Here is a 56,599-nt window from a genome sequence, read left to right as displayed (position 1 = left end):
ATCAGCGTGACGAGGCCGGTGTAGGTGATCATCGCGTGAAACGGCAGCCCGAACACGGAGAGCGCGTTGTGCGCGTCGAGCCAGGAACGCTGTCCCTTGCCCCAGCGGAACGTGAAGAAGTCGACGAAGATCTTCTTGTGCGTGATGACGCCGCTCACTATGGCGACGAGCATGAACATCGCGCAGAGGCCCGCAAGCCAGCGTCCCCATAGCACGGGCATGTAATAGAACTGGAAATGGAAGCGATAGAAGAACTCGCCGCCCAGCGTTTCGCGCGCCCCCGAACGCTTGCCCGTCACCGGATCGAAACTCGCCTGATCGAATGCACGCTTGCCCGCGGTGTTCGGCGTGCGCCAGAACGCCCCGATGACGCTCGTGCGCTCGCCCGGCAGCTCGAAGCTCCATTGCGGACTGCCGGCGGCGATGGTTCCAAGCGTCGCGGTGACGCGTTGCGCGACGAGCGCGGCATCGGCCATCTCGCGCTGATGCGGCTGCTCGGGCCGCATCCATTGCGAGGTTTCGTCCTTGAAATAGCTGACGGTGCCGGTCAGGAACATCGCATAGAGAATCCAGCCGGCGAGCAGGCCGGCCCACGTGTGCAGATCGGACATGCTCTGGCGAAGGCCGCGGCCTGAACTGCTGCCTCGTGTGGTGTTGCGTGCGGAATTCACGAGACACTCCACACGGCGAGCAGCAGCGGCGCGGCGACGATGAAGAGCCCCGCCCACGCCCGGAGCGCGCTGCGCACGGCGAACACCCAGATCACGGCGCCCGCGTAGACGAGGAAACTCGCGAGCATGCCGGTCAGCACGGCTTGCGGCTTGCTCATCGGCAGCGCGAGCGCCGCTACGCTCGCAAGCGCGGCGAGCGCGTAGCCGCCGAAAATCGCCGCGACGATGCGCGATGCAAGCGGCGCGTATTTGCCGATGATGTTCACCGGCGTGGGCCGGGGCGCGATGCCTGATGTCGTCACTTCAGTTTCTCGAATCGTTGCGCGTCAGCGCCGCTCATCCGCGCACTGCGCCCGCCATCGAAGCTGAAGATGAGATGAAGCCGGCCGAGCCGCGAGTTAAATGCAAATGCGAACGATTATTAATAACAAAAGATAACAAAACTTGTCAAGCGACGCTTAAAAGCGGGGCGATGAAAAACGCGGCGAATGCCGCGTCAGGAAGGATTCGAGTGGCCGGGCGGAGGGGCGGACGCGCGCCCTATTCCTCGCCCGTCACCCATTTTTTGGTGGCGTGATAGCCGCGCTTCGAGGTATCGGCGATGGCGTGTCCCGCCGACTTCGAGGTGTCGGCAATTGCGTGGCCAGCCGACTTCGCGCCATCGCCAATGGCGTGAGCAGCGTCGCGCGCCGCGTGTCCGGTCTGGCGTCCGGCCGACTTCGCGTCTTCCTTGAACTGATGCGCGCCCGATTCGAGGCTGGCATGCGCGAGCGGGCTGAGCGCGATCAACAAGGCCGGAACGATGAGCAAGGTGGTCTTTTTCATGGCGACGATTCTCGCACATCGCGTCAGCGCGATCATCAGCTGGGTGCGGCGGGACACCCGGCCCCATTCTCCGAATGCGCGAGCGTCGTCTCCATACGCGATCTGTTACTCAACACACGGCGGACGCGCCCGAATCGGATCATCGTAGCGAAGCGCGTGGCAACGAAAGACCGCTGGGCCTCGCCGGACCTGCGTCCACACACGCCGAAGCTCGCAACATTCAGGAAAACGATCGCCGCTGCCGTATACGAGAAATGCGCGCCAGGCGCACATAAGGGACCGTCCAATTCGGGGGAGTTTCGGTGTCTAGCCAAATCGCATGGGTTTTCATGCTCGCGTTGCTGTGCGCGGCTTGCGGCGCGCAACTCTGGAGCAGCGGCGTTCACAAGCGCGGCGCACAGCTCGCGAAGCAGTTCTTCGAGCGCCAGCCGAACGCGGCGGACAACGGGGCTCGTGTCGAATCGATGGATGGGTTCGCCGCCTCTGAACTCGGCCATCTGCTGCGCCGCGCCGATGTGCGCAATCCGCGCGCGGCGCTCTCGATGTGGACGCTCGCCACAGCCGCGATCGCCCTCGCCTGCTCGGCGGGCGTCGGACCGGCGCTGTCCCTGGGGGCGCTCGCCGTGTCGGCACTGTGCGCGTACGCCGTTCTCGCGTGGCGCGCGCAAAAACGCCGCCGGACGATCGTACGGCAGTTGCCCGCGTTTCTGGAGGACATCGTGCGGCTGGTGTCCCTCGGCAACGGCGTGCAGGCCGCGTTTCAGGTCGCGTCCGCGAATTCGCCGTCGCCGCTCGCCGCTTGTCTCGAAGAACTCGTGCCGCGCGTGCGCAGCGGCGCCGACATCGATCAGGCGTTCGCGACGGTCGCGCGCACCTGGCGCGTGCAGGAGTTCGAACTGATCGGCGCGGTGTTGCGCATCTCGATCAAGTTCGGCGGCCGCTCCGATGTGATGCTCGAACGCATGGCTTCGTCCATGCGCGAGGGTCGCCTCGCGCGGCTGCGCGACTGACGAAGCGCATCGACGAGCCGGTTCGACTCGTGCGGCTTCGCGCTATGCGAAGCCGCACACGGCGCGATGTGACGCATCAGCACGACGTCGGCCGCACGCGTTCTACTTCGAGCCCGAAGAACGGACGCAAACGCGTGCCGAGCACGTTGCCGAAGAACGCGGCGACGAGCCACAGCCAGCCGTGCAGACTGCCGGACACGATGCCGCTGAAGTACGCGCCGATGTTGCAGCCATACGCGAGACGCGCGCCATAACCCAGCAGCAGCCCGCCCACGACGGCCGCGATCAGCGAACGCAGCGGAACGCGCCACGCGGGGGCGTAGCGGCCCGCGAGCGCGGCGGCCAGCATCGCGCCGAGCACGATGCCGATGTCCATCACGGACGTGACGTCCCGCGAGATCGGCGCGGCGAGCGCGGCGGCGTTGGCTTTCGTCATCCAGTACGGCCAGCTCGCGGTATCCACGCCGAGCACGGCGGCCGCCTTCGCACCCCACAGCGCAAACGCCGACGTGATGCCCCACGGACGGCCCGAAAGCGCGAGCGTCGCGAAGTTGAGCACGGCGAGCGCGATGCCGCCGGCGACCATCGGCCACGGCCCGTGCAGCCACGGCGAGGTGTGCGCGGGCTGCACGTGCGCGGCGACGAGCTTGCCGTGACGCCGCTTTTCGATGACGACCGTGAGCGCCGCGATCAGCGCGAACACGATCCAGTTGAGCGCGAGCGCGGGACCCGCGCCGAGCGTCTTGACGAGCGAGATCGGCTGCAGTTGCGGCAGCGCGGTCCAGAACGGCATGTGCGCGGTCGCGATGACGGAACCCGCGATGAACGCGGCGAGCGTCACGATCATGCGTGTGCTGCCGCCGCCGACCGTGTACAGCGTGCCGGACGCGCAGCCGCCGCCCAGTTGCATGCCGATGCCGAAGATGAATGCGCCCACCACCACCGAGGTGCCCGCGGGCGAAACCAGCCCGGTCACGGGCATGCCGAACAGGGAGCCCGCCGCGAGCGCGGGAAAGAACAGCGCGACGCCGACCGCGAGCATTAGCATTTGCGCGCGCAGGCCGGCGCCGCGGCCATCGGCGATGAACACACGCCACGCCGACGTGAAGCCGAACGCGGCGTGATAGAGCGCGACGCCGAGCAGCGCACCGACCACATAGAGCGCGGCCTGACGCGCGCCGACGCTCTGCGCGAGATAAACGGCCCCCAGCGCGATCAGGAGCGCGGCGACGGCGAGCGGCCTGGGATTGATGTCCGCGCGACGCGGCAGGGAGGTAGCGAAATCTGACATGACGTTTTGCGAGTGGAGAAGCGGAAAACCTCGTATTTTCGCGCATTTGCGTGCGCCTCGCTGGCGGCACGAAGCTTGCAACGATGGAGGAATTCTGTTCATTTCGCCCGGAGCCGCTCATGCATATCGTTTGCCACATGATGTCGTCGATCGATGGCCGCAGTCTCACCGACAACTGGAACCTCGACTTCGCGTCGCCGACCTATGAGGACACCGCCGCGCGCTTCAAGGCAGATGCGTGGGTCTGCGGCCGCGTCACGATGCAGGAAATCTCGCACGGCAAGGACCGCGGCTATCCGCGCGGGCTCGCGAAGAGCCCGATTCCGCGCAGCGATCATTTCGCGCGGCGCGATGCGAGCCAGTACGCCATTTCCATCGATCCGAAAGGACGTGTCGCGTGGAAGAGCGCGACGGCGCTCGAATCGCATATCGTCGAGGTGCTCGCGGAAAGCGTCGAGGACGATTACCTCGCGTATCTGCAATCGATCGGCGCGTCGTATGTGTTCGGCGGCAAGGACGATATTGAACTGGCGCGCGTCGTCGAGACGCTGGAACGCGAACTGAAGATCGGCAAGCTGATCGTCGAAGGCGGCGGTCATGTGTCGGGCGCGTTCGTCAACGCAGGACTCGCGGATGAAGTGAGCGTGCTGCTGGTGCCGCTCGTCGACGGACGCGAGGCGCACACGTCGTCGTTCGAAGTGTCGATGGACAAGTGGAAGAAACCTGCGTATCTCAAACTCGAATCGGTCGAGACGCTTGCCAACGATGTGCTATGGGTGCGCTATACGCGCAAGGACTAGTCGTGCTCTCGCGTTGTATACATTCGCTGCTTAAATAAGGGCATATATTTCGATATCCAAATCGATACGAGAACTCGTGCCCGCGCGTACGAAGCTACTTGACTTGTGATGAACCTGTTCTAACTTTCATCTAGCAAACGTTCTCACGATACGACCAGCGCGACCGGCGGGAGCGAGCCGACATGCCTATCGATTACGATCCGAGTTCGGAAGCTCTGCTGCACCCGGGCCTGCGACCCACGCTGTTCGAAGCGTCTAAGGTCGTCGGGACGGTTCCGCTCGCGGCGGAGGCCGCCCGCCTCGCCTACGTCGACATTGCGAACGACGAGGGGATGACGAAGCTCACGGCTGCGCTCGCGACACAGGGCTTCACCGGCGTCACGCCGTTCACTTCGGCAGAAACGGACTCGCAGGCCTTCGGCGCCTTTCGCGTGGCGGACCGGACCACGCTGCTGGCCTTTCGCGGCACGGAGCCCGACAAGCCCGAAGACCTGCTCATCGATGCCACGTTCTTCTTCGAGCCATGGCAGCACGGCCGCGTGCATCGCGGCTTCGCTCGCGCGACCCTTTCGCTACAGCCGCAAATCAACGATTATCTGCGCGCGCGGCAAGCCACGTCCGGCACGCTGATCCTGTGCGGTCACAGTCTGGGCGCCGCGCTCGCGACGCTGTTCGCGAGCCTGCTCCCGGACGTCACGCTCGTGACCATCGGCTCGCCGCGCGTGGGCGATCAGGTTTTCGTGGACAGCCTGTCCGCGGTGAAAACGACGCGCATCGTCGATTGCTGTGACGCCGTAACGAAGCTTCCGCCTTTTCCCGGCTGGCGCCATGTCGGCGAAACGCATTTCATCACGCATGAAGGCGAACTGGTGGTCGATCCGGCGCCCGAATTCATAAGCGACGACGAACGCGCGGGGCGCGCAAGCTACCTCGCGCACTATGCACTGCACCGCGGCAACGTGCATGTGCGCGAGTTCGCCGATCACGCCCCGATCAACTACCTGCGCGCGTTCTTCTGAGCCGTAGCGAAGCGACTTGCAAAACGCATGGGCCACCACGCCTCGTGCACCAACCGGATGGGCCGCGAAGACGACAACGACGCCGTCGTCGATTCGAATGTTCGCGTGCGCGGCGTGCGCGGCGTGCGCGGCGTGCGCGGTCTCAGAGTGGTCGATGCATCGGTGTTCCCGCGCATTCCGGGATTCTTCATCGTTACGCCGGTCTACATGATCAGCGAAAAGGCGAGCGACGTGATCCTCGCGGATGCGAGGGATTCGGCATAGTGCCCATGCGGATTCAGGGCGTCGGCGGCGTGCCCTCGCCCGCCTGATTCGCGGGGCCGGCGCGTTGCACGTCGAAGACCGGACGCCTGGCGTCGGCGTCGTACTGGCACCGGAACGAGGCTTGCTGAGATCGGCATGAAGCTTCAAGAAAAACAATCGGGCGATTTCCCTGCAAACACAGTAACACTGCCTGCCCCGGAGAGTCATCGTGGACATGTCATCCTGCTCGCCCTCCATCACGACGATGATCCGCATGGATCACACGCATGTGATGGCGGCGTTTCATCGTTATCACATCGACACCCCGTGGTGGAGAAAGCGCGCCATCGTTGAACTGGCGTGCACGGCGCTGGAGATTCACGCGCAACTCGAAGAGGAAATCTTCTATCCCGCGTTGAGCGATGCAATGCCGGGCGACGAACGCCTCAGGAAAAGCAAGCCCGAGCATGACAAGATGCGCGAAGACATCGCGAAACTACGCGCGATGGGGCCGCAAGACGCCGCGTACGACGCGCGTTTCATGCAGCTCATGCGCGAGGTCATGCATCATGTCGCGGATGAGGAAACCGTCTTGCTGCCCACCGCCGAACGCGCGCTCGCCGCGCGATTGAGCGAGCTTGGCCAGCGCATGACGAAGCGTCGCCTGCAACTGGTTGCAAAACATCGGCCCGCTGCGATCGCGGCGAACACGGTCGGCACGTTCCCACTCGCGTCCATCGCGCTGATATCGCTCGGCGCGCTGGCGATCGCGCATTGTCTGCGGCCCGCCTCCGCGCGCCGCGCTCGACGTCAATGGTGATCCACCGTTCAGGATTCTCGCGGCACGCCATTCACCTCGACGATATGCACCGGGATCGACTTCGCCCCCGGCACCTTGCTTTCCTTCGCGTAATGCCATAACGGCAGCAGCGGATTGCACTCCGGATAATATCCGCCGATGCAGCCGCGCGGAATATCGTAAGGCTGAATGCGCAGGCCCGCCACGCGGCGCTCGAAGCCATCGTCCGAAATGGTCTGCAAGGTCACGCGATCGTCCTTCTTCAAGCCATGTCGGTCGATGTCGGCCTCGCACATGAGGATCACCATGCGATCGCCGTGAATGCCGCGAAAACGGTCGTCGTGGTTATAGATCGTCGTGTTGAACTGGCTGTCGCTGCGCAACGTCATGAGGCATAACGCGCGCGCATCGCGCATGGGCATGTCGGGGTCTTCACCGAGCGACTCGGGCACGAAGAATTCCGCGCGGCCGCTCTTAGTTTCCCACTTGCGTTCGCGCACCGGGAGATGACGCGGGAAGCCGCCCGGCGTCCACATTCTCGCGTTGAAGTCGTGAAAGGTCTCGGGATAGGTCCTGGCGATTTCATCGCGAACGAGCGCATAGTCGTCGCGCCAGCGTTGCCAGTCGACCGTCGATTGCGCGCCGAGCGTATGCCTTGCCAGTTCCGCGACGATGAACGGCTCCGAGCGCGCATCCGCCGACGCGGGCTCGGCCACGCCGCGCGAGCCGTGAATGCATCCGGTGCTGTCTTCCATCGATACGGCTTGCGCGCCGCCTGCCTGCATATCGATTTCGATGCGGCTCAGGCACGGCAGCAGATACGACTTCTCGCCATGCACGAGGTGACTGCGATTGAGCTTCGTCGCGATGTTCACGGTGAGCTTCAGCTTGCGCCACGCCGGCTCGGTACGCGCGCGATCCGGCACCGAGCGCACGAGATTGCCGCCGAGATTGATGACCGCATCGACCTTGCCTTCGATCATCGCCTCGAATGTCTCGACGATGTTCATGCCCTTCTCGCGCGGCGGCTCGAAACGGAACTGGCTCGCGAGCTTGTCGAGCGGCGCCAGTTCCGGCTTCTCCGTGATCCCTACCGTGCGTTGCCCTTGCACGTTCGAATGTCCGCGCACCGGCGAGGGTCCTGCGCCCGGCTTGCCCACGTTGCCGCGCAGAAACAGCAGATTGCACAGCATGCGGACCGTCTGCACGCCCTGCCTGTGCTGCGTGACGCCCATGCCGTAGTGCGCGATGACCGCGTTCGCGCGCATGTATTCGTCGGCGGCGGCTTCGAGATCCGCGCGCGGCAGGCCGGCCACGTTTTCGATGTCGTCCCATGAGGCGACGCGCACGTAGTCCGCGAACGCCTCGAAGCCCACCGTGTGTTCTTCGATGAACCCGACGTCGAGCACGCGCGGCTCGCCGCGTTCCCGTGCGCGATCGTCGGCGTGAATCACGGCCTTGCAGATGCCGAGTATCGCGGCGGTGTCGCCGCCGGTCTTCACCTGATGATATTGCGTGCTGATGACCGTATGCGCCGGCGTCACCATTTCGACCGGCGATTGCGGATTGGCGAACTTGATGAGCCCCGGTTCCCGCAGCGGATTGAAGGTGATGATCGGCACGCCGCGCTTTCTCGCATCCTGCAACTGATGCAGCATGCGCGGGCTGTTGGTCCCGACGTTCTGGCCGAAGAAGAACATGAGATCGGTCTTCTCGAAGTCGTCGAGCATGATCGTGCCGACGCCCGCGCCGATCGCCGCCTTCAGCCCGACGCTCGTGCTTTCGTGACACATGTTCGAGCTGTCGGGAAGATTGTTCGTGCCGTACATGCGCGCGAACAGCTGGTACATGTACGACGTTTCCAGCGATGCGCGCCCCGAAGCATAGAACGACACGCGCTTCGGATCGAGCGCCCGCAACTCGCGGCCGATGTCCTCGAATGCCTCGTCCCAGCTCACGCTCACGTATTTGTCGGTCGCTGCGTCATAGCGCAGGGGCGCGGTGAGACGCCCCGCATCTTCGAGATCGTGATCGTGCCAGGCGCACAGTTCAGTCACCGTATGCAGCTCGAAGAACTGCGGCGTCATGCGTCTGGCCGTCAAGTCCCACGCGGTCGCCTTCGCGCCGCTTTCGCAGAACTCGAAGGTGTGCGGATCGGCGGGCTTGGCCCATGAACAACTGACGCAGGCGAAGCCGTCGGGCTTGTTCTGCTTCAGCAGAACGGTGGTTTCCCTGAGCGGCACCTTTTCATGAACGAGCGCGCCCGTCACGGCCTTGAGCGAGCCCCATCCACCCGACGAATACGGATATGCGACGTTCCTTCGAACGTGTGTGTCTGATTCGGCCATGACCATTGCCTCGCGCGTTTCGATTGATTCTTGGAAGACGCGCGAGCAATCGCTATTCCCTTTCAGGCACCTTTATTCTTCGTCTGCAAGGTGGGCGAGCCGCGACCGTCGCGCGGCGTCATGCGTGCGAAGAACACGACACCCGCCGCCACTACCGACATCAGTGCGAGACCGGTGAGGCCGCCCTGGATCGAGCCGCTCTTCTGTTCGAGAAAGCCGAAGGTTGCCGGCGCGACGAAGCCGCCGAGATTGCCGATGGAGTTGATCAGCGCAAGCACGGGCGCCGCGATGCGCGCATCGAGATAACCTTGCGGAATCGGCCAGAACAACGACGAAGCCGCCTTGAAGCCGATCGCCGCGAAGCAGATCGCGATGAACGAATAGACCGGTCCGCCCTGACCGGCCGCGTACATGCCGGCCGCCGCGATCAGCAGCACGCACGCGACCCACGCCTGCTGGAACTTGAAGCGCGCGGCCAGCCCGGCGAACAGATACATCGCGACGATGGAGATCAGCCAGGGAACGGAGTTGAACAGCCCGACCTGGAAGTCGTTCAGATGCCCCATCTTGCGGATGATGCTCGGCAGCCAGAAGGTCGCCCCGTAGATGGTCAACGATACCGAGAAATAGATCAGGCAGAAGATCACGATCTGCGGATCGCGCAGCAGGCTCCACGCGGAAGGCTTGACCGTATGCGCCGCATCGCGCTGACGCTGCTCGTTGTCGATTTCGGCGACGAGCGCATCCTGCTCTTCACGCGTGAGCCACTTCGCATCGCGCGGCTTCGAATCGAGCCAGAACCACACGAAGCCCGCCAGCACCACCGAGGCCATGCCTTCGATAAGGAACATCCACTGCCAGCCATGCAGGCCCGCGCCTTCGATCAGCATCAGCCCGCCCGAGATCGGGCCGGAGAACACGGACGCAAGCGCCGAGCCGCTCAGGAAGATGGCCATTGCCTTGCCGCGTTGATCGCGCGGCAGCCATTGCGTGAAATAGAACACGACGCCCGGGAAGAAGCCCGCCTCCGCCGCACCGAGCAGAAGACGCATCGCATAAAACGAGGTTTCGCCCTGCACGAAGGCCATGCCGACCGCAGCCAGCCCCCACGTGATCATGATGCGCGTGAGCCAGGCCTTCGCGCCGAAACGCTGCAGCAGCATGTTCGACGGCACTTCGAACACCGCGTAGCTGACGAAGAAAAGCCCCGCGCCCAGCCCATAGGCCGCGGCGCCGATGCCCAGATCCGCGCTCAGATGCTGACGCACGAAACCGATGTTCACCCGGTCGATGTAATTGACGACGAACATCACGACGAACAGCGGCAGCACGTGCCACTTGATCTTGCGAACGGCGCTCGAAAGCGCGCTGGAACTGCTCATGAAGGTGTCTCCTGACGGCGCGTGGTTTTGTTATGGGTCTCAGAAGCGCGGATTCTTGCCGGTGAATTCCGGCTGATACTTGCGCATTTGCGCGAGATCGTCGCGATTGCGCACGCCGCACGACAGATATTGTTCGTGCAGTTCCGCGAGCTTCTCGCGATCGAGTTCGACGCCCAGACCCGGCGTCGTCGGCACGCGCACGGAGCCGTTATCGAACTTCACGCGCCCGCCCTTGATGACTTCCTCTTCCTGCCACGGGTAATGCGTGTCGCACGCGTAGGTGAGATTGGGCACGCTTGCGGCGACATGCGTCATCGCCATCAGGCTGATGCCCAGATGCGAGTTCGAGTGCATCGACATGCCGAAGCCCCACAGCTTGGCCATGCGCGCGAGCGTCTGCGTGGCGCGCAAGCCGCCCCAGTAGTGATGATCGGAGAGCAGCACCTTGATCGAACCCATGTTGCAGCCGCGACGGAAGTCGTCCATCGTCGTGATGACCATGTTGGTCGCGAGCGGCAGCTTCGTATGCTTCTGCAGTTCGGCCATGCCTTCGAGGCCGGGGCACGGATCTTCGTAGTATTCGAGGATTTCATCGAGCGCGGGCGCGGCCTTGATGCTCGTCTCCAGCGTCCAGTTCGCGTTCGGATCGAGACGCAGCGGCATGCCGGGGAATGCCTTCGCGAGCGCCTGCATGCAGGCGATTTCATGCGCGGGCTCGAACACGCCGCCCTTCAGCTTGATGCTCTGAAAACCGTACAGGTCGATCATGCGCTGCGCCTGCGCCACGATCTGCTCGGGACTGATGCCCTCGCCCCACGCGTCCGGCGCATAAGGTTTCTCAACGTGCTCCGCGTACTTGAAGAACAGATACGCGCTATAGGGCACGGCGTCGCGCACCTTGCCGCCGAGCAGATCGACCACCGGCGCGCCGATGATCTGACCTTGCAGATCGAGCATCGCCACTTCCAGCGTGCTGATCACCTTCGGCGCGTTCTTCGCGGCGTGCGAACCCGGCGCGAGCTCGAATTCAATCGCGCCGGGCGTTGCCTTGATCGTCCCGCGCACGCGCTCTTCCATCTGGTTCAGATCGAACGGCGAAAGGCCGATCACGAGGTCCCTGGCCTGTTCCAGCACGCGCAGCATCGGCTCGTCGCCATAGGTCTCGGAAATGCCGACGCGCCCGTCGCTCGTCTCCAGTTCGACGATGGAACGCAGCGCCCAAGGCTCGTGAATGCCCGCGGCGTTGAGGAGCGGGCCGTCGCGGAATGCGATCGGAGTGATTCGAACCTGAGTGATGGTGATGGCGCGCGTCATGTCGATTGTTCCGGAAAGAGCGAGAGTAGCCGAATGGTAAAGCACTAATATATTAGTGCGTCAGTCGGGTTAACGCTGAGTTTTCTTCGTCACGAACCCATGCCCGCCGTGGCAAAGCGCGGCTATAGTGCTAATGTTTCAGTCGCCTTTCGCTTTCGATCCAACATGAAGAACGCCGAATCCACTGCCACGATCCATCGCCTCGACCGGTCCCGGCATGCCGCGCCGCAAGTGTTCGAGCGGCTGCGCGAGATGATCGTGTCGCTCGAACTGGAGCCGGGCACGGTGCTGTCGCGCACCGAACTGGCGACGCGCTATGGCCTCAGCCAGACGCCGGTGCGCGACGCGCTGATCAGGCTCGGCGAGGAAGGGCTGGTCGATATCTTTCCGCAGCACGCCACCGTCGTGAGCCAGATCAGCGTGCCGCAGGCGTTGCAGGCGCACTTCCTGCGCCGCTCGATCGAACTGGAAGTCGTGCGTACGCTCGCGCAGACGCGCAAGGCTTCGCTGGTCGCGCGGCTGCGCGCGACGATTGCGGAACAGATGGAATGCATGGAACCGCAGGACGTCGAGCAGTTTGCATTGCTCGACCACGCGTTTCACCGGCAGATGTACGAAGCCGCGGGCGTGCCGCAGTTGTGGGATCTGGTGCGCCGCCTGAGCGGGCACATCGACCGGCTGCGCCGTCTGCATCTGCCGGTCGAGGGCAAGACCAGCGCGGTGGTGCGCGATCACACCGAGATCGTCGACGCCATCGAGAAAAGCGACGTGGAAGCCGCCGACGCCGCGTTACGCAAGCATCTGTCAGGCACGCTCAGCCAGGTCGATCAGATTCGCACACGCCATCCCACGTTTCTGAGCGACCACTGAGCGGCTCGAAACCTCAGGCAATGGCCTTTGCCTGAGGCGCGGGCCAGCCTTGCATCATCGTTGCGATTTCCTCGTCGAGCCACTCGCGGAACTGGAGATATTCCGCGCGCGCCTTCGCATTGCGATGCGCGCACAGATAGTGGTGACGGTCGTGGAACACGAGCGCATCGTCGACCGGGCGCACGAGCTTCTTCTGCTCGACCTGCCGATGCACGAGATGGTGCCAGCCGAGCAAGGTGCCCTCGCCCGCCTCCGCCTGCGCCACCAGCAGTCGATAGTCATTGCTCTCCAGCTTGTCGTGCTGATCGAGGCGGTCGGAGCCGTCGCCTTGCTGGAACCAGTTCTTCCACACGCGCCAGTCGACGTGTTCGCACACTTGCGCGCGCCCCAGCAGCGAAAGGCTCAGCGTGGGATGCGCGAGCAGATCGAGCGGCTTCAACGCGCGCCCATGAAAATAGCGCTCGTGAAACGCCGCGCTGCACACCGGATAAACGATGTCGTGAAACAGCGGCTCGACTTCGTACTCCGCTTCGCGCGGCGGATTCTTCGTGATGATGACATCGGGCTCCATGAGCTCGTCGAGTTCCATGAAGTGCTCGGTCACCATCACGTGCAGGCGGATATCAGGAAAGCGCCGGCGAAATTCGGGCAGCCGGAACGAGAGCCACAGCGCCGAGAACGTATGCGAGATACAGATGGTCAGCGCATGTCGATCGACGCGCCGCACCGCCTGCGCCGCCTCCGCGATGTTCATGATCGACAGATACGACGCGTTGTAGAGAATGCGGCCCGCATCCGTCAGTGAGATATGCCTTCCGGTGCGCTCGAACAACGCGACTTCGAGCGCGTCCTCCAGTTCCTTTATCTGGCGGCTGACCGCGGCCTGCGTGACGCACAGCACTTCGGCGGCTTGCGTGAAACTTTCATAGCGCGCCGCCGTGACAAAGCATCGGAGCGCGCGCAACGAGGGCATCTGCGCGAGAAGCCTGTCGGCGAATTGCTGTTTCTTCTGCATGTGAATCACCTTCCAGAGGGCTCGCAAGCCGGATGCTTCTATTATCGATTGTTCTTCGAATCCGGCGCGCGCTCATCCGCGCCCTTGCACGCGGCGCATGATCCTGTCGAGCGCTTCCGCGTAATGCGCAAACGTGCCTCGTTCCGACAGTTCGCGGTGCAGTTGCTCGTTGAGGCCGCCGGGCGTGCTCGCATGTCCGATCATGTCGGCGAAAGGCTGCGTGCCTTGTGTCGTTTCATGCGCGAGCCCCACATGATAGCCCGACAAAAACGAGCGAGCCGATGCATACGGCACGCCTTGCCCGACGAGCCATTGCGCCTGTTCCTCCAGCAGCGCGAAGAAGCTGGCCATCGTCGCCGTGACGGCGGACAGCGCGTCGAACTGATGTTCGCCCGCCACTTCGACCGCTTCGCCTAGCGGCGCGAACAGGGCTTTGGCGATGTCGTCGGGCGGGCAGATCGCCGTGCTGCCCTTGCCCGTCGCCACGGCGGGCAGCGGCACCGCGCGCGTCACGCCGGACGACCGGCGCACGAGCTGACCAATCTTCTCGAGAGACATTCCTGCGATGAAACTGATGACGTGATGCCGCGCATCGAACTCGAGTTCGCCCAACACTTCGGACGCGATCTGTGGGATGACCGCGAGACACACGACATCCGATGTATCGAGCACGGCCTGATTGCTCTCGCACACCTCCACGCGCGAGTCGAGTTCCGCCAGTTTCGCCGCGATCTCCGCGTTGCGCGGCGAGAGCGCGACGCGCGTGAAAGGCACGTCGAAGTCGATCATGCCGGTCACGATGGCCCGCGTGATCGCGCCGGCGCCGATGAATCCAATCCGCATGTTGCCTCGTCAGATGGTCAGTCGAGCTTCAGCCAGGTCGTCTTCAGCTCGCAGTATTGATCGTGCGCGTAGACCGATTTGTCGCGTCCGCCGAAGCCCGACTGCTTGAAGCCGCCGAAGGGCGTGGACAGATCGCCTTCGCCGAAGCAGTTCACGGTCACGGTGCCCGCGCGAATGCGCGCCGCCACCTTGTGCGCGTTGTTGACATTATCGGTCCACAGCGATGCAGCGAGTCCGTAGCACGTGTCGTTCGCGATGCGCACGGCCTCGTCGATATCAGCATATTCGATAAAGCACACCACCGGCCCAAAGACCTCTTCGCGCGCGATGCTCATCTCGGGCGTCACGCTGTCGAAGATGGTCGGCTCGACGAACCACCCGCCGGTTTCCGTCAGCGTGGCGTTGCCGCCGGCGGCAACGTGCGCGCCTTCGGCCTTCGCCTTCTCGATATGCGACAGCACCTTGCGGTAATGCGCCTCTTCGATCAGCGAACCGAGCCTGACATCCGGATCGAGCGGATCGCCGGTCTTCCAGCCTTCGAGCACCGCCTGCATCTTTTGCAGCAACTCGGCCTTCTGGCTCTTGTGAACCAGAATGCGCGAGCCCGCGCTGCAGTTCTCGCCCATGTTCCAGAACGCGGCGGCGACCGCCTGTTCGGCCACGGCGTCGAGATTGGCGACATCGGGCAGCACGACTTGCGGATTCTTGCCGCCGCATTCGAGCACGACGCGCTTCATGTTCGTGTCGGCGGAATAGCGCAGGAAGCGCTTGCCGGTTTCGGTCGAACCCGTGAACGCGATCAGATCGACATCCACGTGCACGCCGAGCGCCTGACCCGCGCCTTCGCCGAACCCCGTCACGACGCTGAAGACGCCGGAGGGCAAGCCCGCTTCCAGCGCGAGATCGGCGATGCGCAAGGTCGACAGCGAAGTCTGCTCCGCCGGTTTCACGATGACGCTATTGCCCACCGACAACGCCGGCCCGATCTTCCACGCGAGCATCAGCGCCGGAAAGTTCCACGGCAGCACCGCGCCGACCACGCCGATCGGCTCGCGCGTAATCATGCTCACCACGCTCGAACCCGAAGGCGAGAGTGCGTCGTAACGCTTGTCCGTGACTTCGGCGTGCCAGCGGATGCACGCGGCCGACTCGGGAATGTCGAGGCCCATGCATTCGCTGATCGGCTTGCCTGCTTCGAGCGCTTCGAGCAGCGCGAGCTCTTCGGCATGTTCGTCGATGAGTTGAGCGAGGCGCTGCAGCACGGCCTTTCTATGCGACGGCGCGGCCTTCGACCACACCCCCGATTCAAACGCCTCGCGCGCCGCCCCGACCGCGCGATCCACATCCTTCGCGTCGCACTTCGCGATATCCGCGAGCACCTTGCCCGTCGACGGATTCAGCGTGGCGAAGGTTTCATTCGAAGCCGCATTGCAACGTTGCCCGGCGATGAAAGCCCGGCCATCGAGCGAAAGCTGTTCTGCCTGGCGCTGCCATTCCTGATGCGTCGTCATGTCATGTCCTCACAGATTCAAAGCTCGGCGCCCGCCGAGAATTCCTTGACCCAGATCGCCGCGGAAACCGCGACGTCCGCGATCGGCCGAATCGGCAACGAACGCGGATGCGGCTGATGCAGCAGTTGATCGATCAGCGCGTTCGATTGCCCGAGCGCATGTTCGGCGATCAGTTTGCCCGCCGCCGAGCCGCGGCTCAGTCCCAGCCCGTTGCAGCCAATGGCTTCGAACGCACCGTCCGCGCGCTTGCCGAACAGCGCACCGTTGTTCGCCGTCAGACACAGCGCGCCGCCCCACGTGTATTGCAGCTCGACGTCCTTGAGCATCGGAAAACGCCGGTCGAACGAACGTTGATGCAGATGCCTCGCCTTCGCGAGATCGGCGGCCGACACCGAAACGTTCGGCCGGAATGCGAAGTGGTTGCGCACGCAAATACGATTGGTCGCAAGGCGCCGCACGGTGGTGCCCATCGGGTCGGCGGGAATCAGCGCCCATGAATGCGCGCCGCCGAGCCGCGTGATCTCGTCGTCGTTCATCACGCGCGACATCGACGCGAACGTATAGACCGGCAACAGTCCGTTCGGGTGACCGCCGAAGGTGGCTGCATACGCGTTGGTGCAGAGCACCACCTGCTTCGCCTCGATCCTGCCGGCCGCGAAGCTCAGCACCTTCGTCTGGCCGCGACCGTCCATTGCTTTCACCGCGCTCAGCTCGAAGATCGTCACATTCGACGGCTGCGTCGCCGCGAGGCCGCGCATCAGCGCCGCGGGTTGAACCGTGCTGCATCCCGGCGTGAACAGCGCGCTCTTGTAAAAGCTCGTGCCCGTAACGCGGCCGATAGCGGCTTCGTCGAGCCACTCGCACGGCTCGTCGATGCGGGCGAGGCCATCGGCGAAATGCGTCAATGCCGTGTGGCCTTTCTTGTTGACCGACGCGTGGTACTTGCCGTCGTCGCGCCAGTCACATTCGATGCCGTGCCGCTTCACCGTTTCGCGCACATAGTCGATGCCGTGCCGTTGCAAGCGCACGTCGGCCTTGTCGGCTTCGACGCTGCGCGAATAGCTTTCGCTGCTGATGTCGTGCGGCAGATCGACGAAGAAGCCCGAGTTGCGTCCCGCCGTCGAGCGCCCGATGCGATCGGCGTCGACCAGCGCCACCGACATCTCCGGCGCGAGTTCCGCCAGCCGCCGCGCCGCGCACAGGCCGGTGATGCCGCCGCCGACCACCACGAAGTCGAAGCGATGATCGCCCGTCGCGGTGTTCGCGGGCGCGGGCGACGGCAGGCTTTCCCACCAGCCGTTGACGCCATCCGGTGCGGGTAGCCGCACGAAATCCTGTTTCGAGGCCATGCGCGTGAGTTACCGAGCGTTGCGCAACAAGGGTGGGACGGTCTTCGCAAGGGAGGTATGTACGCCTTCGAAGCTCATGACCGACTCACTGAGTATATGTTTGAAAAACACACGGCGCGTCAGACGAGCGCTTCCGCATGCAAATAAATGGGGAAATGTCCGCACAGATCGCGCACCCGCGCGCGCACCGAACGTTCGACCTGCGCGTCGCCAGCGGGATCGCGTTCCAGCGCCGAGAGCACGTCCAGAATCATCTGGCCGATCTGCTCGAACTGCACCGCGCCGAAGCCGCGCGTCGTCGCGGCGGGCGTGCCCAGGCGGATGCCCGAGGTGACCGTCGGATTCTCGGTGTCGAAAGGGATGCCGTTCTTGTTGCAGGTGATGCCCGCGCGTTCAAGCGCCTTCTCCGCCTGCGTTCCGGTCAGGCGCTTGCCGCGCAGATCGACGAGCAGCAGATGATTGTCCGTGCCGCCCGTCACGAGACTCAGGCCGCCCGCCTGCAGTACGCGGCCGAGCACCTGAGCGTTGCGCAATACGCGGTCGATATACGCGGTGAAGTCCGGCCGCAGCGCTTCGCCGAAGGCGACCGCCTTGCCGGCGATCACGTGCATGAGCGCGCCGCCCTGCAAGCCCGGAAAGACGGCCGAATCGATCTTCTTCGCAATGGCGGCGTCATTCGTCAGAATGAAGCCGCCGCGCGGGCCGCGCAGCGTCTTGTGCGTGGTCGACGTCACCACGTCCGCGAACGGCACCGGATTCTGATGCCGTCCCGCCGCGACGATGCCCGCGATATGCGCCATGTCCACCATCAGCATCGCGCCGACGCTGTCCGCGATGTCGCGGAACGCCGCGAAATCGAGCGCACGCGGATAAGCCGAATATCCCGCGATGATGAGCCGCGGCCGATGCGTCTGCGCGAGGCGCCGTACCTCGTCGTAGTCGATACACAGCGTGTCCGGGTTCACGCCGTACTGCACCGCGTTGAACCATTTGCCCGACAGCGCGGGACGCGCGCCATGCGTGAGATGACCGCCCGCGTCCAGCGACATGCCCATCACGGTGTCGCCCGGCTTCAGAAGCGCGAGCATCACCGCGCCGTTGGCCTGCGCGCCCGAATGCGGCTGCACGTTGGCGAACTCGGCGTCGAACAGCGCCTTCACCCGATCCATCGCGAGCGCCTCGATGCGATCCACGTGCTCGCAGCCGCCGTAGTACCGTTTCGACGGATAACCTTCCGCGTACTTGTTCGTCAGAACGGTGCCCTGCGCCTCCATCACCGCCGATGACACGATGTTTTCGGAGGCAATCAGTTCGATCTGCGTCTGCTGGCGGCGCAACTCCAGCGCGATCTCCGAAGCGATGACGGGATCGTGACTCTGCAGGCTTTCGCCGAAAAAGCGCGAATACTCGTTCACGGAAATACTCCGAAGGTGTCGGGCGATGCGGCTCTATCCGGGCATTACTGCTCCAGCCACGCCTTCACTTTGTCCGGATGCGCGTCGACGAATTTCTTCGCGGCCGTCGCGTAGTCGTTGGTCGAGTTGCCTTCGAACTCGATCGATTCGACATCCGCCAGCGTCAGCTTGTAATGCTTGAAGAAGACGTCGGCGCGCGGGAACTTCTTCGCGAACTGCTTCGATGCGAAAGCATGAACCTGCTCTTCGCCGCCGAGCGTGCCCTTCGGGTCCTTCAGATAGCGCATCTGCCACTTCTGGAACAGCCAGTGCGGGCTCCATACGGTCGCGACGATCCATTGCTTCGATCCGTAGGCACGCTGGATCGACGCGAGCATGCCGGCCTCGCTCGCGGACTGCAGCTTGTAACCCGACAAGTCATACGCCTTGATGGTCTTCTCCGATGCCTGCATCAGACCGCCGCCCGGCTCGATGCCCTGGATCACGCCGTTCAGTTGCTTCTGCACTTCGGGCTTCTTCAGGTCTTCGATCGACGAGAGTTGCGACTCGGGCACATAAGCCGGCACTGCCCAGCCATTCTTGCCGCCCGTGTAGATGATGCCGACGTCGTCCAGACTGTCCTTGTACCGTGCGACGTACTGACCGTGCGTCACCGGCAGCCAGCCGCCGACCATGATGTCCAGATCGCCGCGCGCCACGCCCTGATACTGAATGCCGATATCCGCCTGAACGAACTGCACCGGCTGCTGGAGCTTGGTTTCGAGCACGTACTTGGCGACGTTCGCGACCGCGAGCACGTCGGCCCAGTTGGTGACCGCGATCTTCAGCGGCTCGGCGGCTGCGACCGTGCCGGTTGCGACCCCGAACGCCACGACTGCGGGCGCTGCTATCTTGACGATCAACGAGCGAATGAAGCTGCTATTCATTTTGGACTCCGGATTGGCTACTTGAGCGTATGGACGAATATGACGTTCTGTATTTCAGGTTTGCGCGGTCTTGCCGGGCGTCGCGGGTTTTGTCGGCGTCGAGATAACCTTCTTCTTCGCCTTCTTGGCCTTCACGCCGAAGCTTTCCGTCAGCCGGTCGAGAATGATCGCGAGCAGCACGACGCCCAGACCGCCTTCGAAGCCGATGCCGATATCCAGACGCTGGATGCCGCTCAGCACGTACTCGCCCAGCCCGCCCGCGCCGATCATCGACGCGACGACCACCATCGAGAGCGCCATCATGATCGTCTGGTTCACGCCCGCCATGATCGAAGGCAGCGCGTTGGGCAACTGGATCTTCCAGAGCAGTTGCGCATCGGTGCTGCCGAACGAACGGCCGGCTTCGAGCAGTTCTTCGCGCACTTGCTTGATGCCGAGCGTCGTCAGGCGCACGACGGGCGGCATGGCGAACACGATCGTCGCGATGACGGCCGGTACGCGTCCCAGACCGAACAGGATCACGGCTGGAATCAGGTACACGAACGCGGGCATGGTCTGCATGAAGTCGAGCAGCGAGCGCAGCACGACTTCCACACGCTTCTTGCGCGCGCCCCAGATGCCGAGCGGCACGCCGATCACGAGACTGAAGAAGGTCGCCGCGATGACCAGCGCGAGCGTCGAAACGGTCTGTTCCCACAAGCCCATGTAGTGAATCGCATACAGCGCCACGCCGACGAACGCGGAGAACACCACGCCACGGCGCCACAGCGCGAGCGCCATCAGAATCACGAGCATCGCGATGAACGGCACCGCACCGAGGCCATCCTCGAGCACCTTGATGACCGCGCCGAGCGCCGCCGAAAATGCGTCGAAACCGCCGCGAAAATGAGAGAAAAGAAAGTTGACTGCGTTCTCGGCGAACTGTCCAAAGATTCCGGAATTCATGCGGCCCTCCGCTCCATAACCTGCTTGAGAATCGTACGGCAGGACACCGCGCCCGCGAGTCTGCCTTGTTCGTCGATGACCGGAACGTCGTGCTCCTGGCTGAGCGCGATATTCGCGAGTTGATGCAGGTCCGCGTTGAGCGGCACCGCCGCGACATCGCTGAGCAATGCGTCGCTGATCGGACGGCTGCCGCTCTTGTGCAGCGACGCTGGCGTCACGCAGCCCTGATAGCGGCCCGCTTCATCGCAGACATAGCCGCACTCGGCGCCGCTGTCGATCAGCGTGTTGAGATAGCGCTCGGACGGCGCGCTCGTGTTGCACGCGATCAGACCGCGCTCGACCTTCGTCATCAGGCTCGATGCTTCGAGGAAGCGCGACACGTCGACGTTGCGGAAGAAGTCGCGCACATAGTCGTCGGCGGGAGACTGAATCAGTTCCGCGGGTGTGCCCACCTGAATCAGACGGCCATCTTTCATGATGCCGATGCGCCCGCCGATCTTCACCGCCTCTTCGATATCGTGCGAGATGAACACGATGGTGCGCTGCTCTTCCTTCTGCAGGCGCAGCAGTTCGTTCTGCATCTCGAAGCGGATCAGCGGATCGAGCGCGGAGAACGCCTCGTCCATCAGCAGCACGGACGGATTCACGGCCAGCGCGCGCGCAAGACCCACGCGCTGCTGCATGCCGCCGGACAGCTCGCTCGGCAAGAGCTTCTCGTATGAAGCCAGACCGACGCGCGTCAGTGCGGCGCGCGCAGTTTCATAGCGATCCGACTTCTTCTTCCCCGCGACTTCGAGGCCATACGCGATGTTGTCGATCACGCTGCGGTTCGGCAGAAGCGCGAAGGACTGAAACACCATCGCCATCTTCTCGCGGCGCACCGCGCGCAGTTCGGGCGTGCTCATCGGCGCGATGTCGCGGCCTTCGAGAATCACCTGGCCCGAGGTCGGCTCGATCAGGCGATTGAGCAGGCGCACGAGCGTCGATTTGCCCGAGCCCGACAGGCCCATGATCACGAAGATTTCGCCCGCGTTGACCGAGAGGCTCACGTCGTCGACCGCGACCATGTTGCCGGTCTGCGCGAAGATTTCGTTGCGGCCGAGACCTTGCCTCAGGAGTTCCTGAGCACGCTCGGGCTTCGCGCCGAAAATTTTCGAAAGGTTCTTGACCGTAAGAATCTCGGTCCTGGATGCCGCAACCGATTTTGCCAGCGAATCTGTTCCGGACTGCGAGGACAGCGGATTCGTGACGTCGTTCGGTGCGAGAGTTAGGTTGGGAATCATCGGGTCATTCCACCTAGCAGGTTCAGAAAGGGAGTGGTTGGCAGTGACGCTCTGCATCGGCGCTGCCGGGGCATTCCGGCGTTCACTGCGATGGAATGAAGCGTACCTGTCCAATTCCGATCACCCACCGACATTTTCTGAGCCCTTTTCGATACTTCTGGTAATGCAAGCAAGCGGCGCAGCCGACGCTTAAAAACGGGCGAACGCAACACGAAACGCTGCGAACCAGCACTGGCGGGCCTGAGCGGGCGATGGCCGCGCGCGGTGGAGGCCGCACGGAGCGTGACGACTGGCTGAAATGCGCGAGGGACGCTAGGGATTGCACCTAGGCAAGGCGTTCTGGATGCCCTTTTCTTATGCTAGGAACGCAAAACGCCGCGCGTTTTGCGCGGCGTTCACCGTCATGCTGCGAGCTTTCATCAACTGCCGAGCAAACCGAACACGGCGACGCCGGTCTTCGTGCCCACATACACCTTGCCGTTCGCGATCGTCGGCGAGATGAACTTGGCGCCCGGGCCGAACTGATCGCGCGAGCCCATCGTATTGCTGCTGTAGAGCTCGAAGAGATCGCTGGCGTCGTAGGCATGCAGCACGGCGGGCGTGACGTTCTCCACGCCCCACACGATGCCGTTCGTGTCGCCGTTCGCCGAGATCACGGGCGCGAAGCCCGGGAAACTCCAGTTCCACGGCGGACTGGTGCTCGTGTACGACGCGGCCGTCGCCAGCAGGCCGTTCACGACCGGCAGCGCCTTCAGGTGATCGCCCGCCGGGCCGACATACACCGTGTTGTTGTAGAACGCCGGCGTGGTGAACATCGGGCCGCTGATTGTCGAGAAGAGCTCCTGATAGATGTGGTCGCTGGCCGAATCGAAGGTGCCCATGTTGTCGCGATCGACGATGTAGAGCGCGCGCGTCTTGCCGCCGCCTACCGCGAGATGCCTCACGTTGCCGTTGACGTCGGTGACATCGGGCAGGACCACCACGCCACCGGAGCCCAGGTCGAGATCCTGGCTCGACTGCACGACCGTGTCCGAAGGCTGGAAGTAGTCGGTGACCTGGAGCGTTGGCGTCGGCGTGACCTTGAGGAAACCGTTGCCGAAGTCGTTGTGGATGGGCATGTTCTGCGCGTTGGTGGTCGGATCGAAGGTGCCGTTGCCGTCGAGGAAATAGATCGACGTCCCGTCCGATGCAAGGCCCCCGCCGCTCATCCAGATGCCGCCCATTTCACCGTTCGGCGTGACATTGAGCACGCCGGTCTGCTGCAGCGTATCCGCGTTGTAGCCGATCACCCAGCCGGTGTACGGCAGCGTATCGCAGTGCGAGCTCCACGCCGTGTACACGACGCCGTTCAGCAGCAACAACGACGCACGCTCGATGTACTGGCCCGGCGTGAACGGCACGACGCCATTGACGCTGCCTGAGCCGGTGCCGGGATACGACGCGGTGATTTCGGTCGGACCGCCGAAGAGCTCCGCCCCGCTGGTGATATCGAGCGCGTGAATGCGCTGGTGATAGGCGCCGCCGCTGTCCTTCGACATCGCGACGAGATAGATCGCGCCACGCGAGCGATCGATCACGGGCGTCGACGTGATGCCGATGGTCGGCGTCGTCTGGTTGCAGCCATGGTCGTCGCTCGGCGTCTCGCCCGGGAGCACCGTGGACACCTGCCAGAGCACGTCGCCGGTGTCGGCATCGAAGGCATAGACGCTTGCATTCTCGGTCGCGACGTAGAGCACGTTGTGCCTTGCGCCAGCGACCTGCAAGTTGCCCAGAAAGAGCGGCTGGGCGTCCACGACGCCGTCCACACCATAGAAGCCCAGCTTGCCGAAGGTGTCCGGATTGACGTTGGCCGGACTGAGCGCGGTTTCCGCGAGTTGCTGCCCGGTGCGCCCCACGTCGTTGTGATACGTGGTGACGTCCATGCGACGCGGCCGCAGGCGCGCGTCCACCGCGGACATGCTTGCAGCGGATGCCGCGCTCGCGCCGCCCGAGGACGACGCTCCCGAGCCGGGTGTGGTGCCTTTGCTCGCCACGCTCGAATCCGAATCCGAACTGCCTCCGCTACAACCGCCGATTATTGCTGCGACTGCGACCGCGATCACGCCAACCGACAAGTGCCCTTTCATTTTCGAAGCTCCGTTCAGGGGTCCGGTTTCGTGCCTCCGATTATTGTCTGCACCGGCTGAACGATCATGATTTCGTCGGCTGGCGGCTAGCATTTGTCTGAATTGGCTGTCGCGCTTGTGTATCGGTATGAAGATTGCCCGTGGAGATTTACGGACCGCCGACGGTGAACTCACGAAACTCGATCAGGCCGGCGCCGCGCAAAAAAAGGGCGCCGCAGGTATTGAACCTGCGGCGCCCTTGCATGGTGCGACGGCTAAAGCAACGTGCCGTAGCCGAACAAGCTTACATCTTCACGGTGTCGGCGACTTCCCTGAAGTCTTCGATCTGGTCGAAGTTCATGTATTGGTAGATCTTGTCGCCGTTGGCGTTGAGCACGCCCATGTCGGCCATGTACTCGGCCTTGCTCGGGATCTTGCCCAGACGCGAGCAGATCGCCGCCAGTTCCGCCGAGCCGAGATACACGTTCGTGTTCTTGCCCAGACGGTTGGGGAAGTTGCGGGTCGAGGTCGACATGACCGTCGCGCCTTCGCGCACCTGTGCCTGGTTACCCATGCACAGCGAGCAGCCCGGCATTTCGGTACGCGCGCCGGCGGTGCCGAAGACGCCGTAGTGGCCCTCTTCGGTCAACTGCTTCTGATCCATCTTGGTGGGCGGCGCCACCCACAGCTTGACCGGAATGTCCCGCTTGCCTTCAAGCAGCTTCGACGCGGCACGGAAGTGACCGATGTTGGTCATGCACGAGCCGATGAACACTTCGTCGATCTTGGCGCCGGCCACGTCCGACAGCGTCTTCACGTCGTCCGGATCGTTCGGGCAGGCCACGATCGGCTCGTGGATATCGGCCAGATCGATCTCGATGACGGCTGCATACTCGGCGTCCGCGTCCGGCGACAGCAGTTGCGGGTCGGCGAGCCATGCTTCCATTGCCTTGATGCGGCGCTGCAGGCTGCGCGGGTCCTGATAGCCCTGTGCGATCATCCACTTCAGCAGCGTGACGTTGCTGTTGAGATATTCGATGATCGGCTCTTTGTTCAGATGCACCGTGCAACCGGCGGCGGAGCGCTCGGCGGACGCATCCGACAGTTCGAACGCCTGCTCGACCTTCAGGTCGGGCAGTCCTTCGATCTCGAGAATGCGGCCGGAGAAGATGTTCTTCTTGCCTTGCTTGGCGACCGTCAGCGTGCCTTGCTTGATCGCGTACAGCGGGATTGCGTTGACGAGGTCACGCAGGGTCACGCCAGGCTGCATCTTGCCCTTGAAGCGCACCAGCACCGATTCCGGCATGTCCAGCGGCATCGTGCCGGTGGCGGCCGCGAACGCGACCAGGCCCGAACCCGCCGGGAAGCTGATGCCGATCGGGAAGCGCGTATGCGAGTCGCCGCCGGTGCCGACGGTGTCCGGCAGGAGCATGCGGTTCAGCCACGAGTGGATCACGCCGTCGCCCGGACGCAGCGCGATGCCGCCACGGGTGCTGATGAAGTTCGGCAGCGTCTGATGCGTCTTCACGTCCACCGGCTTCGGATAGGCGGCCGTGTGACAGAACGACTGCGTGACGAGGTCCGCCGAGAAGCCGAGGCACGCGAGGTCCTTCAGTTCGTCGCGGGTCATCGGGCCCGTGGTGTCCTGCGAGCCGACCGAGGTCATCTTCGGTTCGCAATACGTGCCCGGGCGAACGCCCTGACCTTCCGGCAGACCGCAGGCGCGGCCGACCATCTTCTGGGCCAGCGAGAAGCCACGGCCGTTGTCGGCCGGCTGCTGCGGCAGGCGGAACAGGGTCGATGCGGGCAGACCCAGCGCTTCACGCGCCTTGGCGGTGAGGCCACGGCCGATGATCAGGGGAATGCGGCCGCCGGCGCGCACTTCGTCGAAGAGCACGTCCGACTTGACCTGAAACTCGGCGATGACTTCGCCATTCTTCAGCGCACGGCCTTCGTACGGGCGCAGTTCCACCACGTCGCCCATTTCCATCTTCGACACGTCGAGTTCGATCGGCAGCGCGCCCGCGTCTTCCATCGTGTTGTAGAAGATCGGAGCGATCTTGCCGCCCAGACACACGCCGCCGAAGCGCTTGTTCGGAATGAAGGGGATGTCTTCGCCGGTGAACCACAGCACCGAGTTGGTCGCCGACTTGCGCGAGGAACCCGTGCCGACCACGTCGCCCACGTACGCGACCAGATGGCCCTTCTCCTTCAGCGATTCGATGAACTTGACCGGGCCGCGCTTGCCGTCCTCTTCCGGGGTAATGCCGGGACGGGCGTTCTTCAGCATGGCGAGCGCGTGCAGCGGGATGTCCGGGCGCGTGGTGGCGTCCGGAGCCGGCGACAGGTCGTCGGTGTTGGTTTCGCCCGTCACCTTGAAAACCGTGATGGTCAGGCTTTGCGGCACTTCCGGACGGCTCGTGAACCATTCGGCGTCCGCCCAGCTTTGCATCACGGCGCGCGCGTGGGCGTTGCCCTTGTCGGCCAGTTCCTTGACGTCGTGGAACTGGTCGAACATCAGCAGGGTCTTCTTCAGCGCCTCGGCGGCCACGGCGCCCACTTCGGCGTCGGACAGCAGTTCGATCAGCGGCTGAATGTTGTAGCCGCCCAGCATCGTGCCGAGCAGTTCTGTGGCGCGCGTGCGCGAGATCAGCGCGCAGGCCGTCTCGCCCTTGGCCACGGCGGCCAGGAATCCGGCCTTCACGCGCGCGGCTTCGTCGACGCCAGCGGGCACGCGGTTGGTGATCAGGTCGAGCAGGGTCTGCTCTTCGCCCGCGGGCGGATTGGTCAGAAGCTCCACCAGTTCGGCGGTCTGCTGAGCCGTCAGCGGGAGCGGAGGAATGCCGAGCGCGGCGCGTGCGGCAACGTGAGCACGAAAGTTTTCAAGCATGGGGGACCGTTGTAAATGCGTTCAGAGGAAGGCTTTCCAGATACGCCGAGGCTGTTCCGGGCATTGCTTTGATCGCGATTTTAACGGTGATGCGCGGTGCCGTCAAATATCTTATGTCTTATGTCTTATACAAGAGTTGACGAAAACAACGCGAAAAACTGGTTGTTCGGGCGGCCGCAGGTCCTCGCTTTGCCGCCCGCTGAGCCTTATGCGGAAAGCTTTTCCATCTCGACGATGAGATCCGACTTGCCTTCGAAACCGATGCCCGGAAGGTCGGGCATGGTGATGTAACCGTTTTCCACCCTGACGCCATCGGGGAAGCCGCCGTATGGCTGGAACAGGTCCGGATACGATTCGTTGCCGCCAAGTCCGAGTCCGGCCGCGATATTGAGTGACATTTGATGGCCGCCGTGCGGGATGCAGCGTGCGGCCGACCAGCCGTGCTCGCGCAACATGTCGAGCGTGCGCAAATATTCGACGAGGCCATAGCTCAGCGCACAGTCGAATTGCAGCCAGTCACGGTCGGCGCGCATGCCACCGTAGCGGATAAGGTTGCGGGCATCCTGCATGGAGAACAGGTTCTCGCCGGTCGCCATCGGATTGCGATAGTAGTTGCGCAAGGTGGCCTGCAGTTCGAAGTCGAGCGGATCGCCCGGTTCCTCATACCAGAACAGATCGTATTGCGAGAGCGCCTTCGCGTATTGAATCGCGGTGTCGAGATCGAAGCGGCCGTTCGCATCGACGGCGAGCTTCTGGCCATCCTGCAGTACGCTCAGGATCGAGTCGATGCGACGCAGATCTTCGTCGAGCGATGCGCCGCCGATCTTCTTCTTCACGACCGTATAACCCCGATCGATATAGCCGCGCATTTCGTCCTTCAGCTTCTCGTGATCCTGGCCCGGATAGTAATAACCGCCCGCCGCATACACAAAAATCTTGCGATCCGGCTGGCCGTTGCCGTAGCGCTCGGCGAGCAGTTGAAACAGCGGCTTGCCTTCGATCTTCGCCACCGCGTCCCAGATCGCCATGTCCATCGTGCCGATCGCGACGGAACGCTCACCATGTCCGCCTGGCTTTTCGTTCGTGAACATGGTCGCCCAGATCTTGTGGGGATCGAGGTTGTCGCCTGCTTCGTTGATCAGCGAGGCCGGGTCTGCTTCCAGGATGCGCGGGATGAAGCGCTCGCGCATCAGCTTGCCCTGACCGTAACGACCATTCGAGTTGAAGCCGTATCCGACCACCGGCTTGCCGTTGCGGATCACGTCCGTGATGACGGCGACCAGACTCAGAGTCATCTTGCTGAAGTCGATATAGGCGTTACGGATCGGGGAGCTGATAGGAACGGTCTTTTCGCGGATTTCAACGATTCTCACGATACTTTCTCCAGAGTTCTGCGTGACGTCGGTTGCAATATGAGGCGAAGCTTAACCGTGAAATTCGCTGCTAAACTGCACTTTCATTCACTTCAATTTTCACCTCCAGTGAATACCGAAACTCAGACCGCGAGCGATTTCGAGTTTTTCATTCTGCTGGCGAAGCTTCGGAGCCTGTCCGGCGCCGCGCGTGCCCTCGATCTGTCGCCGCCGGCCGCGACGAAGCGCCTCGGCGTGATCGAACAGCGTCTGGGCGTTCGTCTCGTCAATCGAACCACCCGGAGCGTGAGTCTCACGCCCGAAGGTGAAACCTATCTGCGCTATGCCTCGCAGATCGTCGGTCAGGTTCGCGAGATGGAAGAAGCGATCTCGGGAGCGCGGCGTGATCCGCAGGGTCTTTTGCGCATCAACGCCACGCTCGGCTTCGGCCGCACGTCGATCGCGCCGCTCGTGTCGGAGTTTGCGAAGCGTTACCCGAGCGTCGAGGTGCAGTTCGAGGTGACGGACCGCCCTGTCGACCTGATCGAAGGCGCGTTCGATATGGCGATCCGCTTCGGTGAGTTGCCCGACAGCCGTCTTAGCGCGCGCCGCATCATGAGCAACCGGCGCTTTCTCTGCGCGTCGCCGAAATACCTCGAGAAGTACGGCACGCCCGAGCGTGTCGAAGACCTGGCGCAGCACCGCTGCATCATCCACCGCCAGAACGACGACGCGTATGGGGTATGGCGTTACATCGTCAACGACCACATCGAGGCGATCAAGGTAAAAGGCGCACTCTCCAGCAACGACGGCGACATCGTGCTTCGCTGGGCACTGGAAGGACATGGGATCCTGATTCGCTCGGAGTGGGATCTGGCGAAATACGTGCAGAGCGGAAGGCTTCATCTCGTGCTGCCGAACACGGTTCTTCCTTCCGCCGATCTGTTCGTTTACTACTCGCGACAGAAGAACCAGACGGCGCGCGCGAGGGCTTTCATCGACTTTTTGATCAGCAGGTTTCAGGCGCCGTTCACTCCGGTCGAAACCGGCGTCGAAACGCGTGAACGGAAGAAGCGAAGCCCTCGAAAATGAGCTGAAAGCAGGTTGCTATTTCACCAGGCTGACGAGCCGGCTCTCGACCGCGTTCGTCGGCGCTCCGGGCACGTGCGCGAGGATGCGCGTATCGACGCCCGTCGCGATGGCCGCCACGGTGAGCAGCACGAGCGCGCCCATCGCGCGACGCAGGTGCTCGCCGAGACCGAGCGAACGTTTGAGCGCATCCATTGCGCGCTTGCCGATGCTCGACGCCACCGCGAGCGCGCTCGCCGCGCCCGTTGCATACGCGACGAGCGCAGCGGCCGTGTGCCAGTTCGCACCATGCAAGGCCGCGCCGGTCAGGATCACGCCGAGGATCGGGCCCGCGCATGGCGCCCACAAGAGCCCCGTCGCCGCGCCGAGCAGCAGCGCCGAAAAGACGCGGCGCGTCGCGCCGTCCGTCCGCGATCGCGCGACCATGCGATCCGCGAGCGCGGACATCGGTTGCGTGAGCCGCGCGGCGATCGACGGAAACAGCAACGCCGCGCCGAACAGCGCGAGCATGCCGAGCGCGACGAAACGCCCGTACTGGCTCAGTTGCGCCGCGCCCGCAAGGCCTGCTGCGCCGATGCCGGTCACGATCGCGAAGGCGCCCCCGAGTCCGGCGAGCAGCGGCAGACGATCGGTGACGAAGGGCTTGTCCGAGCGCGCGAACACGAATGGCGCGACCGGGAGGATGCAGGGACTCAGCACGGTGAACACGCCGCCGAGGAATGCGATGACGATGAGTGACATGAGAAGGGTCTCCGGATGAACGTTGAACGGCACGTCAGGCGATGACGTATTTCAACGCGCGCATGTATCGCGGGAATTTCTCGAATGCCGTCGCGTGCAACGGCGTGTATCGGTGAAGACAGCGGATACACGGCGATACGAACGCCCCGCTTTGTATCGCCGTGTATCCGGGCTGTGCGCCGATACGGAACGATGCAGACGGACCGGCGCGGGACATGTGCGCGATACATCGGCGCGTTCAAATACGGTTTAACGTCTGGTCAAAAGGAGAACCCGTCATGTTCGAACGAATCAAGATCGCGGCCGTTACCGCCGCCATGGTGGCCGCGTCCGGCGCGGTCGTCGCGCTTGCCGCTTTTGCATCGACCGCGAATCCGTCCGTTGCGGCGTCGACGCAGCAAACCGGTGCGCAAGCGCCTGACTTCACCGGCATCGATAACTGGCTGAACAGCGCCCCGCTCGATCTCAAGCAATTGCGCGGCAAAGTGGTGCTGGTCGATTTCTGGACCTTCGATTGCATCAACTGCGCGCATACCCTGCCGCATGTGAAGGACTGGAATGCGCGCTATCGCGACAAGGGTCTCGTGGTCGTTGGCGTGCATACGCCCGAATACTCGTTCGAGCGCGATCTCGGCAATCTGAAGAAAGCCGTCAAGCAATACGGGATCGAATATCCGGTCGCGCAGGACAACCGGTACGCGACGTGGAACGCTTATCGCAATCAATACTGGCCGGCTTTTTATCTCATCGATCAGAACGGCAAGATCGTGTACAGCCAGTTTGGCGAGGGGCGCTATGCGCAGACGGAGGATGCGATTCGCGGATTACTGGGCTTGAACGCGAAGCAAGGCTGAGCATCGTGAATAAAAAAGGCGTGCCCTGCATCGGCACGCCTTTCGTTTCAGTCACATGCTGCGCGCGATCAACCGCGACCGACGGCAACGCCTTGCGCATCGTTGTCGCGCGTCGCGCCCTTCGCCGGACGCCCTGCCCAGTATCCGGCGAGCATCGATCCCGACAGGTTGTGCCACACCGAGAACAACGCGCCCGGCAATGCCGCGATCGGCGTGAAATAGAGCTTGCCGAGCGTCGCGGCGAGCCCCGAGTTCTGCATGCCGACTTCGATCGCGAGCGTGCGGCACACGGCTTCATCGAAGCCGAGCAGACGCCCGCCCCAATAGCCGCCCAACAGGCCGATGCCGTTGTGCAGCACGACGCCGATCGCCACGACCAGCCCGACCGACGCAATGCTCTTCTGCGTCCCGCCCACGACCGCGGCGATGATCAGGAGAATCGACACCATCGACACGAGCGGCAGCATCCATTCGATCTTGCGCACCAGCTTGCCGCAGAAATGATTGACGACGAGGCCGATCACGATCGGCAACGCGACGATCTGCACGATGCTCATCAGCATGCCATGCACATCGACGGCGATCGACGCATCGACATAAAGACGCGTGAGCAGCGGCGTCGCGAACACGCCGACGAGCGTCGACAGTGCGCTGATCGAGACAGACAGCGCCACGTCGCCGCGTGCGAGATAGATCATCACGTTCGACGCCGTGCCGCTAGCGACGCTGCCGACCAGCACCATGCCCGCCATCAGATCGGGCGGCATGCGCAGCGCCTTCGCGATAACCCACGCGGCCAGCGGCATGACGAGGTAATGCAGCACGATGCCCGCGATCACGGGCGCGGGCCGCGTGAACACGCGCCTGAAATCGTCGATGGAGAGCGTTACGCCCATCGACAACATGATGATGGTCAGAAGCGTCGTGACGTGGGGCGCGATGCCCGTCACGGACGACGGATAGCAATAGGCGGCAATGGAGACCAGCAAGGCCCAGAGCGGGAAAAGACGGGTGATGCGGGCAAGCATGAAAAGGCAATCCTCGAATGTCGTGGCGTGTCGTGTTCTGAGCGAACCGGCGCGCGCAAGTGGCTGGCGCGAATGAGACGAAAGCTTGCCTTCGTGGGGCGGACGCCCATGCGTGATACCGGAACGCGCGGGTCGCGCGCATTCCGGCCGAATGGCGGACGGGCGCCGCATTTTACCCGGCTCGGACGTTTAGTTCGGGATCTGCTTAATTCACACGGTATCGCAGACTCATTTCCCGCTAATTCTTCGACGGCATGATGCGTCCCACAGTCAACCGTCGATGCACACCCTTTCAGGAGATCGTCATGTCGCCAATCGCCATCATTCAAGGCACGCCAACGTGGGTGTGGATTCTCCTCGCTTATCTCGCGTATCGCGGCTTCAAGGCGACGCAGGGCGGCACGACGCCGCTTTCGAAACTGGCCATCGTGCCGCTGATCTTCGCGGGAATGGGCATCGCGCATCTGGTGTCGAGTCCGCTCGCGGGCTGGTCCGCCGTGGGCGCGTGGATGATCGGCGGGTTCGCGGGTATCGCGGGTGGCGTGTTCACCGCGAATCGCACGCGTTTTATCGTCGATCCGCTGGCGCGCTCGGTCATGTTGCCGGGCTCCTATGTGCCCTTGGCGCTGATCGCCGCGACTTTCATCGCGAAGTTCTGGCTCGGCTTCGAAATGGCGACAGTCGCGAACGAATCGGCGCTCGCCATGTACGTGATGCTCAATGCCGCCATCTCCGGCATCGTCGCGGGCATGTTCGCCGGGCGCTTCTTCACGTATTGCCGCACGATGCACGCGTGCCGCGCCCGACTCGCGTGACGCGCTGACGATGAATGCCGTCACGATTGTTACTCCCGTCGATCCGCATTCAGGTCCAGACTAGTCATGGCAATCAAACGAATCAGGAGGTCGCACAAGCCATGACTACATCTGACGATAAAACATCGCAGGGCGCTATGCGTACACCGCCCGTCGTATCGCAGGAAGAATGGGAAGCCGCGCGCCAGCAACTGCTGATAAAGGAAAAAGCTCACACGCGCGCCCGCGACGCGCTCGCGGCCGAGCGGCGCCGCATGCCATGGACTGCCGTGAAGACGGATTACGTGTTCGAGGGCCCGTCGGGCAAGACCGGCTTTCTCGATCTCTTCGACGGACGACGTCAGCTGATCGTCTATCGCGCGTTCTATGAGCCGGGCGTGTTCGGCTGGCCCGAGCATGCGTGCCGGGGCTGCTCGATGGTCGCCGATCAGGTCGCGCATCTCGCGCATCTGAACGCACGCGACACCACGCTCGTATTCGTATCGCGCGCGCCGCAGGCGGATATCGCGAGGCTCAAGGAACACATGGTCTGGAATGACATTCCGTGGTTCACCATAACCGATAACTTCGATAAAGACTTCGGCGTCGACGAATGGCACGGCACGAATGTATTCTTTCGCGATGGCGAGCGCGCGTTCCGCACCTACTTCATCAATAATCGCGGCGACGAACAAATGGGTAACACCTGGAATTACCTCGACATCACACCGCTCGGCCGACAGGAGCTATGGGAAGATTCGCCCGAAGGTTATCCGCAGACGCAGACGTACAAGTGGTGGAACTGGCACGACAGCTACGTGACGGATGCGCCGCCCGACAAGAAATGGGTCGAAGTGTCCGACGCCGGCGAAGCGGCGTTTCGCGCCGAAAGCGCCAGGCACAAATGCTGAAGGGTAAAAGATGCCGGCGTGCGTCGGCATCCGTTTCTCTGATTAGAAGAATCCGCTAAAGAATTTCGCGCGCGCGTCCGTAATCCGGGTTATCGCTGACGCGCACGCGTCGTTTCGGCCCCTCCCGCACCAGCCGGCAAACGTTGCCGCTTTCGCCTGGACGCCCTTTCGTCCAATCCTTTCCCGGAATCACTGCAATGAAGAAGTCGTTGGCCGCGCTCGCGGTCGCTATCGGCGTGCTTGTCGCGCCGCTTTCGCACGCTCGCGAAATCTATGGCCAACTAGGCACCGAGGGACTCGGCATCGGCTACGCGGAGCCGTTCGGCATTCGCGACAACGTGCGCGCCGAATTCAATGGTCTCAAGTTCTCGCATGGCTTCGACGCGGGCGGCCTGCACTACGATGGCACCGTCAACCTGTATCACGGCGGTTTCTACTTCGACTTCTTCCCGGCGCCCGGCACGGTCGGCTTTCGCATCACGGCCGGCGCGCTGATCGGCGGCGATCGTATCGATGCCACCGCCACCAGCCAGAACGGCACCTACACGATCAACGGCGTGCCCTACCCGACCTTCGGCCAGAACATTCACGCCAAGGCCACTTTCCCGACCGTACGGCCGTATCTCGGCATCGGCTTCGGCCACACGCCAACGGCGCAGAAGGGCTTTTCCGCCTTCTTCGATGCCGGTGTCGCCTATGGCCGTCCGCGCGTCGAACTGGACGTGCCGGCGGATATCGTCGCCGAGGCAGGACAGGAGAACATCGACGCCGAACAGAAGGACCTGCAGGACAAGGCCGACAAGCTGCGCTTCTATCCGATCGTGAAGGTCGGCGTGACCTATCGCTTCTGATCGTTTGCGTCGCACATTTGCAGGAGGCCAAGCAATTCGCCGACGATCACCTCGGGCGCATCTTCCTGCATCAGATGTCCTGAGCCGGGCACGCGCGTGAAGCGCGCGTCCGGAATCAGCGACGCCAGCTCGACGCCGCGTTCGAGCGGTATCCACGCGTCTTCCTCACCCCACAATATCGACACGGGACAACTCAGCTCGCCATAGCGCGACTGCACCTCGTCCGTGTAACGCTGATCCATCTGCGCGATCTGTCGATAGAACGCGCCCTGTCCCGGCTCGCCCGTCCACGGCTGCGTATAGACGCGCAGCGCCTCTTCCGTCAGGCGACGATGGGCCGCGCCTTGCAGATAAGCATCGAGCATCGCCTGATGCATGTAAGGCGGCACGCCCGCGAACGCTGCTTCGTGCTGGCGTACATGGCGCACGAACGGCGAACCCCACGGCGCCACGGCGACCGGATCGACGAGCATCAGCGATCGATAGACGCAGCCGTTCAGCAACGCAGCCCTGAGCGATGTCGCGCCGCCGAAGTCGTGCGCGAGCACGTCGGGCATGGCGCCGTGCCAGTCGCGGCTCCAGTGGGCCAGCAGCGCCGCGAGCAAGCGGTTCTGCACGCCGAGCGAGACATCCTGCCCGGCGCGCTTGTCGGACGCGCCATAGCCGAGCAGATCGAAATAATGCACGCGACGCGAACGTGCCGCGACCGGTGCGATACGCCGCCATACCTGCGACGAGAACGGCGTGCCATGCACCATGACGAGCGGCGCACCTTCACCGATCGCGCCATGGCGCACGGATTGTCCTTCGAATTCGAAAACCTGATCGAGCGGCAATACATCCTTCAGCGGCAGATTCGTTTCGCTCATTACCCGTCCCCGGAATGTCGATCCGAAAGGATAAGGCAGCTCGCCCGACTCCGCACTTGACCGCTTCGAACTCCGTCTTTATATTGCCGATTAGCTATATAACCAGACGGCCATCGACTCGCATGCTCGAAGAGGACCTCAATCAGGTGTTTGCGGCGCTTGCCGATCCTACGCGCCGCGCGATCGTCGCGCGTCTCGCGAGCGGCGAAGCCACCGTGAACGAGCTGGCCGAGCCGTTCGACATGACGCAGCCCTCGATCTCCAAGCACCTCAAGGTGCTGGAGCGCGCGGGTCTGATTTCGCGCACGCGCGCCGCGCAGACGCGCCCTTGCCGGCTCGAACCCGCAGCGCTCGGTGAAGTGGCGAGCTGGGTCGAGTCGTACCGGTCATTATGGGAAACCAGCTTCGACAGACTCGACGCTCTGGTGTCGAAGAAACCGAAGCCCCGGAAATCATCGACTGCGAAAGGAAGAAAACATGTCGCAAAGTAACGATACGGCCGCGAAAAGCGTGGCCTTCGAAATGAACCGCGTGTTCGACGCGCCGCTCGAACGCGTGTGGCAAGCATGGAGCGAAGCGGACCAGATCAACCGCTGGTGGGGCCCGGCGGGCTGTACGCTGGAGACGCATCGCTTCGAGTTCCGCCCCGGCGGCTTCTTTCATTACGCGATGAAGTTCGGCGGCGTGCCCGCGATGTGGGGCCGCTTCAACTATCGCGAGATCGTGGAGCGCGAGCGCATCGTGTGGCTCAATTCGTTCGCGAACGAGAATTGCGGCATTGCGCGCGCGCCTTTCAGCGAGGTCTGTCCGCTGGAGATCGAAAACGTCGTGACGTTCAGTGAAGCAGACGGAAAGACCGCCATCGCGCTGCGTGCGGCGCCGTTCGGCGCGAGCGCGGAAGAACAGCGCTATTTCGATGAACTGCGGCCATCGCTCGAACAGGGCTTCGGCGGCACGTTCGGGCAACTGGCCGACTTCCTGCGAGGCGCGTGAGCGGTGCGCGGCTCCGTGCAGGGCCGCGCACCCTGGCCTCAACGCAGATTGGTGCGGGCAAGTTCGACGATCTCGTCGCCGCGCCCGCTCAGAATGGCGCGCCGTTCAATGAATGCAAAAAACGCGGTCCGAACGTGCGAAAAGAAGTGTACGACGAAGCACGGCGGCTCGTCCTGAACCCTGCCGGAGCCGCACCGTTCGGCCAATGCGGCGTGCTTGCGCCTGGTTCTTCTGGCCGCAGTTGCCTGCATTTTGTCTACATTGCCTACGAATGGTTCTTTGCATACGAAACGCGAAAAGCGAAACGGGGTCGAGTCATCCGACCCGGCGCCGCTTCGCTGTCCGCCGCCGCGCCGCTGATCGCGGCGCGCGGCGTATTACTCGATCGTCAGGCGCTCGATCTTTCCCAGCAGCACTGGTATAGAACAGCACGCCGATCATCGCGACGATCGCGCAGAAGCCGAGCGCCCATTCAAACGAGCCGGTCTTTTGCACGATGAAGCCGATGGTGATCGGCGTGATGATGCCCGCGAGGTTGCTCGCGAAACTCGCGATGCTGCCCGTCATGCCGACGAGCTCACGCGGCGCGATCTCGGAGACGATCACCCACGTCGTCGACGACATGCTTTGCGCAAAGAATGCATTACACAGAATGCCGATCACGATCGAATTCGATGTCGTGAAATTCGCCAGCACGATGGTGCCAGTGAACAGCAGCCCAAGGATCATCGGCAACTTGCGGGCGGTCGAGACATTCACGCCGCGGCGGATCATCCAGTCCCCCCACCCGCCGCCGAACATCACGCCCCCCGCCGCCGACAGGTACGGCCCGACGGCCGCCGTGCCCGCGTGCAGCATGCTGATGCCGCGCGCCTGCATCAGATAGGTCGGGAACCACGTCAGAAAGAAATACAGCGTCGTCGTCGCGGCCAGCTTGCCGACGCATACGCCCCAGACCCTATAGGCGTGCGGCCGAACGCCTGAACATGACGCAGCCGCCGCTCACGCGGCAGTTTCAGGCGCTCGAACACGCGGTCGGCGCCGCGCTATTCGACCGCAGTGCACGCGCCATTCGTCTGACGCCCGCGGGCTCGGCGTTCGCGCGCTCGGCACGCCGCATCGTCGCGCAGACGAGCGATGCGGTGCTCGACGCGCGGCGCATCGCGGCCGGCGATACCGGCTCGCTCACCATTGCGTTCACGGCCGCATCGAATTATGTGTTTCTGCCGCGCTTCGTCGCTTTGTTGCGCAGGGAAATGCCGGAGGTGTCGCTGACCTTGCGTGAGATGAGTTCGCCGCAACAGCTCGCCGCGTTGCGCGACGAGCAGATCGACATGGGTCTGTCGCGCCCGCCGATCATCCAGCCGGGCGTCGCGTCGATGCGCGTGTATCGCGAGCCGTTATGCGCGATCGTGCCGCTCGATCATCGCCTGGCATCGCGCGACACGATCGTGCTGCATGACCTCGAAGGCGAGAGCTTCATTACGTATCCGCCCGTGGAGGGCGTGTATTTTCACGGGCTCGTCACCAGCGTGCTGCACGCGAAGGGCGTGACGGTGGCCAAGACGCAGCACGTTACGCAGACGCATTCGATACTCGCGCTCGTGGGTGCCGGTCTGGGTGTCGCGCTGGTGCCGCAATCGGCGCAGCGCGTGAGATTTCCCGATGTCGCGTTCAAGCCGCTCACGGGACTGGAAGATGTGACCGCCGATTTACTGCTCGCGTGGCGCACGCAGACGGACAATCCCGCATGCGCCACGGCGGTCAAGCATGTCACGCGGGCGCTCGAAGATCCCGCGTGGCTGTCATGAAGCTCAGGCGCCCTTGCGCGTGGCGTCCGGCAGATCGCGACCGTGATACTTCTTGTAGATCGTGTTGAGGTTGCCGTTCTTCATGTTCGTGTTGACCCAGTTGTTCACCCATTCCTTCAGGCGCGGCTGATCCTTGTTCATCGCGATGCCGAGATCGAAAGTCTTCTGCTCGAACTTCATCTCGATGTTGCGTTGCGGTGCGCGGTCCTGCATTTCCTTCAGGTTCGAAGGCGTGCTGGAGAAGACATCGACCTGACCTGTGACCATCGAGGTGATCAGCGTCGCGTCGTCTTCATAGCGCTGGATCTGCGCGCCCTTCGCCTGTTGCGTCGTGAGCGTGTCGTTCACCGTTGCGCGCGTGAGACCGATGGTCTTGCCGTCGAGGTCCGCGTAGTCCTTCACCTTCACACTCTTCACGCCGCCCACGATGATCGAAATCACCGCATACGGCTGCGAGAAATCGACCACTTTGGCACGCTCCGGCGTCACGGAGAGCGACGAGATCACGAGGTCGGCGCGCTTGGCCTGCAGCGTGGGAATGCGCGCGGCATTGGTGATCTGCACGAGTTCGAGCTTCACGCCGAGATCCTTCGCGAGCGCGGCGGCGGTATCGACATCGGAGCCCGCCGGCTTCAGGTTCTGGTCCGCATAGCTGAACAGCGGCGTGCCGATCGCGACCGCGACGCGCACCACGCCCGCCTTCTTGATGTCGTCGAGCTGATCGGCCATCGCGCTATGTGCCGCGCCTGCCATCATCAAGGTAGCGAGCGCCGCGCGTGCAAAGATTGTCCTGGCTTTCAAGTTATGTCTCCGTCGTTATGGATGTTGCATGAATTGATGTTGCGACCATCAAAGTCCGTTATCGAGAAATGCGCGCAGTTCCGGCGTGCGCGGCGCGTCGAGCATGCTGCCGTCGCCCACTTCCCACACCTTGCCCTGATGCATGTAGATGATGCGGTCCGCGACGCGCTTGGCGAACGCCATCTCGTGCGTGACGAGCAGCATCGTCATGCCGTCCGCCGCGAGGTCTTCCATCACGCGCAGCACTTCACCCGTGAGTTGCGGATCGAGCGCGGATGTCACTTCGTCGAACAGCATCACCTTGGGCGACATCGCGAGCGAGCGCGCAATCGCGACGCGCTGCTGCTGGCCGCCCGACAGTTGCTCGGGATACGCATCGGCCTTTTGCCCGAGTCCGACCTGCTCCAGCACGTTCGTCGCGATGCGCTTCGCTTCGTCGCTCGGCATCTTCTTCACATGACGCAGCGCGAGCATGATGTTCTCTTCCACCGTCAGATGCGGAAAGAGGTTATAGCTTTGAAACACGATGCCCACTTCACGCCGCAAGAGATGCAGATCCACCTTGGGATCGTCGACGCGAATGCCGCACACTTCGATCTGACCTTGATCGATCGTCTCCAGCCGGTCGATGCAGCGCAACGCCGTGCTCTTGCCCGAACCGCTCGCGCCGATGACCGCGATCATCTCGCCCTTGTTGACCTCGAAGGACACGCCCTTGAGCACATGATTCGAGCCGAAGCTCTTGTGAATATCGCCGACCTTAACGATTGCTGACATTGAGCTTGTTCTCCATCGATTGGCTCCAGCGCGAAAGCGGATAGCACAGGACGAAATAGAATGCGCCGACCAGTCCGAAGATGAGGAACGGCTGGAAGATCGAATTGTTGATGATCTGCCCCGCGCGCGTCAGCTCGACGAAACCAATCACCGAAGCGAGCGATGTCATCTTGATGAGCTGCACGAGAAAGCCGACCGTGGGCGGCAAGGCAAGACGCATCGCCTGCGGAATGATCACGAGCCGCAATGTCTGCCAGCGCGTGAGAGACAGACACTCCGAGGCTTCCCACTGTGGCTTGGGCATTGCTTCGATACAGCCGCGCCAGATATCGCCGAGATAGGCGCTCGAATAGACCATCAGCGCAAGGCCGGCCGCGAAGAGCGCAGGCACCTGATAGCCATACACGGACAGACCGAAGTACACGATGAACAGCAGGATCAGCAGTGGAATGCCTTGAATCGCCTCGATGTAGACGAGCGCCGCGCGTGCGAGCCAGGCGCGCGGCGAGATGCGCGCGAGCATCACGACGAAGCCGCCGATGCCGCCGAGCATGAACGCAAGCATGGACAACACCAGCGTCCAGCCGATCGATTGCACCAGGTAGGCAAGGTGCGCAGCCGTGAATCCGCCGCTCATGCCGCACCTCCGGGAATGACCGTATCGATGCGCTGCGAATCGGGCGGCGTCTTGCCCGCGCGTTTTGCCGCGAGACGGATCGCGCGACGCCGCTTGAAGAGATGCTCTCCCACCGCCCATGCAATGAGCTTGATGATCAGCGACAACGCGAGATACAACGCGGCGACCACGATGTAGGTTTCGAGCGAACGGAACGTATCGGACTGCACGGTGTTGGCGACCGCGGTCAGTTCTTCAGCCGAAATTTGCGAGGCGATCGCGGAGGCCTGCATCATCAGCAGGAACTGGCTCGTCAGCGCCGGATACACCTTTTCGATCGACGGCTGCAGCATCACATGCCAGCCGATGCGCCACTTCGACAGGCCGAGGCATTCGGCCGCTTCGATCTGCCCGCGTGGCACCGATTCCAGTCCCGCGCGAATGATTTCGGCCGCATAGGCGCCGATGTTGATCGTCATTGCAAGCGCGGCGGCCGCGAAGGTCGGCATGCGCAAGCCGATGCTCGCGAGCCCGAAATAAAGCAGGAAGATCTGCACGAGGAACGGCGTATTGCGCACGGCCTCGATATAGATGATGCAAAGGCGCGTGAGCACCGGCACCTTCGCGCGCTTGGCGAACGCGACCAGCATGCCCACGATCAGGCCGAAGAACACGGCCACACAGGTCATCTTGAGCGTCAGCCATGCGCCCAGCAGGAACGTCGGCCAGTACGGCAACAGCGGTGAGAAATCGAGAGAAAACATGGCGGCAAAGGTCCCTGTGATGTCGGGCGCTTACCCGATGCGGCCTGCGAGGATCACTCGAAGGCCGCGCTGGATGTATGACGACATACTACGAACGCCGTGATATTGCATGCTGAATGCGTTAAACCGGGTCGAACGGTCCTGTCGTCGTGAACGCGCCGCCTTGCAGCACGGCCACCGGGTCGGTGGGCGCGGGCGGCGGCGTCGCTTCGATCTTTTCGCGGAACTGCTCGGACGAGTCATGCGGGACGAAACCGAGATGCGCGGCGCAACGGTTGTCCCACCACGTGTGCGCGTTCGCCGACATGCCGAAGACGATGGTGTGACCCACGTCCTCCGTGAAGAGACTGCGGCGCAACAGGTCGTGAAAGTCGTCGTAGCTCATCCAGCTCGCCATCATGCGGCGATCCTTCGGCTCCGGGAAAACCGAGCCGATGCGGATGCTCACGGTCTCGATGCCGTATCGGTCGAAGTAGAGTTGCGCCATGTCTTCGCCGAACGACTTCGACAGTCCGTAGTAACCATCGGGACGGCGGCGCGCGGTGGCGTCGATCATTTCGTCCTGCCGATAGAAGCCTGTGACGTGATTCGAGCTCGCGAACACGATGCGCTTCACGCCTTGTCGGCGCGCCGCTTCATAAAGGTTGAACACGCCCTTGATGTTGGCTTCGAGAATCTCCTCGAACGGACGCTCGACCGAGACGCCGCCGAGATGAATGATCGCGTCGCAATTCCGGGCGAGCGCATCGACGGCCTGGCGATCGGCGAGATCGCAGGGAACGATTTCCTCATGAGGCGCCGCGTCGCTCGCCAATACGCCGGGCAAGTCGGAGATGCGCACGTGCCGCGCGAATCCGGCGACGCGATGCCGGATCGCCTGCCCGATTCCGCCCGCCGCACCCGTCAGCAGCAGGCGATCGAATTGCGCTGCGCCGCCTGCGGTCGGCGCGCCGTTTTGTTGTTCCATTCTCTTGTGTCTCCTGACGGCTAGGGATTACCCTGCACGCATCTTCTTGTACGTTGTCATATCACTACATCACGCATATCATCATTTACCGAATGATTTGTCAACGCGTGTTAAACCCACATCGACGAGAATGCCGTGACGCTATTACCCGATCATCAGGCCGACACGCCCATAGCCCCGCTTGCCGATGCATCGATCGCCCTGCCCGCCGCGCGCCGAAGTCTCACGGCGCAGCTCGTTGAGGCGCTGCGCATGCAGATCGAATCGAATGAACTGCGCGCCGGTCATCGCCTCGCGACCGAGGCGGAGATGGTGCAGCGTTTCGGCGTCAGCCGGACCGTAGTGCGTGAGGCGCTATCGCGACTGCAGGCGGCGGGGCTCGTGGAAACAAGGCATGGCATAGGCACGTTCGTGTGCGAAGCGGGAGCGTCGCCGCTCTTGCAACTCGATCCCGCGGATGTCGCCGGCTCCATCGATGCGCTGGCGATACTCGAGCTGCGCATCAGTCTCGAAACGGAAAGCGCGGGACTCGCGGCCATGCGCTGCGATGCGTCCCGTCTCGCGACGATGCGCGCGGCGCTGGCCGATTTCACGCAGAGCGTCGGCACATCGACGGACACGGTATCGCCCGATCTGCGTTTTCACATGGAGATCGCGCATGCAACCGGCAATCGTTATTTCGTCGAGATCATGGAGCATCTCGGCACGCGCATGATTCCGCGCACGCGGATCACCGCGACGCCGATTCCGCGCGATCAGAACGCGGAGTATCTGATGCGCGTGAATCGCGAGCATGAGCAGATCGCAGATGCCATCGAACGCGGCGATGCCGATTCGGCACGCACCGCGATGCGTCTGCATCTGATCAATAGCAGAGAGAGGTTGCGCAGAGCTCAGGGAAACGGTACGTGAGACGTGCCTGGCAAAGCGCGAGAACCTCATCGAAAGAAGTCCTCGCGCCAGCCGGTGAAGAACCGAAATAACGAGCCTGCGTCAACGAGCCGCCATATTCGGCTCACCCTCCTCCATGTCATGCGCTCCGGGTATCGTCTCCAGCGCGGAATCATGATGCAGCAGCAACACGGCCGCGACCCCGACCATGCCCGCCCCCGCGAGACACAGCAGACCCGCGCCGAAGCCACCGGTGCTGTCCTTGATCCAGCCCATCGCATAAGGACCGAAGAAGCCCGCGAGATTGCCGAGCGAGTTGATCGCGGCGATACCACCGGCCGCTGCCGCACCCGACAGGAACGAAGCCGGCAAGGTCCAGATCACCGGCAGACAGCCGAAGATACCGAAGCCCGCGATCGACAACGCGATCATCTTCTGCACCGGATTGTCCAGGCCAGCCGATGCCGCAATGCCGCCCGCCGCCACCATCAGCGCAATGGCGACATGCCAGCGGCGTTCGAGCTTCTTGTCCGAGTGCCGCCCCCACAGCACCATGCTCACCACACCCACCGCATACGGCAACGAGGTGACGAAGCCGGTCTGCAGGTTCGTCAGGCCGAACGACTTGACGATCTGCGGCAGGAAGAAGCTCAGGCCATAGTTGGTCGCATTGGCGCCGAAATAGATCAGCGCGATGGCCAGCACGCGCGGATTGAAGATCGCTTCCTTCACGCTGAACGCATGCACGGCTTCGCGATGCGCACGCTCATGCGCCTGACGATCGACGAGCCAGTCGCGCTCTTCCTTCGCGAGCCAGTGCGCATCCGAAGGCCTGTCCGTCAGATAGAAGTACACGACGAACGCGAGCAGCAATGCGGGAATAGCTTCGATCAGATAGAGCCATTGCCAGCCCTGCATGCCGCCGATGCCATCCATCTGCAGCAGCGCACCGGAGATGGGGCCGCCGATCACGGTGGAAAGCGGAATCGCCGCCATGAAATAGCCGACTACACGGCCGCGATACTTTGCCGGGAACCACAAGGTCAGCAGGAAGATGATGCCGGGGAAGAAGCCTGCTTCCGCGACGCCCAGCAGAATGCGCAAGCCGTAGAACACGTATGCGTTCGACAGTCCGGTCGCCTGCGCGATGTGCGGAATGTAGGCCATCAGTCCCGCGAGAATGCCCCACGTGAACATGATGCGCGCGATCCAGCGGCGCGCGCCGAATCGTTCGAGCAGCAGGTTGGACGGAACCTCGAAGAAGAAATAGGCGATGAAGAAAATGCCGGCGCCGAAACCGAACATGCTGGCGCTGAAGCCAAGCGCCTTGTTCATCTGCAACGCCGCAAAGCCGACGTTGACGCGGTCCAGATACGCAATGAAGTAACACAGGATCAGAAACGGCACGAGGCGAACCATCACGCGCTTCATGGTGCGAGCTTCAAGGTCCATCTATGTCTCCTCCGGATAGAAGAATCGGTAGATCGCGAGTATTTCAGGTACTTGCGGAGCCTACTCTTTAAGGAGGAGCTACAGCATTGGTGTTTAGCCTTGGTATCGGTTCCGAAGCGACACGTATCGCATTTTTCGATGCGCGCCAGCGAGGTGCACGCCGTCGCGCATATCCCAAACTTTGCGAAAAAATTGCGGGTGAGGCGAGTGAATCGCCCCATCGGATGAAGATTATGCGACCGGTAACACGCCGGCGTAGTCCGGCTCCGGTAAGCCTTGCACACCGGGGTTCAGGGCGAACACGCAGCCGTCGGACTCAGTGGCATTGGTTGCCGGACGGATCGTCGTCACGTAGAGCGTGGACAGATCGCTGCCGCCGAACGCGCACATCGAAGGTTTGCTGGCGGGCAACGGGATCTCGCGATCGAGCCTGCCTTGCGGCGTGAAACGCAACAGGCGCGCCGCATCGTTCGCGCAGGTCCAGTAGCAGCCGTCCGCATCGACCGCGGCGCCGTCGGGACGTCCCGCGTAATGATGCAGATCCGCGAAAATGCGTTTTGAATGCGGCATACCGGTGTCGGGGTCGAAGTCGAAGGCCCAGACGAGGCGCCGTTGCGGATGCGAGTCCGACAGATACATCGTCCTGCCATCGGGCGACCACGCAAGCCCGTTCTGCGTGAGCAAACCCTCGACCACGGGCGCGGACAGCACGCCCTTTTCATCGAAGCGATAGAGCGCGCCGGCGTCGCTCGCGAGCGACATGTCCTGCACCATCGTCCCCGCCCAGAACCGCCCTTGCCGGTCGCAACGACCGTCGTTGAAGCGCATGCCGGATGCGGGAAATGCGGGCGCGGCGAGCCTTTCAGCCTGCCCTTCGCTCGCATCGCCAAGCGTCACGCTGAACACGCCGGTTTCCATGCCAGCCAAGACGCGTCCCGCCGCATCGAATGCGAAGCATGCGACCTGTTCGGCGAACGCCCATTCCGTACGGCGCGCGCCGTCGATCTCCAGGCGCACGATGCGCCGCGCCGGAATATCGACCCAGTACAGCGCGTTTTCTTTCGCGCGCCAGACAGGGCATTCGCCGACCGTCGCGCGGCCGGCCGCGTCGATACGTTCCACGCGCACTGCTGGGCTCATTGCTTGCGCTCCATCGGCTCGCCGAGCACGAACGCGCCGCCCTGGAAGCGCTGCGCGGGGTCGTCGCGTTCGGCGGTAGGCGCGGTGACGGGAAAAAGTCCGCTGAACTGCGCGGAGCTGTCCTGCGGGTTGAAGCCCAGGAAGCCCGCCTTCGCGTTGTCCCACCACTTCACCGGGTTGTCCGACGCGCCATACACCACGGCATGGCCGACACGGTTGGTGAACAGCGAGCAGCGCACGAGTTCGATGAAATCGCGATAGCTCAGATACGTAACGAGCATGCGCGGATTCTTCGGCTCCTCGAATGACGAGCCGATCCGCAGGCACACGGTCTCGATGCCGAAGCGGTCGAAGTAATAGCGCGACAGCGACTCGCCGAAGCACTTGGTCACGCCGTACAGGCTGTCCGGACGTTGCGGCGAATCCGCGTCGAGTATTTCGGTGACGGGATGAAAGCCGATCGCATGATTCGAGCTCGCGAACACGATGCGCTTCACGCCAAAGCGGCGCGCCGCTTCATAGAGGTTGTACGTGCCGCGAATATTGGCTTCGATCAGATCGTCGAACGGCGCGTCGATGGAGATGCCGCCCAGATGCACGATCGCGTCGACGCCCTCGACGAGCTGCATCACCTTGTCGCGATCCGCGAGGTCGACGGCGCGCACTTCTTCGTGGCTCGCCGCATCGTCGAGCGGCGCGATGTCGGAAAGACGCACGACATCCGCCCATTGCGCGAGCGCGCCGCGCAACTGGCGGCCCAGATTGCCGGCCGCGCCGGTCAGAAGCAGGCGCTTGAACGGTTTGCCCGCTGCGGTTGGCTGGTTCATCGAGACTCCTATCGAATTCGTGGTAAGGCGTTGAAAGCAAAAAGGAAGAAAACGTTTTCGGGTGCGTGGCGAACAGCCTTGCGGGCCGTCAGTTGGCACTTTGCGTGCAGAATAATGCACGCAAAATGCATAACGAATTGTCATTGTTTCCCGAATTTCTGCGACAATCCGTTAACACCGCGAAAACGTTACCCTCCTGATGAAGAAAATTTCCCCGACTATTCGCGACGTCGCCGCCGCTGCGGGCGTATCGGTCGCGACCGTGTCCAAGTACATCAACGGCGCGCAGCGTTTCTCCGCGCCGGTGGAAGCGAAGCTCAAGGAAGCGATCGACACGCTCGGCTATCGCTCCAATCCGCTCGCGCGCTCGATGATCACCGGCAAGACGCGCACTATCGGACTCACGATCCTCGACATCAGCAACCCGCACTTCACCAATGTCGTGAAGGGCGCGAACCGCATTGCGCTGCGGCACGACTACACGCTGCTGCTCGTCGACATCGACGAGCAGCAGGCGCGCGAGCGGCCGCTCATCGAAGCCCTCGCGCAGCGCGTCGACGGTTTGCTCGTCAGCTCGCGCCTTCCCGACGAAAACGCGCAGTGGATGCTCGACCTCGACAAGCCCGTGGTGCTCTTGCGCAATGCGGAACTGCCCATTCCGAGCGTCGGCATCAACAGCCGCCTCGCCACCTACATGCTTGCGCGCCATCTGCTCGACCTCGGGCATCGGCGCATCGCTTACCTCGGTTTCGAGCACGCGCGCATCAACGACGAACGGATTCGCGGCGCCCGCGAGTGCCTCGCCGAAGCGGGCCTCGAACTCGACATCTACGAGGCGCACGCGCCCACCTCGCTCGCGGGCGAACAGGCCTGCTCGCGCGTCATGCTCGGACCGAAGCGGCCGCAGGCGGTGATCTGCTACAACGACCTGATCGCGCTCGGCTTCATGAAGGAGGCCGCGACGCTCGGCATCCGCGTGCCGCAGGATGTCTCGGTGACCGGCATCGACAACGTGCCTTATGGCGCGTACGCCGCGCCCGGCCTCACCACCGTCGACATCCAGAGCGAACACATGGGCGAACTGGCGATGCAGAAGCTCATCGACGCCCTCGCCGGTCATCCCGACCCCGGCAACTCCATGTTCGAGCCGCGCCTGATCGTGCGCGAATCGACTGCTTCGGTTGCATGACGCGCGCCGCACCGCCTGCATGTTGCGAGTGCTGGCGGCGCGGCGCATGACGATATGACTTCTTTCAGGTTGAAGCGAATTACGCTTCGAGCTTCGCCGGCGCCATCTTCGGCGTCAGCATGTGCATGATCGCGAAGGCGATGAGGTACGCCGATGCGCCGATCGCGAACAGCACCCAGTAGTGACCCGTGCGTTGCAGCACCTGGCCGATCACTTCCGAGAACAGCACGCCGCCGATCGAGCCCGCCATGCCGCCGATGCCGACCACCGCGCCCACCGCACGGCGCGGGAACAGGTCCGAGGCCGTCGTGAACAGGTTTGCCGACCAGCCCTGATGCGCCGCGGCCGCAAGACCGACGATCGCCACCGCGACCCACAGGTTCTCCGCTTGCGAGACGAACGCGATCGGCAACACGGCGCATGCGCAGATCAGCATCGCGGTCTTGCGTGCAGCATTCACCGTCCAGCCCGCACGCAGCAGCGCCGAGGAAACCCAGCCGCCGCCGATGCTGCCAATGGTGGTGATCGCATAGATCACGACGAGCGGCAGACCGATGTGCTGCATGTCCATGCCACGCGATTCGTTGAGCCACTTCGGCAGCCAGAACAGATAGAACCACCACACCGGGTCCGTCAGAAACTTGCCGACGATGAACGCCCAGGTCTCGCGCTTCTTGATGAGCACCTTGAAGCCCGGCGCGCCTGCTTTCGCGTTGGCTGCATCGACGGCCTTGGTTTCGTCGCCTTCGTCGGCGAGTTCGTCGTCATGCGCCCTGCCGTCCGGTTCGCGATACATCACGAACCACACGGCCAGCCACACGATGCCGATCGCACCGACCAGCACGAACGCCGAGCGCCAGCCGAAGGCCACGGCAAGCGCCGGAATGATCGCAGGAGCGAAGACCGCGCCGATGTTCGCGCCGGAATTAAAAATGCCGGTCGCGAGTGCGCGCTCGCGGCGCGGGAACCATTCAGCCGTGGTCTTGATCGCCGCCGGGAAGTTGCCGCCCTCGCCGATGCCGAGCAGCGCGCGCACCATCGCGAAGCCCATCACGGAACCGACGGCCGCGTGCAGCATCGCGGCGATGCTCCATATGAACATCGCGAGCGCGTAGGATATGCGCGAGCCGAGCCAGTCGACGATACGCCCGAAACACAGCAGACCGATGGCGTAGAACGCCGAGAACGCGATCACGATGCGGCCGTACTGCACCTGTGTCCAGCCGATGTCGTGCTGCAGCATCGGAGCGAGCAGACCGAGGATCTGCCGGTCCATATAGTTAATGACCGTGGCGAAGAAAAGCAGCGCGCACACGGTCCAGCGATAACGGCTGGCAGTTCGCACGACGCCGGCAACGACAGTGTTCATGAAAGTCTCCGGGACGCGGCGGCGCTCGTCGTGCCGCGTTCTTGTTGCGTGAACGGCGACGAGCGCCGTGGGCTTGGGCGATACGGATCGGTCGAACCGCTTGCCGGCCTGATTTATGGAAAACGTTTTTCGAAGAATAGTGGGTTTGATGGATTTTCACCATCCTGGTGTTTGCCCTAGTTTGGCTGAAACATCACGCCATTGGTTGGCTTTCGAAGCCACGGCCCCATCCATAGCGACATGCACCTCTGAGTTAATCGTTTTCTAGATATTTTCCGAAAAGGCGCGCAACGCCTGGCTCTCCGTTGTGTTCCAGGGCGCATCTGCGTTTTGCGTTCTGCATGCAAGCTGGCGTTTTGAATTCCGCATTACGAATGCAAAAACGCCGCCCGCCTTCGAGCCGCGAGGCGGCGCCTGTATGATCGAACCCCAACGAACAACAATCAAAACCGCCTTCCATGCCAGCTCGCCTGACGGGGTTCCTCTATCTGCTCGTCACCGCCACCGGCTGGGCGCTTAACTGGCCCGCCATGAAAGTCCTGCTGCGAGAGTGGCCGCCGCTCTTCTCACGCGGCGTCGCCGGCATCGCGGCTGCCGTGCTGCTCGGCGTCATCGCGCGCATTGCCGGCGAGGAAACTCGCGTTCCCCGCGCGCTCGTGCCCCGCCTGCTGCTCGCGTCCGCGATCAATGTGTTCGCGTGGATGGGCTTCTCGACGCTGTCGATGAAATGGCTCTCGGTCAGCGAAGGTGCGCTGCTCGTCTACACCATGCCCATCTGGGCGATGCTGCTCGCCTGGCCCATCGCAAAACGCAAGCCTTCGCTGGCCGGGTTCAGCGCGCTCGCGCTCGGCCTCGCGGGCGTCGTCGTGCTGCTCGCGGCGCATGGTTTCTCGTTCGATAGCGGCAAGATGGCCGGCATCGGCTTCGCGCTAGGGGCAGCGGTGCTGTTCGCGCTCGGCACGGTCATCACTCACGGCCCGATGCCTGTTCCGCCGATCACGCTGGTCGCGTGGCAAGTCGGCATCGGCTGCGCGCCGATGATCGTGCTGGGTCTTCTCCTCGAACATCCGCGCTGGTCCGCGCTCGGCCCCGACGGCTGGGCGGTGCTCATCTACATGAGCCTCGTGCCGATGGCGGTCTGCTATCTCGCGTGGTTCGCGACGCTGCGGCGCCTGCCCGCCGATGTCGCGTCCATCGGCATGCTCCTCGTGCCGATCATGGGCATCGTCGCGGCGGCCCTCTCGCTCGGCGAGCCGCTCGGCGCGCGTGAAGGCATCGCGATGGCGCTGACGCTCACGGGCGTCGCGCTGGCCATGCGGCAGCGCAAATAGCGCATTCAATACGCAAAAAGGGCCAGCACGTAAGCAAACAGCAAGCGAAAAATTAAAGATGCACCGAATCTATGCCGTTAAGGGGCACTTCAACTCTTAAACGCACAGTCATTCCCCATGCTTCGTAATGCCCTGGCCCGAATGAACGTCGGGACCAAATTCGCCGTGCTCGCCTGCACGCTCACGGCCGTTGTCGTTGCCTTCTTCACCATTGCAGTCACCGAGCGGGCGGGAGAACAGGTCGACGCCCATGCTCTCGCCCGTGTCGAGAGCGAGAATCGTTCGATCACGACGATGATCGGCCTGTTCGACGAATCCGTGAGCGGCGAGGTCTCGCGCTTCATGACGATCTTCGCGCATCGTCTGCCCTCCACGTTCACGCTCGATGAGACGCGCACCGTGGATATCGGCGGCAAAGCCACGCCGACCTTTCTCGCGGGCGACAGGCCGCTCAACAACGACTTCTCGATCCCCGACGCCTTTCTCGAGGAAAGCGGCGCGATCGCCACGATCTTCGCCCGCACCGGCGACGACTTCGTGCGCGTCACCACCTCGCTCAAGAAGCAGGACGGCGCGCGCGCGATCGGCACGCTGCTCGACCGCAAAGGCCCCGCGTATGCGCCGATGATGTCGGGCAAGTCGTACATCGGCATTGCGGCGCTCTTCGGCAAGCAGTACATCACCGAGTACAAGCCGGTCACCGATGCATCGGGCCGCGTGATCGGCGCGCTGTTCGTGGGTGTCGACGTGAGTGCGGAATTCGCTGCGTTGCAGGACACGATTGCGAAGCTCGCGATCGGCAAGAGCGGTTATCACTTCGTCGTCGATGCATCGACGGGTGCGAATCGCGGCAAACTGCTGGTGCATCCAGGAGCCGCGGGCGAGATGGCAGATGAACGCGTCGCGCCTTTCAAGCGGATGCTCGAATCGCACGAAGGCAAGCTCGTGTTCGATGGCGCCGACATCGCGGGCGCGGACGCGCGCGTGCACGGCGGCACGAAGGAAATCGTCTATATGACGGTGCCGCAGTGGCAATGGATGATCGGCGGCATCGCCTACCGCGACGAGTTGCTCGCGGACGTGCAGCAAAGCCGCAATGCGTTTCTCGCGCTCGGCCTGGTTGTCGTCGTGCTGCTGGTCGTGGCGCTGCTCTATGCCGTGTCGAGGCTCGTCAGCCGCCCCATCGACGACGTGACGCGCGCCTCGGAACGCATCGCGGCGGGCGATCTGACCGTGCGCATCGACAGCACGCGCGGGGACGACATCGGCCGCCTGATGCGCGCGATCGATGGCATTGCGCGCGGGCTTGCGGGCATCGTCGCGCAAGTGCGCACGGCATCGGCCGACATGAACGAAGGCACCGCGCGCATCGCCTCGGGCAGCAGCGATATCGCGACGCGCATCGCTACGCAGGCGGCGAGCGTCGAGGAAACGGCGGCCAGCATGGAAGAGATCACCTCGACCGTGCAGCAGAATGCGGCCAATACCGCGCAGGCGGGCACGCTGGTCGCATCGGCATCGGAAGCGGCGCGCGCGGGCGGCCATGCGGTCGGGCGCGTGGTCGAGACTATGAGCGAGATCGACGCATCGGCGCGTCGCATTGCGGACATCACCGCAACCATCGAGGGCATTGCGTTCCAGACCAACATCCTCGCGTTGAACGCCGCCGTCGAGGCCGCGCGCGCGGGCGAGCACGGAAAGGGCTTCGCGGTCGTGGCATCGGAAGTGCGCGCGCTCGCGCAACGCAGCGCGGGCGCGGTGAAGGAGATCGAGGCGCTGATCGCCGAATCCGCCGAGAGGGTCTCGCACGGCTACAAGATAGCCGAGGATGCGAGCAGCACGATGAGCGGCATCGTGGAGCGTGTTGCGCGCGTGAACGCGATCGTCGACGAGATCGGCGTCGCGTCGCGCGAGCAGGCTGCGGGCATCGATCAGGTCAACAGCGCGGTCATGCTGATCGGCGAAGCGACGCAGCAGAACGCGGCGCTCGTCGGTGAAGCGGAGCACTCCACGGCCGAGCTGCGCGATCAGGCCGAGCGGCTCGCGCAGGCCGTCAGCATGTTCCGCGTTTGAGTACGCTTGGCGTCATAGCGGTTCCAGCGGATGTGGAGCGTCATCGTACGCGCCCCAGACGGACTGATCGAAGTTGATCATCGAACCCGTCATCAGGCCCGACTCCGCGCTCGCGAGATAAGCCACCGCGCGCGCGGCTTCGTTGGTGTTGATGAGCCGCCCGAACGGCTGCGCGGCAGCAGCGCGTTCGAGCCAGCCATCTTCCGCGCCATGATGCGTGCGCTGAATGCGGTCCTCGCCTTCGCTCGCCATCCAGCCGAGATTGAGGCCATTCACGCGGATGCGGTTGCGTAACAGCGCATACGCGGTGTTCTGAGTAAGCGTCGCGAGCGCGCCCTTCGACGCGCAATACGCGGCGATGAACGGCTGGCCCGCCATCGCCGACATCGAGCAGATGTTGACGATCGCGCCTTCGGTCTGCTCGCGCTTCATGACGCGGATCGTCTCCTGCATCAGGAAGAACGGCGCGCGCACATTGGTTGCGAACATGCGGTCGAAGAGCTCGGGGTCGGTGTCGAGGATCGTGCCGCGATCCGTCGTCGCGGCTGCATTGACGAGCACGTCGATACGTCCGAACTGCTCGTCCGTCGCCGCGATGACCGCGCGGCAGTCTTCCACGCGCGACAGATCCGCCGCGATGAAGCGCACCTGCGCCCCGCTCGCCTCGGCCAGCTCGCGCGCCTTGTGTTCGCCCTTCTCCTTCGAGCGCGCGCAAATCACGATGCCCGCCGCGCCACGCTCCGCGAAGAGCGCCGCCACCGCCGCGCCCAGACCTTGCGCGCCGCCGGTCACCACCGTTACCTTGCCTTCGAGACTCATCGAGCTTCTCCCGTTGCTTTGCGCCTGCCGTCAGAGCAGAGCCTTGAGCTTGATCGTTGCATCGCCCAGCAATTCGGCCGCCGGCGACAGTCCGCGTTCGACGAGCATGCGCGCGAGCTTCATGTCCTTCGCGATCACGCTGGCCGGCCCGAAGCCGCTTGCGCCGACGAGTCGTCCGCCCGCATCGAAATGAAAGTCGATGGAACCCGTGTCCGCGAGCAGGCGCCTGACGCTGCGCTCGCCGAGCGCCGGTTCGCCGGCAACCTGAAGTTGATGATCGTACTGATCGGACCAGAACCAGGGCGCTTCGTCGGATACCGCATCGCCGCCCAGCATATTGCGCGCGGCCACACGTGCCTGGTTCTCGGCGTTCTGCCAGGTTTCCTGACGAATCGGCAGGCCGCTGAACCGGCTCGGATGGATCGCGACATCGCCCGCCGCGAAGATGCATGGCGCGGACGTTTCCAGCCCCGCATGCACGACGATGCCGCGATTGACGGCAAGACCCGCATCGCGTGCGAGTTCGTCCGCAGGCTCGATGCCGATGCCGACGATCACGACGTCGGCTGTCATCGTGTTGCCATCGGAAAGCGATATCGCGAGCAATCGATCCGCCGCGCGTTCGATCGCAAGCGGTGCAACGCCCAGGCGCACGGTGACGCCGTTACGTTCATGCAGTTGCTGCACGCGCTCCGCGAGCACGGCGGGCACCGCGCGCCCCAGCAAGCGCGCCGCGCCCTCCACGACGCACACCTCGCAGCCCCGCTTGCGCGCCGACGCGGCCACTTCGAGTCCGATGAATCCGCCGCCCACGATCAGCACACGCGCATCCGCAACGAGCCGCCGCGCAATGCACGCGGCGTCGTCGAGCGTGCGCAATGTGCATACGCCATCGAGATCCGCACCGGGTATCGACAGGCGCCGGGCATGCCCCCCCGTGGCCAGCAGCAACGCTTCGTATTGGATACGCCGTCCATCTTTCAAACGCACCACGCGCGTATCCGGCTCGATCGCCTCGACCTGCGCAATGACATGCTCGACGCGTTCCGTCTGCCACGCCTCCGCCGGGCGCAGCTGACAATGCAACGCTTCGCGCTCGCCAGTCAGCAACTGCTTCGACAACGGCGGACGTTCATAAGGAAGATGCGACTCCGCGCCGATCATCACGATGCGGCCCTGCCAGCCGAACTCGCGCAGCGCGAGCGCCGCGCGGCCGCCGACATGTCCCGCGCCCGCGATCACCATCGCGCGTTCGCCTTCGTGAGCGGTCATGGCGTCATACCTCGATGAAGATACGTCCGCCTGCGACTTTCGCGGGGTACGTCCTGAGCTTTTCGCAAACCGGCGCGCAGAGCGGCCGGCCGTCGCGGATGTCGAAGCGGCCATTGTGCTTCGGGCATTCGATCACGTAGTCCATCACGAGGCCGTCGCTCAGATGAACGTGTTCATGCGTGCACAGGCCATCGCTTGCGTACACGGCGTCGTTCACGCGGTAGATCGCGAAGGTTTGGCCATCGTGATCGAAGCGCATCACGTCTTCGTCGTCGATATCGTCCATCGCGGCTGCATCGATCCATTGCGTCATGACCAGTCGTCTCCCTGATGTTTATGTGCGTTCATGCGTGCGTCGCGGCAGGCACGGGCCGCTCGACGTGATACGACGGATCGCGCGACTGCCGCACGAGCGTCGGGATGATCTCGGCGTAGGCCGCGATGCTGCTCGCATACGGCGGCGGCATGTCGTGCTTCACCATGTCGTGCAGACGCGGCAGAGCGTGATATGGAACCATCGGGAACATGTGATGTTCCACGTGATAGTTCATGTTCAGATACAGGAAGCGGAACACCGGATTCATCTTCACAGTGCGGCAGTTCTTGCGATGATCGAGCACGTTCTCGGGCATGCCCGCGTGCTGCGTCAGGCCGAAGTAGAGATAAAGCCACGCGCCGTAGAGGCTCGGCAAGCCGATATACAGCAGCGGCAAGATCGAATGAAAGACCAAGCATGCGCCGATGACGAAGACATAGATGGCGACGTGGATGCGCGCTTCGAGAATCACCTTCGGCCACTCGGACTCGGGAACGTAGGTCTTTTCTTCAGCGCCGATATCGCCGAGCAACGCGGCCGAAAGCATCTTCGGCGCTTCGCCCGCGACGTGCTTCAGCGCGAACACGTTCAGTGCGAGGCTCAACCAGTCCGTCGGCAAGGGCGTGGCGATTTCGCGATCGCGACCCACGACGAGCGTGTCGGTGTGATGGCGCGCGTGACTCCAGCGCCAGATGGTCGGGCGGCGAAAGACCTGGAACGACGCAACCTGATAGAGCGCCTTGTTCATCCACGACGTCTTGAACGCCGTACCGTGCCCGCTCTCGTGCCAGCGCGAATCCGCCGGGCTGCAATAGAGCGTGCCGTAAAGAAAGAAAGCAGGAATCGCCCACAGCGAATGCCCCTGCCAGGCGAACCATGCAAGCACGCCGCTCGCAATGATCGCCGCGTACCAGAGCAGCGTGTCGCGAATCGCGCGCGCGTCGCTGCGCTGCATAAGGCCCTTCATCACGGGACGAGGCACCGCGCACTTGTACCACTCCGCGCTCACGAGACCCGCCGCTTTCGCGCGTTCGCCCGCGCCGCCGATCAACTGGTAGTCGCGATGCCGATTGCGTGCATCGGCGCTCTGGAACTGCTCAGATTCCATCATGTCACCTCATCCGATGATTGGAAAACATCATTCGTCATTGTTGGATTGATGATAGGAGCAGCCCAAAGGCGGCGCAATATTCTCGCGCATTTGCTATCTTTAAGCATCATCGCGCGTTTCCAAAACCCATCATTTCCATCAAACGATGAGCAAACGCCCTACCCTACAAACCGTCGCCGAGGCGGCCGGCGTCAGTCCCGCCACCGTGGATCGCGTGTTCAACGGTCGCATCAGCGTGCGCGAGGGCACGGCGTTGCGCGTAATCGAGGCGGCCGAGCGCATCGGTTATCACGGGGCCGGACTGATGCGCGAGCGCCTGCGCGCGCAGCGTGGCGAGCGGCGTGAGCGGCACACGCTGGGCTTCTGTCTGCAAAAGCGCGCCGACCCGTTCTATCAGACCTTTGCGCGCATCCTCACGGACGCGGCCGCGCGTCACGAGCCTGAGCATTGCACCGCTGTCATCGAATACATGGACGAGCTCGATCCCGCTTCCATCGCCCGCACGCTGCTCATGCTCGGCGAACAGGCCGATGCCCTCGGCGTGGTAGCGGTCGATCATCCGCATGTGACCGCGGCGATCGAAACGCTGCACGGTCAGGGCAAGCCCACGGTCACGCTCCTCTCCGATCTCAGCGCGCCCTTGCGCGCGGGCTATATCGGCGTCGATCCGCGCAAGAGCGGGCGCACGGCGGCATGGGCCGTGAGCAGACTGACCCATCGCGACGAAGGCACGGTCG

Annotated in this window: 54 protein-coding genes and 1 pseudogene (2 of these 55 running past the window's edge); 19 read left to right on the top strand and 36 right to left on the bottom strand. The window is 63.3% G+C overall.

All coding sequences use genetic code 11. From position 1 onward, the window contains the following. The 3 genes from AWB79_RS05080 to AWB79_RS05070 all read right to left on the bottom strand — a co-directional run. A protein-coding gene (locus AWB79_RS05080; protein ID WP_061166283.1) for a PepSY-associated TM helix domain-containing protein crosses the window boundary here: on the bottom strand, positions 1–611 show its start. The gene continues 961 nt to the left of window position 1, outside the view; only the first 611 of its 1,572 coding nucleotides appear in the window; it begins with the start codon at positions 609–611; its stop codon lies beyond the left edge, outside the window. A gap of 56 nt (positions 612–667) precedes the next feature. Beyond that, a complete protein-coding gene (locus AWB79_RS05075) occupies positions 668–973 on the bottom strand; it encodes a DUF3649 domain-containing protein (protein WP_374728521.1) in 306 nt (101 codons plus the stop codon). A gap of 238 nt (positions 974–1,211) precedes the next feature. Next, a complete protein-coding gene (locus AWB79_RS05070; protein WP_061166483.1) occupies positions 1,212–1,496 on the bottom strand; it encodes a hypothetical protein in 285 nt (94 codons plus the stop codon). Between the two features lie 302 nt (positions 1,497–1,798). Here AWB79_RS05070 and AWB79_RS05065 point away from each other — a divergent pair, with 302 nt between their 5' ends. Continuing rightward, the gene (locus AWB79_RS05065) at positions 1,799–2,506 is read left to right on the top strand and encodes a type II secretion system F family protein (RefSeq protein ID WP_082862271.1); all 708 of its coding nucleotides are present in this window, start codon (positions 1,799–1,801) and stop codon (positions 2,504–2,506) included. Positions 2,507–2,582: 76 nt separating this feature from the next. Here AWB79_RS05065 and AWB79_RS05060 read toward each other — a convergent pair whose 3' ends face one another. Continuing rightward, positions 2,583–3,797 (bottom strand): YeeE/YedE family protein, encoded by a 1,215-nt coding sequence (locus tag AWB79_RS05060; protein WP_061166281.1) that lies wholly within the window; start codon positions 3,795–3,797, stop codon positions 2,583–2,585. A 119-nt stretch (positions 3,798–3,916) separates the two neighbouring features. Between AWB79_RS05060 and AWB79_RS05055 the strand changes: the two genes are divergently transcribed. From AWB79_RS05055 to AWB79_RS05040, 4 genes are all read left to right on the top strand, one after another. After that, positions 3,917–4,597, top strand: a complete 681-nt coding sequence (locus AWB79_RS05055; RefSeq protein WP_061166482.1) for a dihydrofolate reductase family protein — start codon at positions 3,917–3,919, stop codon at positions 4,595–4,597. A 182-nt stretch (positions 4,598–4,779) separates the two neighbouring features. Then, positions 4,780–5,616, top strand: a complete 837-nt coding sequence (locus AWB79_RS05050) for a lipase family protein (protein ID WP_061166280.1) — start codon at positions 4,780–4,782, stop codon at positions 5,614–5,616. A 27-nt stretch (positions 5,617–5,643) separates the two neighbouring features. Next, positions 5,644–5,880: a GMC oxidoreductase gene (locus AWB79_RS05045; RefSeq protein ID WP_074169329.1), complete on the top strand. Its 237-nt coding sequence runs from the start codon at positions 5,644–5,646 to the stop codon at positions 5,878–5,880. A gap of 214 nt (positions 5,881–6,094) precedes the next feature. Beyond that, positions 6,095–6,679 carry a hemerythrin domain-containing protein gene (locus tag AWB79_RS05040; RefSeq protein ID WP_061166278.1) on the top strand — a complete coding sequence of 195 codons (585 nt, stop codon included), beginning with the start codon at positions 6,095–6,097 and terminating at the stop codon, positions 6,677–6,679. A gap of 8 nt (positions 6,680–6,687) precedes the next feature. Here AWB79_RS05040 and AWB79_RS05035 read toward each other — a convergent pair whose 3' ends face one another. The 3 genes from AWB79_RS05035 to AWB79_RS05025 form a co-directional block, all read right to left on the bottom strand. Beyond that, on the bottom strand, positions 6,688–9,006 hold the full coding sequence (locus AWB79_RS05035; RefSeq protein WP_061166481.1) for an FdhF/YdeP family oxidoreductase: 2,319 nt from the start codon (positions 9,004–9,006) through the stop codon (positions 6,688–6,690). A 62-nt stretch (positions 9,007–9,068) separates the two neighbouring features. Next, positions 9,069–10,388: an MFS transporter gene (locus AWB79_RS05030; protein WP_061166277.1), complete on the bottom strand. Its 1,320-nt coding sequence runs from the start codon at positions 10,386–10,388 to the stop codon at positions 9,069–9,071. 39 nt (positions 10,389–10,427) lie between these two features. Continuing rightward, the gene (locus AWB79_RS05025; RefSeq protein WP_061166276.1) at positions 10,428–11,702 is read right to left on the bottom strand and encodes a glucarate dehydratase family protein; all 1,275 of its coding nucleotides are present in this window, start codon (positions 11,700–11,702) and stop codon (positions 10,428–10,430) included. A gap of 165 nt (positions 11,703–11,867) precedes the next feature. Between AWB79_RS05025 and AWB79_RS05020 the strand changes: the two genes are divergently transcribed. Then, positions 11,868–12,572: a GntR family transcriptional regulator gene (locus tag AWB79_RS05020; RefSeq protein ID WP_061166275.1), complete on the top strand. Its 705-nt coding sequence runs from the start codon at positions 11,868–11,870 to the stop codon at positions 12,570–12,572. A 13-nt stretch (positions 12,573–12,585) separates the two neighbouring features. Here AWB79_RS05020 and AWB79_RS05015 read toward each other — a convergent pair whose 3' ends face one another. The 11 genes from AWB79_RS05015 to AWB79_RS04965 all read right to left on the bottom strand — a co-directional run bounded on the left by AWB79_RS05015 (position 12,586) and on the right by AWB79_RS04965 (position 28,227). Next, positions 12,586–13,587 (bottom strand): LysR family transcriptional regulator, encoded by a 1,002-nt coding sequence (locus AWB79_RS05015; RefSeq protein ID WP_061166274.1) that lies wholly within the window; start codon positions 13,585–13,587, stop codon positions 12,586–12,588. Between the two features lie 72 nt (positions 13,588–13,659). Further along, positions 13,660–14,430, bottom strand: coding sequence for a pyrroline-5-carboxylate reductase (locus AWB79_RS05010; protein WP_061166273.1), 771 nt, complete (start codon positions 14,428–14,430; stop codon positions 13,660–13,662). Between the two features lie 17 nt (positions 14,431–14,447). Next, positions 14,448–15,941, bottom strand: a complete 1,494-nt coding sequence (locus AWB79_RS05005; protein ID WP_061166272.1) for an aldehyde dehydrogenase — start codon at positions 15,939–15,941, stop codon at positions 14,448–14,450. Between the two features lie 17 nt (positions 15,942–15,958). Continuing rightward, positions 15,959–17,290: an NAD(P)/FAD-dependent oxidoreductase gene (locus tag AWB79_RS05000; RefSeq protein WP_061166271.1), complete on the bottom strand. Its 1,332-nt coding sequence runs from the start codon at positions 17,288–17,290 to the stop codon at positions 15,959–15,961. A gap of 119 nt (positions 17,291–17,409) precedes the next feature. Continuing rightward, complete coding sequence (gene glyA, locus AWB79_RS04995; RefSeq protein WP_061166270.1) at positions 17,410–18,705, bottom strand: serine hydroxymethyltransferase; 1,296 nt, start codon at positions 18,703–18,705, stop codon at positions 17,410–17,412. A 44-nt stretch (positions 18,706–18,749) separates the two neighbouring features. Then, the gene (locus tag AWB79_RS04990; RefSeq protein WP_061166269.1) at positions 18,750–19,631 is read right to left on the bottom strand and encodes a glycine betaine ABC transporter substrate-binding protein; all 882 of its coding nucleotides are present in this window, start codon (positions 19,629–19,631) and stop codon (positions 18,750–18,752) included. A 54-nt stretch (positions 19,632–19,685) separates the two neighbouring features. After that, a complete protein-coding gene (locus AWB79_RS04985; protein WP_061166268.1) occupies positions 19,686–20,576 on the bottom strand; it encodes an ABC transporter permease in 891 nt (296 codons plus the stop codon). Next, positions 20,573–21,859, bottom strand: coding sequence for a quaternary amine ABC transporter ATP-binding protein (locus AWB79_RS04980; protein WP_061166267.1), 1,287 nt, complete (start codon positions 21,857–21,859; stop codon positions 20,573–20,575). The genes AWB79_RS04985 and AWB79_RS04980 overlap by 4 nt, the downstream gene beginning before the upstream one ends. Before the next feature lie 419 nt (positions 21,860–22,278). Continuing rightward, positions 22,279–23,985, bottom strand: coding sequence for a PQQ-binding-like beta-propeller repeat protein (locus tag AWB79_RS04975; protein ID WP_061166266.1), 1,707 nt, complete (start codon positions 23,983–23,985; stop codon positions 22,279–22,281). A gap of 283 nt (positions 23,986–24,268) precedes the next feature. Further along, the gene (gene acnB / locus AWB79_RS04970) at positions 24,269–26,854 is read right to left on the bottom strand and encodes a bifunctional aconitate hydratase 2/2-methylisocitrate dehydratase (protein WP_061166265.1); all 2,586 of its coding nucleotides are present in this window, start codon (positions 26,852–26,854) and stop codon (positions 24,269–24,271) included. A gap of 206 nt (positions 26,855–27,060) precedes the next feature. Beyond that, entirely contained in the window at positions 27,061–28,227 is a 1,167-nt protein-coding gene (locus tag AWB79_RS04965; RefSeq protein ID WP_061166264.1) for a mandelate racemase/muconate lactonizing enzyme family protein, read from the bottom strand. Between the two features lie 108 nt (positions 28,228–28,335). On the opposite strand from AWB79_RS04965, the gene AWB79_RS04960 reads away from it, so the two are divergent. Next, a complete protein-coding gene (locus AWB79_RS04960; protein WP_061166263.1) occupies positions 28,336–29,298 on the top strand; it encodes a LysR family transcriptional regulator in 963 nt (320 codons plus the stop codon). 21 nt (positions 29,299–29,319) lie between these two features. Here the strand turns inward: AWB79_RS04960 and AWB79_RS04955 are convergent. Further along, positions 29,320–30,036, bottom strand: a pseudogene (locus AWB79_RS04955) (cytochrome c biogenesis CcdA family protein); the annotation flags it as partial. Positions 30,037–30,314: 278 nt separating this feature from the next. Here AWB79_RS04955 and AWB79_RS04950 point away from each other — a divergent pair. Next, on the top strand, positions 30,315–30,890 hold the full coding sequence (locus AWB79_RS04950) for a thioredoxin family protein (protein WP_061166262.1): 576 nt from the start codon (positions 30,315–30,317) through the stop codon (positions 30,888–30,890). Positions 30,891–30,958: 68 nt separating this feature from the next. On the opposite strand, the gene panS is transcribed toward AWB79_RS04950, so the two are convergent. After that, positions 30,959–31,918: a ketopantoate/pantoate/pantothenate transporter PanS gene (gene panS, locus AWB79_RS04945; RefSeq protein WP_061166261.1), complete on the bottom strand. Its 960-nt coding sequence runs from the start codon at positions 31,916–31,918 to the stop codon at positions 30,959–30,961. A 305-nt stretch (positions 31,919–32,223) separates the two neighbouring features. On the opposite strand from panS, the gene AWB79_RS04940 reads away from it, so the two are divergent. The 3 genes from AWB79_RS04940 (at position 32,224) to AWB79_RS04930 (ending at position 34,474) form a co-directional block, all read left to right on the top strand. After that, entirely contained in the window at positions 32,224–32,733 is a 510-nt protein-coding gene (locus tag AWB79_RS04940; protein ID WP_061166260.1) for a DUF6622 family protein, read from the top strand. Between the two features lie 101 nt (positions 32,734–32,834). Then, complete coding sequence (locus AWB79_RS04935) at positions 32,835–33,623, top strand: DUF899 domain-containing protein (protein WP_061166259.1); 789 nt, start codon at positions 32,835–32,837, stop codon at positions 33,621–33,623. 197 nt (positions 33,624–33,820) lie between these two features. After that, positions 33,821–34,474 carry a hypothetical protein gene (locus tag AWB79_RS04930; protein ID WP_061166258.1) on the top strand — a complete coding sequence of 218 codons (654 nt, stop codon included), beginning with the start codon at positions 33,821–33,823 and terminating at the stop codon, positions 34,472–34,474. Here AWB79_RS04930 and AWB79_RS04925 read toward each other — a convergent pair. Next, positions 34,462–35,343 (bottom strand): alpha/beta fold hydrolase, encoded by an 882-nt coding sequence (locus AWB79_RS04925; protein WP_082862270.1) that lies wholly within the window; start codon positions 35,341–35,343, stop codon positions 34,462–34,464. The genes AWB79_RS04930 and AWB79_RS04925 overlap by 13 nt on opposite strands. 122 nt (positions 35,344–35,465) lie before the next feature. Between AWB79_RS04925 and AWB79_RS04920 the strand changes: the two genes are divergently transcribed. Then, the gene (locus tag AWB79_RS04920) at positions 35,466–35,834 is read left to right on the top strand and encodes an ArsR/SmtB family transcription factor (protein WP_061166257.1); all 369 of its coding nucleotides are present in this window, start codon (positions 35,466–35,468) and stop codon (positions 35,832–35,834) included. Further along, the gene (locus AWB79_RS04915; protein WP_061166256.1) at positions 35,821–36,336 is read left to right on the top strand and encodes an SRPBCC family protein; all 516 of its coding nucleotides are present in this window, start codon (positions 35,821–35,823) and stop codon (positions 36,334–36,336) included. The genes AWB79_RS04920 and AWB79_RS04915 overlap by 14 nt, the downstream gene beginning before the upstream one ends. Before the next feature lie 38 nt (positions 36,337–36,374). Here the strand turns inward: AWB79_RS04915 and AWB79_RS04910 are convergent, their stop codons facing one another. Both AWB79_RS04910 and AWB79_RS04905 read right to left on the bottom strand, forming a co-directional pair. After that, positions 36,375–36,587, bottom strand: coding sequence for a hypothetical protein (locus tag AWB79_RS04910; RefSeq protein ID WP_061166255.1), 213 nt, complete (start codon positions 36,585–36,587; stop codon positions 36,375–36,377). Positions 36,588–36,651: 64 nt separating this feature from the next. After that, positions 36,652–37,269 (bottom strand): MFS transporter, encoded by a 618-nt coding sequence (locus AWB79_RS04905; RefSeq protein WP_082862269.1) that lies wholly within the window; start codon positions 37,267–37,269, stop codon positions 36,652–36,654. Between the two features lie 11 nt (positions 37,270–37,280). Here AWB79_RS04905 and AWB79_RS04900 point away from each other — a divergent pair, with 11 nt between their 5' ends. After that, a complete protein-coding gene (locus AWB79_RS04900) occupies positions 37,281–38,147 on the top strand; it encodes a LysR family transcriptional regulator (RefSeq protein WP_061166253.1) in 867 nt (288 codons plus the stop codon). 3 nt (positions 38,148–38,150) lie between these two features. Here the strand turns inward: AWB79_RS04900 and AWB79_RS04895 are convergent, their stop codons facing one another. From AWB79_RS04895 to AWB79_RS04875, 5 genes are all read right to left on the bottom strand, one after another. Then, the gene (locus AWB79_RS04895; protein ID WP_061166252.1) at positions 38,151–38,948 is read right to left on the bottom strand and encodes a transporter substrate-binding domain-containing protein; all 798 of its coding nucleotides are present in this window, start codon (positions 38,946–38,948) and stop codon (positions 38,151–38,153) included. 48 nt (positions 38,949–38,996) lie between these two features. After that, positions 38,997–39,725 carry an amino acid ABC transporter ATP-binding protein gene (locus AWB79_RS04890; protein ID WP_061166251.1) on the bottom strand — a complete coding sequence of 243 codons (729 nt, stop codon included), beginning with the start codon at positions 39,723–39,725 and terminating at the stop codon, positions 38,997–38,999. Beyond that, complete coding sequence (locus AWB79_RS04885; RefSeq protein WP_061166250.1) at positions 39,709–40,362, bottom strand: amino acid ABC transporter permease; 654 nt, start codon at positions 40,360–40,362, stop codon at positions 39,709–39,711. Before AWB79_RS04885 ends, AWB79_RS04890 begins: the two co-directional genes overlap by 17 nt. Further along, positions 40,359–41,105 (bottom strand): amino acid ABC transporter permease, encoded by a 747-nt coding sequence (locus tag AWB79_RS04880; RefSeq protein ID WP_061166249.1) that lies wholly within the window; start codon positions 41,103–41,105, stop codon positions 40,359–40,361. Before AWB79_RS04880 ends, AWB79_RS04885 begins: the two co-directional genes overlap by 4 nt. Positions 41,106–41,226: 121 nt before the next feature. Beyond that, positions 41,227–42,072 carry an NAD-dependent epimerase/dehydratase family protein gene (locus AWB79_RS04875; RefSeq protein WP_061166248.1) on the bottom strand — a complete coding sequence of 282 codons (846 nt, stop codon included), beginning with the start codon at positions 42,070–42,072 and terminating at the stop codon, positions 41,227–41,229. A 135-nt stretch (positions 42,073–42,207) separates the two neighbouring features. Here AWB79_RS04875 and AWB79_RS04870 point away from each other — a divergent pair, with 135 nt between their 5' ends. Beyond that, the gene (locus AWB79_RS04870; RefSeq protein ID WP_061166247.1) at positions 42,208–42,984 is read left to right on the top strand and encodes a FadR/GntR family transcriptional regulator; all 777 of its coding nucleotides are present in this window, start codon (positions 42,208–42,210) and stop codon (positions 42,982–42,984) included. Positions 42,985–43,065: 81 nt separating this feature from the next. Here AWB79_RS04870 and AWB79_RS04865 read toward each other — a convergent pair whose 3' ends face one another. From AWB79_RS04865 to AWB79_RS04855, 3 genes are all read right to left on the bottom strand, one after another. Continuing rightward, positions 43,066–44,415, bottom strand: coding sequence for an MFS transporter (locus tag AWB79_RS04865; protein WP_061166246.1), 1,350 nt, complete (start codon positions 44,413–44,415; stop codon positions 43,066–43,068). A gap of 231 nt (positions 44,416–44,646) precedes the next feature. Then, positions 44,647–45,555, bottom strand: a complete 909-nt coding sequence (locus tag AWB79_RS04860) for an SMP-30/gluconolactonase/LRE family protein (protein WP_061166245.1) — start codon at positions 45,553–45,555, stop codon at positions 44,647–44,649. Then, the gene (locus AWB79_RS04855; protein WP_061166244.1) at positions 45,552–46,382 is read right to left on the bottom strand and encodes an NAD-dependent epimerase/dehydratase family protein; all 831 of its coding nucleotides are present in this window, start codon (positions 46,380–46,382) and stop codon (positions 45,552–45,554) included. The genes AWB79_RS04860 and AWB79_RS04855 overlap by 4 nt, the downstream gene beginning before the upstream one ends. 199 nt (positions 46,383–46,581) lie before the next feature. Here AWB79_RS04855 and AWB79_RS04850 point away from each other — a divergent pair, with 199 nt between their 5' ends. Beyond that, entirely contained in the window at positions 46,582–47,571 is a 990-nt protein-coding gene (locus tag AWB79_RS04850; protein ID WP_061166243.1) for a LacI family DNA-binding transcriptional regulator, read from the top strand. Positions 47,572–47,650: 79 nt separating this feature from the next. Here AWB79_RS04850 and AWB79_RS04845 read toward each other — a convergent pair whose 3' ends face one another. After that, positions 47,651–48,940 carry an MFS transporter gene (locus AWB79_RS04845; protein ID WP_061166242.1) on the bottom strand — a complete coding sequence of 430 codons (1,290 nt, stop codon included), beginning with the start codon at positions 48,938–48,940 and terminating at the stop codon, positions 47,651–47,653. A gap of 458 nt (positions 48,941–49,398) precedes the next feature. Here AWB79_RS04845 and AWB79_RS04840 point away from each other — a divergent pair, with 458 nt between their 5' ends. Then, positions 49,399–50,271, top strand: a complete 873-nt coding sequence (locus AWB79_RS04840) for a DMT family transporter (protein WP_061166241.1) — start codon at positions 49,399–49,401, stop codon at positions 50,269–50,271. A gap of 117 nt (positions 50,272–50,388) precedes the next feature. After that, on the top strand, positions 50,389–52,344 hold the full coding sequence (locus AWB79_RS04835; RefSeq protein WP_061166240.1) for a methyl-accepting chemotaxis protein: 1,956 nt from the start codon (positions 50,389–50,391) through the stop codon (positions 52,342–52,344). A 12-nt stretch (positions 52,345–52,356) separates the two neighbouring features. On the opposite strand, the gene AWB79_RS04830 is transcribed toward AWB79_RS04835, so the two are convergent. From AWB79_RS04830 to AWB79_RS04815, 4 genes are read right to left on the bottom strand one after another with little or no spacing between them, the layout of a single operon-like run. After that, positions 52,357–53,163: an SDR family oxidoreductase gene (locus AWB79_RS04830; protein WP_061166239.1), complete on the bottom strand. Its 807-nt coding sequence runs from the start codon at positions 53,161–53,163 to the stop codon at positions 52,357–52,359. 30 nt (positions 53,164–53,193) lie between these two features. Further along, on the bottom strand, positions 53,194–54,435 hold the full coding sequence (locus tag AWB79_RS04825; protein WP_061166238.1) for an NAD(P)/FAD-dependent oxidoreductase: 1,242 nt from the start codon (positions 54,433–54,435) through the stop codon (positions 53,194–53,196). A 4-nt stretch (positions 54,436–54,439) separates the two neighbouring features. Continuing rightward, the gene (locus AWB79_RS04820) at positions 54,440–54,748 is read right to left on the bottom strand and encodes a non-heme iron oxygenase ferredoxin subunit (RefSeq protein ID WP_061166237.1); all 309 of its coding nucleotides are present in this window, start codon (positions 54,746–54,748) and stop codon (positions 54,440–54,442) included. Between the two features lie 31 nt (positions 54,749–54,779). Then, a complete protein-coding gene (locus AWB79_RS04815; RefSeq protein ID WP_061166236.1) occupies positions 54,780–55,862 on the bottom strand; it encodes a fatty acid desaturase family protein in 1,083 nt (360 codons plus the stop codon). 145 nt (positions 55,863–56,007) lie between these two features. Here AWB79_RS04815 and AWB79_RS04810 point away from each other — a divergent pair, with 145 nt between their 5' ends. After that, positions 56,008–56,599: the 5' portion of a LacI family DNA-binding transcriptional regulator gene (locus tag AWB79_RS04810; protein ID WP_061166235.1), read on the top strand. It continues 461 nt past the right edge of the window; only the first 592 of its 1,053 coding nucleotides appear in the window; it begins with the start codon at positions 56,008–56,010; the stop codon falls past the right edge of the window.

Source organism: Caballeronia hypogeia (assembly GCF_001544875.2).
Lineage (GTDB): Bacteria > Pseudomonadota > Gammaproteobacteria > Burkholderiales > Burkholderiaceae > Caballeronia > Caballeronia hypogeia.
This window is presented reverse-complemented; position numbering and strand designations above follow the sequence as displayed.

Excerpts from the sequence above, each read along its gene's own strand:
- AWB79_RS05070 (WP_061166483.1), bottom strand. The coding sequence starts at position 1,496 with ATGAAAAAGACCACCTTGCTCATCGTTCCGGCCTTGTTGATCGCGCTC.
- AWB79_RS05060 (WP_061166281.1), bottom strand. The coding sequence starts at position 3,797 with ATGTCAGATTTCGCTACCTCCCTGCCGCGTCGCGCGGACATCAATCCC.
- AWB79_RS05055 (WP_061166482.1), top strand. The coding sequence starts at position 3,917 with ATGCATATCGTTTGCCACATGATGTCGTCGATCGATGGCCGCAGTCTC.
- AWB79_RS05050 (WP_061166280.1), top strand. The coding sequence starts at position 4,780 with ATGCCTATCGATTACGATCCGAGTTCGGAAGCTCTGCTGCACCCGGGC.
- AWB79_RS05045 (WP_074169329.1), top strand. The coding sequence starts at position 5,644 with ATGGGCCACCACGCCTCGTGCACCAACCGGATGGGCCGCGAAGACGAC.
- AWB79_RS05040 (WP_061166278.1), top strand. The coding sequence starts at position 6,095 with ATGTCATCCTGCTCGCCCTCCATCACGACGATGATCCGCATGGATCAC.
- AWB79_RS05035 (WP_061166481.1), bottom strand. The coding sequence starts at position 9,006 with ATGGCCGAATCAGACACACACGTTCGAAGGAACGTCGCATATCCGTAT.
- AWB79_RS05030 (WP_061166277.1), bottom strand. The coding sequence starts at position 10,388 with ATGAGCAGTTCCAGCGCGCTTTCGAGCGCCGTTCGCAAGATCAAGTGG.
- AWB79_RS05025 (WP_061166276.1), bottom strand. The coding sequence starts at position 11,702 with ATGACGCGCGCCATCACCATCACTCAGGTTCGAATCACTCCGATCGCA.
- AWB79_RS05020 (WP_061166275.1), top strand. The coding sequence starts at position 11,868 with ATGAAGAACGCCGAATCCACTGCCACGATCCATCGCCTCGACCGGTCC.
- AWB79_RS05015 (WP_061166274.1), bottom strand. The coding sequence starts at position 13,587 with ATGCAGAAGAAACAGCAATTCGCCGACAGGCTTCTCGCGCAGATGCCC.
- AWB79_RS05010 (WP_061166273.1), bottom strand. The coding sequence starts at position 14,430 with ATGCGGATTGGATTCATCGGCGCCGGCGCGATCACGCGGGCCATCGTG.
- AWB79_RS05005 (WP_061166272.1), bottom strand. The coding sequence starts at position 15,941 with ATGACGACGCATCAGGAATGGCAGCGCCAGGCAGAACAGCTTTCGCTC.
- AWB79_RS05000 (WP_061166271.1), bottom strand. The coding sequence starts at position 17,290 with ATGGCCTCGAAACAGGATTTCGTGCGGCTACCCGCACCGGATGGCGTC.
- AWB79_RS04990 (WP_061166269.1), bottom strand. The coding sequence starts at position 19,631 with ATGAATAGCAGCTTCATTCGCTCGTTGATCGTCAAGATAGCAGCGCCC.
- AWB79_RS04985 (WP_061166268.1), bottom strand. The coding sequence starts at position 20,576 with ATGAATTCCGGAATCTTTGGACAGTTCGCCGAGAACGCAGTCAACTTT.
- AWB79_RS04980 (WP_061166267.1), bottom strand. The coding sequence starts at position 21,859 with ATGATTCCCAACCTAACTCTCGCACCGAACGACGTCACGAATCCGCTG.
- AWB79_RS04975 (WP_061166266.1), bottom strand. The coding sequence starts at position 23,985 with ATGAAAGGGCACTTGTCGGTTGGCGTGATCGCGGTCGCAGTCGCAGCA.
- acnB (WP_061166265.1), bottom strand. The coding sequence starts at position 26,854 with ATGCTTGAAAACTTTCGTGCTCACGTTGCCGCACGCGCCGCGCTCGGC.
- AWB79_RS04950 (WP_061166262.1), top strand. The coding sequence starts at position 30,315 with ATGTTCGAACGAATCAAGATCGCGGCCGTTACCGCCGCCATGGTGGCC.
- panS (WP_061166261.1), bottom strand. The coding sequence starts at position 31,918 with ATGCTTGCCCGCATCACCCGTCTTTTCCCGCTCTGGGCCTTGCTGGTC.
- AWB79_RS04940 (WP_061166260.1), top strand. The coding sequence starts at position 32,224 with ATGTCGCCAATCGCCATCATTCAAGGCACGCCAACGTGGGTGTGGATT.
- AWB79_RS04935 (WP_061166259.1), top strand. The coding sequence starts at position 32,835 with ATGACTACATCTGACGATAAAACATCGCAGGGCGCTATGCGTACACCG.
- AWB79_RS04930 (WP_061166258.1), top strand. The coding sequence starts at position 33,821 with ATGAAGAAGTCGTTGGCCGCGCTCGCGGTCGCTATCGGCGTGCTTGTC.
- AWB79_RS04925 (WP_082862270.1), bottom strand. The coding sequence starts at position 35,343 with ATGAGCGAAACGAATCTGCCGCTGAAGGATGTATTGCCGCTCGATCAG.
- AWB79_RS04920 (WP_061166257.1), top strand. The coding sequence starts at position 35,466 with ATGCTCGAAGAGGACCTCAATCAGGTGTTTGCGGCGCTTGCCGATCCT.
- AWB79_RS04915 (WP_061166256.1), top strand. The coding sequence starts at position 35,821 with ATGTCGCAAAGTAACGATACGGCCGCGAAAAGCGTGGCCTTCGAAATG.
- AWB79_RS04910 (WP_061166255.1), bottom strand. The coding sequence starts at position 36,587 with ATGCAGGCAACTGCGGCCAGAAGAACCAGGCGCAAGCACGCCGCATTG.
- AWB79_RS04890 (WP_061166251.1), bottom strand. The coding sequence starts at position 39,725 with ATGTCAGCAATCGTTAAGGTCGGCGATATTCACAAGAGCTTCGGCTCG.
- AWB79_RS04885 (WP_061166250.1), bottom strand. The coding sequence starts at position 40,362 with ATGAGCGGCGGATTCACGGCTGCGCACCTTGCCTACCTGGTGCAATCG.
- AWB79_RS04880 (WP_061166249.1), bottom strand. The coding sequence starts at position 41,105 with ATGTTTTCTCTCGATTTCTCACCGCTGTTGCCGTACTGGCCGACGTTC.
- AWB79_RS04875 (WP_061166248.1), bottom strand. The coding sequence starts at position 42,072 with ATGGAACAACAAAACGGCGCGCCGACCGCAGGCGGCGCAGCGCAATTC.
- AWB79_RS04865 (WP_061166246.1), bottom strand. The coding sequence starts at position 44,415 with ATGGACCTTGAAGCTCGCACCATGAAGCGCGTGATGGTTCGCCTCGTG.
- AWB79_RS04860 (WP_061166245.1), bottom strand. The coding sequence starts at position 45,555 with ATGAGCCCAGCAGTGCGCGTGGAACGTATCGACGCGGCCGGCCGCGCG.
- AWB79_RS04855 (WP_061166244.1), bottom strand. The coding sequence starts at position 46,382 with ATGAACCAGCCAACCGCAGCGGGCAAACCGTTCAAGCGCCTGCTTCTG.
- AWB79_RS04850 (WP_061166243.1), top strand. The coding sequence starts at position 46,582 with ATGAAGAAAATTTCCCCGACTATTCGCGACGTCGCCGCCGCTGCGGGC.
- AWB79_RS04845 (WP_061166242.1), bottom strand. The coding sequence starts at position 48,940 with ATGAACACTGTCGTTGCCGGCGTCGTGCGAACTGCCAGCCGTTATCGC.
- AWB79_RS04840 (WP_061166241.1), top strand. The coding sequence starts at position 49,399 with ATGCCAGCTCGCCTGACGGGGTTCCTCTATCTGCTCGTCACCGCCACC.
- AWB79_RS04835 (WP_061166240.1), top strand. The coding sequence starts at position 50,389 with ATGCTTCGTAATGCCCTGGCCCGAATGAACGTCGGGACCAAATTCGCC.
- AWB79_RS04830 (WP_061166239.1), bottom strand. The coding sequence starts at position 53,163 with ATGAGTCTCGAAGGCAAGGTAACGGTGGTGACCGGCGGCGCGCAAGGT.
- AWB79_RS04825 (WP_061166238.1), bottom strand. The coding sequence starts at position 54,435 with ATGACCGCTCACGAAGGCGAACGCGCGATGGTGATCGCGGGCGCGGGA.
- AWB79_RS04820 (WP_061166237.1), bottom strand. The coding sequence starts at position 54,748 with ATGACGCAATGGATCGATGCAGCCGCGATGGACGATATCGACGACGAA.
- AWB79_RS04815 (WP_061166236.1), bottom strand. The coding sequence starts at position 55,862 with ATGATGGAATCTGAGCAGTTCCAGAGCGCCGATGCACGCAATCGGCAT.